Source organism: Bacillus nitroreducens (assembly GCF_964021195.1).
The window spans coordinates 3,191,764-3,249,434 of record NZ_CAXHYI020000003.1 but is presented as its reverse complement, the minus strand read 5'-3'; the positions used below and the strand labels follow the sequence as shown (position 1 = coordinate 3,249,434).

57 protein-coding genes, 2 pseudogenes and 1 riboswitch (2 of these 60 only partly in view) are annotated in these 57,671 nt (G+C 36.7%); of the genes and pseudogenes, 18 read left to right on the top strand and 41 right to left on the bottom strand.

Annotated features, from left to right (window positions below; all coding sequences use genetic code 11):
• Nucleotides 1-1,190 (top strand): annotated as a pseudogene (locus ACWPVE_RS19775) (IS1182 family transposase) (it extends 231 nt beyond the left edge of the window).
• A gap of 205 nt (nt 1,191-1,395) precedes the next feature.
• Here the strand turns inward: ACWPVE_RS19775 and ACWPVE_RS19770 are convergent.
• Nucleotides 1,396-3,189 carry a YhgE/Pip domain-containing protein gene (locus ACWPVE_RS19770; protein WP_453996381.1) on the bottom strand — a complete coding sequence of 598 codons (1,794 nt, stop codon included), beginning with the start codon at nt 3,187-3,189 and terminating at the stop codon, nt 1,396-1,398.
• Nucleotides 3,190-3,191: 2 nt separating this feature from the next.
• Complete coding sequence (locus tag ACWPVE_RS19765; protein ID WP_453996379.1) at nt 3,192-5,192, bottom strand: efflux RND transporter permease subunit; 2,001 nt, start codon at nt 5,190-5,192, stop codon at nt 3,192-3,194.
• 206 nt (nt 5,193-5,398) lie between these two features.
• On the opposite strand from ACWPVE_RS19765, the gene ACWPVE_RS19760 reads away from it, so the two are divergent.
• A complete protein-coding gene (locus tag ACWPVE_RS19760; RefSeq protein ID WP_453996377.1) occupies nt 5,399-5,965 on the top strand; it encodes a TetR-like C-terminal domain-containing protein in 567 nt (188 codons plus the stop codon).
• Nucleotides 5,966-6,022: 57 nt separating this feature from the next.
• Here the strand turns inward: ACWPVE_RS19760 and ACWPVE_RS19755 are convergent, their stop codons facing one another.
• The 7 genes from ACWPVE_RS19755 to ACWPVE_RS19725 all read right to left on the bottom strand — a co-directional run bounded on the left by ACWPVE_RS19755 (nt 6,023) and on the right by ACWPVE_RS19725 (nt 12,985).
• Complete coding sequence (locus ACWPVE_RS19755; RefSeq protein WP_453996375.1) at nt 6,023-6,478, bottom strand: hypothetical protein; 456 nt, start codon at nt 6,476-6,478, stop codon at nt 6,023-6,025.
• A gap of 3 nt (nt 6,479-6,481) precedes the next feature.
• Nucleotides 6,482-7,303, bottom strand: coding sequence for a DUF3100 domain-containing protein (locus ACWPVE_RS19750; protein WP_453996373.1), 822 nt, complete (start codon nt 7,301-7,303; stop codon nt 6,482-6,484).
• An 80-nt stretch (nt 7,304-7,383) separates the two neighbouring features.
• Nucleotides 7,384-8,589, bottom strand: a complete 1,206-nt coding sequence (locus ACWPVE_RS19745; protein ID WP_453996371.1) for a M20 family metallopeptidase — start codon at nt 8,587-8,589, stop codon at nt 7,384-7,386.
• Nucleotides 8,590-8,728: 139 nt separating this feature from the next.
• The gene (locus ACWPVE_RS19740; RefSeq protein WP_453996369.1) at nt 8,729-10,102 is read right to left on the bottom strand and encodes a hypothetical protein; all 1,374 of its coding nucleotides are present in this window, start codon (nt 10,100-10,102) and stop codon (nt 8,729-8,731) included.
• A gap of 248 nt (nt 10,103-10,350) precedes the next feature.
• Nucleotides 10,351-10,743, bottom strand: a complete 393-nt coding sequence (locus ACWPVE_RS19735; RefSeq protein WP_453996367.1) for an ATP-binding protein — start codon at nt 10,741-10,743, stop codon at nt 10,351-10,353.
• Nucleotides 10,744-10,931: 188 nt separating this feature from the next.
• Nucleotides 10,932-11,654 carry a LytS/YhcK type 5TM receptor domain-containing protein gene (locus ACWPVE_RS19730; protein WP_453996365.1) on the bottom strand — a complete coding sequence of 241 codons (723 nt, stop codon included), beginning with the start codon at nt 11,652-11,654 and terminating at the stop codon, nt 10,932-10,934.
• Nucleotides 11,655-11,878: 224 nt separating this feature from the next.
• A complete protein-coding gene (locus tag ACWPVE_RS19725) occupies nt 11,879-12,985 on the bottom strand; it encodes a DUF4145 domain-containing protein (RefSeq protein WP_453996363.1) in 1,107 nt (368 codons plus the stop codon).
• A gap of 232 nt (nt 12,986-13,217) precedes the next feature.
• A riboswitch (TPP riboswitch) is annotated at nt 13,218-13,327 on the top strand.
• A gap of 113 nt (nt 13,328-13,440) precedes the next feature.
• Between ACWPVE_RS19725 and ACWPVE_RS19720 the strand changes: the two genes are divergently transcribed.
• The 5 genes from ACWPVE_RS19720 (at nt 13,441) to ACWPVE_RS19700 (ending at nt 16,363) form a co-directional block, all read left to right on the top strand.
• Nucleotides 13,441-14,043: a thiamine phosphate synthase gene (locus ACWPVE_RS19720; protein WP_453996361.1), complete on the top strand. Its 603-nt coding sequence runs from the start codon at nt 13,441-13,443 to the stop codon at nt 14,041-14,043.
• The gene (thiO, locus tag ACWPVE_RS19715; protein ID WP_453996359.1) at nt 14,033-15,145 is read left to right on the top strand and encodes a glycine oxidase ThiO; all 1,113 of its coding nucleotides are present in this window, start codon (nt 14,033-14,035) and stop codon (nt 15,143-15,145) included. The genes ACWPVE_RS19720 and thiO overlap by 11 nt, the downstream gene beginning before the upstream one ends.
• Nucleotides 15,146-15,156: 11 nt before the next feature.
• Nucleotides 15,157-15,360: a sulfur carrier protein ThiS gene (gene thiS, locus ACWPVE_RS19710; RefSeq protein ID WP_453996357.1), complete on the top strand. Its 204-nt coding sequence runs from the start codon at nt 15,157-15,159 to the stop codon at nt 15,358-15,360.
• Between the two features lies 1 nt (nt 15,361).
• Complete coding sequence (locus tag ACWPVE_RS19705) at nt 15,362-16,129, top strand: thiazole synthase (RefSeq protein ID WP_453996355.1); 768 nt, start codon at nt 15,362-15,364, stop codon at nt 16,127-16,129.
• 75 nt (nt 16,130-16,204) lie between these two features.
• Nucleotides 16,205-16,363, top strand: a complete 159-nt coding sequence (locus tag ACWPVE_RS19700; protein WP_453996353.1) for a hypothetical protein — start codon at nt 16,205-16,207, stop codon at nt 16,361-16,363.
• A 90-nt stretch (nt 16,364-16,453) separates the two neighbouring features.
• Here the strand turns inward: ACWPVE_RS19700 and ACWPVE_RS19695 are convergent, their stop codons facing one another.
• Nucleotides 16,454-16,813 (bottom strand): hypothetical protein, encoded by a 360-nt coding sequence (locus ACWPVE_RS19695; protein WP_453996351.1) that lies wholly within the window; start codon nt 16,811-16,813, stop codon nt 16,454-16,456.
• 302 nt (nt 16,814-17,115) lie between these two features.
• On the opposite strand from ACWPVE_RS19695, the gene ACWPVE_RS19690 reads away from it, so the two are divergent.
• A complete protein-coding gene (locus ACWPVE_RS19690; RefSeq protein WP_453996349.1) occupies nt 17,116-17,553 on the top strand; it encodes a CBS domain-containing protein in 438 nt (145 codons plus the stop codon).
• Between the two features lie 119 nt (nt 17,554-17,672).
• Here ACWPVE_RS19690 and ACWPVE_RS19685 read toward each other — a convergent pair whose 3' ends face one another.
• The 6 genes from ACWPVE_RS19685 to ACWPVE_RS19660 all read right to left on the bottom strand — a co-directional run bounded on the left by ACWPVE_RS19685 (nt 17,673) and on the right by ACWPVE_RS19660 (nt 23,951).
• Nucleotides 17,673-18,647 carry an NAD(P)H-dependent flavin oxidoreductase gene (locus tag ACWPVE_RS19685; RefSeq protein ID WP_453996347.1) on the bottom strand — a complete coding sequence of 325 codons (975 nt, stop codon included), beginning with the start codon at nt 18,645-18,647 and terminating at the stop codon, nt 17,673-17,675.
• Between the two features lie 169 nt (nt 18,648-18,816).
• Nucleotides 18,817-19,077 (bottom strand): hypothetical protein, encoded by a 261-nt coding sequence (locus ACWPVE_RS19680; protein WP_453996345.1) that lies wholly within the window; start codon nt 19,075-19,077, stop codon nt 18,817-18,819.
• Nucleotides 19,078-19,108: 31 nt separating this feature from the next.
• Entirely contained in the window at nt 19,109-20,968 is a 1,860-nt protein-coding gene (locus tag ACWPVE_RS19675; protein WP_453996343.1) for an IS1182 family transposase, read from the bottom strand.
• A 351-nt stretch (nt 20,969-21,319) separates the two neighbouring features.
• Nucleotides 21,320-21,766, bottom strand: a complete 447-nt coding sequence (locus ACWPVE_RS19670) for a hypothetical protein (RefSeq protein WP_453996341.1) — start codon at nt 21,764-21,766, stop codon at nt 21,320-21,322.
• Between the two features lie 922 nt (nt 21,767-22,688).
• The gene (locus ACWPVE_RS19665) at nt 22,689-23,117 is read right to left on the bottom strand and encodes a stage III sporulation protein AH (RefSeq protein ID WP_453996339.1); all 429 of its coding nucleotides are present in this window, start codon (nt 23,115-23,117) and stop codon (nt 22,689-22,691) included.
• Between the two features lie 30 nt (nt 23,118-23,147).
• Nucleotides 23,148-23,951, bottom strand: a complete 804-nt coding sequence (locus tag ACWPVE_RS19660; RefSeq protein ID WP_453996337.1) for a nucleotidyltransferase domain-containing protein — start codon at nt 23,949-23,951, stop codon at nt 23,148-23,150.
• A 262-nt stretch (nt 23,952-24,213) separates the two neighbouring features.
• Here ACWPVE_RS19660 and ACWPVE_RS19655 point away from each other — a divergent pair, with 262 nt between their 5' ends.
• Nucleotides 24,214-24,837 (top strand): LysE family translocator, encoded by a 624-nt coding sequence (locus ACWPVE_RS19655; protein ID WP_453996335.1) that lies wholly within the window; start codon nt 24,214-24,216, stop codon nt 24,835-24,837.
• 792 nt (nt 24,838-25,629) lie between these two features.
• A complete protein-coding gene (gene katG / locus ACWPVE_RS19650; RefSeq protein WP_453996333.1) occupies nt 25,630-27,846 on the top strand; it encodes a catalase/peroxidase HPI in 2,217 nt (738 codons plus the stop codon).
• A 233-nt stretch (nt 27,847-28,079) separates the two neighbouring features.
• On the opposite strand, the gene ACWPVE_RS19645 is transcribed toward katG, so the two are convergent.
• The 10 genes from ACWPVE_RS19645 to ACWPVE_RS19600 all read right to left on the bottom strand — a co-directional run bounded on the left by ACWPVE_RS19645 (nt 28,080) and on the right by ACWPVE_RS19600 (nt 33,997).
• On the bottom strand, nt 28,080-28,742 hold the full coding sequence (locus tag ACWPVE_RS19645) for an AraC family transcriptional regulator (protein ID WP_453996331.1): 663 nt from the start codon (nt 28,740-28,742) through the stop codon (nt 28,080-28,082).
• Nucleotides 28,743-28,828: 86 nt separating this feature from the next.
• Nucleotides 28,829-29,143, bottom strand: a complete 315-nt coding sequence (locus ACWPVE_RS19640) for an RNA polymerase alpha subunit C-terminal domain-containing protein (protein WP_453996329.1) — start codon at nt 29,141-29,143, stop codon at nt 28,829-28,831.
• A 23-nt stretch (nt 29,144-29,166) separates the two neighbouring features.
• Nucleotides 29,167-29,640, bottom strand: coding sequence for an SRPBCC family protein (locus ACWPVE_RS19635; RefSeq protein WP_453996327.1), 474 nt, complete (start codon nt 29,638-29,640; stop codon nt 29,167-29,169).
• Nucleotides 29,641-29,951: 311 nt separating this feature from the next.
• Nucleotides 29,952-30,335, bottom strand: a complete 384-nt coding sequence (locus ACWPVE_RS19630) for a VOC family protein (protein WP_453996325.1) — start codon at nt 30,333-30,335, stop codon at nt 29,952-29,954.
• 90 nt (nt 30,336-30,425) lie between these two features.
• Nucleotides 30,426-30,701 (bottom strand): ArsR/SmtB family transcription factor, encoded by a 276-nt coding sequence (locus tag ACWPVE_RS19625; RefSeq protein ID WP_453996323.1) that lies wholly within the window; start codon nt 30,699-30,701, stop codon nt 30,426-30,428.
• Between the two features lie 167 nt (nt 30,702-30,868).
• Nucleotides 30,869-31,498: a class I SAM-dependent methyltransferase gene (locus ACWPVE_RS19620; RefSeq protein ID WP_453996321.1), complete on the bottom strand. Its 630-nt coding sequence runs from the start codon at nt 31,496-31,498 to the stop codon at nt 30,869-30,871.
• Nucleotides 31,499-31,715: 217 nt separating this feature from the next.
• Nucleotides 31,716-32,819 (bottom strand): BMP family lipoprotein, encoded by a 1,104-nt coding sequence (locus ACWPVE_RS19615; protein WP_453996318.1) that lies wholly within the window; start codon nt 32,817-32,819, stop codon nt 31,716-31,718.
• A 257-nt stretch (nt 32,820-33,076) separates the two neighbouring features.
• A complete protein-coding gene (locus tag ACWPVE_RS19610) occupies nt 33,077-33,241 on the bottom strand; it encodes a hypothetical protein (RefSeq protein ID WP_453996316.1) in 165 nt (54 codons plus the stop codon).
• A gap of 36 nt (nt 33,242-33,277) precedes the next feature.
• On the bottom strand, nt 33,278-33,697 hold the full coding sequence (locus ACWPVE_RS19605; RefSeq protein ID WP_453997647.1) for an N-acetyltransferase family protein: 420 nt from the start codon (nt 33,695-33,697) through the stop codon (nt 33,278-33,280).
• Nucleotides 33,698-33,793: 96 nt separating this feature from the next.
• Nucleotides 33,794-33,997, bottom strand: coding sequence for an ATPase (locus ACWPVE_RS19600; protein ID WP_453996314.1), 204 nt, complete (start codon nt 33,995-33,997; stop codon nt 33,794-33,796).
• A 228-nt stretch (nt 33,998-34,225) separates the two neighbouring features.
• On the opposite strand from ACWPVE_RS19600, the gene ACWPVE_RS19595 reads away from it, so the two are divergent.
• On the top strand, nt 34,226-34,642 hold the full coding sequence (locus ACWPVE_RS19595) for a hypothetical protein (RefSeq protein WP_453996312.1): 417 nt from the start codon (nt 34,226-34,228) through the stop codon (nt 34,640-34,642).
• A 277-nt stretch (nt 34,643-34,919) separates the two neighbouring features.
• Here ACWPVE_RS19595 and ACWPVE_RS19590 read toward each other — a convergent pair whose 3' ends face one another.
• Nucleotides 34,920-35,138 (bottom strand): hypothetical protein, encoded by a 219-nt coding sequence (locus ACWPVE_RS19590; protein ID WP_453996310.1) that lies wholly within the window; start codon nt 35,136-35,138, stop codon nt 34,920-34,922.
• Nucleotides 35,139-35,360: 222 nt separating this feature from the next.
• Here ACWPVE_RS19590 and ACWPVE_RS19585 point away from each other — a divergent pair, with 222 nt between their 5' ends.
• Entirely contained in the window at nt 35,361-35,576 is a 216-nt protein-coding gene (locus tag ACWPVE_RS19585; RefSeq protein ID WP_453996308.1) for a hypothetical protein, read from the top strand.
• A 176-nt stretch (nt 35,577-35,752) separates the two neighbouring features.
• Here the strand turns inward: ACWPVE_RS19585 and ACWPVE_RS19580 are convergent, their stop codons facing one another.
• The 5 genes from ACWPVE_RS19580 to ACWPVE_RS19560 form a co-directional block, all read right to left on the bottom strand.
• Nucleotides 35,753-36,382, bottom strand: coding sequence for a nitrite reductase (locus tag ACWPVE_RS19580; protein WP_453996306.1), 630 nt, complete (start codon nt 36,380-36,382; stop codon nt 35,753-35,755).
• A gap of 80 nt (nt 36,383-36,462) precedes the next feature.
• Entirely contained in the window at nt 36,463-38,892 is a 2,430-nt protein-coding gene (locus ACWPVE_RS19575) for a heavy metal translocating P-type ATPase (protein ID WP_453996304.1), read from the bottom strand.
• A 75-nt stretch (nt 38,893-38,967) separates the two neighbouring features.
• The gene (gene copZ / locus ACWPVE_RS19570) at nt 38,968-39,174 is read right to left on the bottom strand and encodes a copper chaperone CopZ (protein ID WP_453996302.1); all 207 of its coding nucleotides are present in this window, start codon (nt 39,172-39,174) and stop codon (nt 38,968-38,970) included.
• Between the two features lie 63 nt (nt 39,175-39,237).
• The gene (locus ACWPVE_RS19565; protein ID WP_453996300.1) at nt 39,238-39,576 is read right to left on the bottom strand and encodes a metal-sensitive transcriptional regulator; all 339 of its coding nucleotides are present in this window, start codon (nt 39,574-39,576) and stop codon (nt 39,238-39,240) included.
• A gap of 260 nt (nt 39,577-39,836) precedes the next feature.
• On the bottom strand, nt 39,837-40,040 hold the full coding sequence (locus ACWPVE_RS19560) for a hypothetical protein (RefSeq protein ID WP_453996298.1): 204 nt from the start codon (nt 40,038-40,040) through the stop codon (nt 39,837-39,839).
• Nucleotides 40,041-40,206: 166 nt separating this feature from the next.
• On the opposite strand from ACWPVE_RS19560, the gene ACWPVE_RS19555 reads away from it, so the two are divergent.
• The 3 genes from ACWPVE_RS19555 to ACWPVE_RS19545 all read left to right on the top strand — a co-directional run bounded on the left by ACWPVE_RS19555 (nt 40,207) and on the right by ACWPVE_RS19545 (nt 42,708).
• Nucleotides 40,207-40,977, top strand: a complete 771-nt coding sequence (locus tag ACWPVE_RS19555) for an SDR family NAD(P)-dependent oxidoreductase (RefSeq protein ID WP_453996296.1) — start codon at nt 40,207-40,209, stop codon at nt 40,975-40,977.
• A 74-nt stretch (nt 40,978-41,051) separates the two neighbouring features.
• On the top strand, nt 41,052-41,999 hold the full coding sequence (locus tag ACWPVE_RS19550; protein WP_453996294.1) for a DMT family transporter: 948 nt from the start codon (nt 41,052-41,054) through the stop codon (nt 41,997-41,999).
• A gap of 259 nt (nt 42,000-42,258) precedes the next feature.
• Nucleotides 42,259-42,708: a hypothetical protein gene (locus ACWPVE_RS19545; RefSeq protein ID WP_453996292.1), complete on the top strand. Its 450-nt coding sequence runs from the start codon at nt 42,259-42,261 to the stop codon at nt 42,706-42,708.
• Nucleotides 42,709-42,890: 182 nt separating this feature from the next.
• Here the strand turns inward: ACWPVE_RS19545 and ACWPVE_RS19540 are convergent, their stop codons facing one another.
• Nucleotides 42,891-43,862: a S8 family peptidase gene (locus ACWPVE_RS19540; RefSeq protein ID WP_453996290.1), complete on the bottom strand. Its 972-nt coding sequence runs from the start codon at nt 43,860-43,862 to the stop codon at nt 42,891-42,893.
• Nucleotides 43,863-44,162: 300 nt separating this feature from the next.
• Here ACWPVE_RS19540 and ACWPVE_RS19535 point away from each other — a divergent pair, with 300 nt between their 5' ends.
• The gene (locus ACWPVE_RS19535; RefSeq protein ID WP_453996288.1) at nt 44,163-45,725 is read left to right on the top strand and encodes a LysM peptidoglycan-binding domain-containing protein; all 1,563 of its coding nucleotides are present in this window, start codon (nt 44,163-44,165) and stop codon (nt 45,723-45,725) included.
• Nucleotides 45,726-45,856: 131 nt separating this feature from the next.
• Here the strand turns inward: ACWPVE_RS19535 and ACWPVE_RS19530 are convergent, their stop codons facing one another.
• The 5 genes from ACWPVE_RS19530 to ACWPVE_RS19510 all read right to left on the bottom strand — a co-directional run bounded on the left by ACWPVE_RS19530 (nt 45,857) and on the right by ACWPVE_RS19510 (nt 52,095).
• Nucleotides 45,857-46,141, bottom strand: coding sequence for a hypothetical protein (locus tag ACWPVE_RS19530; protein ID WP_453996286.1), 285 nt, complete (start codon nt 46,139-46,141; stop codon nt 45,857-45,859).
• Nucleotides 46,142-46,440: 299 nt separating this feature from the next.
• Nucleotides 46,441-46,929, bottom strand: coding sequence for a signal peptidase II (gene lspA, locus ACWPVE_RS19525; protein WP_453996284.1), 489 nt, complete (start codon nt 46,927-46,929; stop codon nt 46,441-46,443).
• Between the two features lie 182 nt (nt 46,930-47,111).
• Complete coding sequence (locus ACWPVE_RS19520; protein ID WP_453996282.1) at nt 47,112-47,615, bottom strand: acetone carboxylase subunit gamma; 504 nt, start codon at nt 47,613-47,615, stop codon at nt 47,112-47,114.
• 16 nt (nt 47,616-47,631) lie between these two features.
• Nucleotides 47,632-49,917 (bottom strand): hydantoinase B/oxoprolinase family protein, encoded by a 2,286-nt coding sequence (locus tag ACWPVE_RS19515; protein ID WP_453996280.1) that lies wholly within the window; start codon nt 49,915-49,917, stop codon nt 47,632-47,634.
• 42 nt (nt 49,918-49,959) lie between these two features.
• Nucleotides 49,960-52,095 (bottom strand): hydantoinase/oxoprolinase family protein, encoded by a 2,136-nt coding sequence (locus ACWPVE_RS19510; protein ID WP_453996278.1) that lies wholly within the window; start codon nt 52,093-52,095, stop codon nt 49,960-49,962.
• A 350-nt stretch (nt 52,096-52,445) separates the two neighbouring features.
• Here ACWPVE_RS19510 and ACWPVE_RS19505 point away from each other — a divergent pair, with 350 nt between their 5' ends.
• Nucleotides 52,446-54,443: a sigma-54-dependent Fis family transcriptional regulator gene (locus ACWPVE_RS19505; protein ID WP_453996276.1), complete on the top strand. Its 1,998-nt coding sequence runs from the start codon at nt 52,446-52,448 to the stop codon at nt 54,441-54,443.
• 71 nt (nt 54,444-54,514) lie between these two features.
• Nucleotides 54,515-56,073 (top strand): IS3 family transposase gene (locus tag ACWPVE_RS19500; protein ID WP_453990298.1). Its coding sequence is split into 2 segments (ribosomal slippage): nt 54,515-55,148 and nt 55,148-56,073, totalling 1,560 coding nucleotides; the frame shifts between segments, so codons are not numbered across the junction.
• A gap of 89 nt (nt 56,074-56,162) precedes the next feature.
• Here the strand turns inward: ACWPVE_RS19500 and ACWPVE_RS19495 are convergent.
• The 3 genes and pseudogenes from ACWPVE_RS19495 to ACWPVE_RS19485 form a co-directional block, all read right to left on the bottom strand.
• A complete protein-coding gene (locus tag ACWPVE_RS19495) occupies nt 56,163-56,495 on the bottom strand; it encodes a branched-chain amino acid transporter permease (protein ID WP_453996274.1) in 333 nt (110 codons plus the stop codon).
• Nucleotides 56,492-57,259: pseudogene (gene azlC, locus ACWPVE_RS19490) on the bottom strand (azaleucine resistance protein AzlC). The gene ACWPVE_RS19495 and the pseudogene azlC overlap by 4 nt, the downstream one beginning before the upstream one ends.
• Nucleotides 57,260-57,665: 406 nt before the next feature.
• Nucleotides 57,666-57,671 carry the 3' end of a hypothetical protein gene (locus tag ACWPVE_RS19485; RefSeq protein WP_453996272.1) on the bottom strand. It continues 402 nt past the right edge of the window, so 6 of the gene's 408 nt are visible here — the last part of the coding sequence; its start codon lies beyond the right edge, outside the window; its stop codon occupies nt 57,666-57,668.

Sequence of the window (57,671 nt, the reverse complement as noted above, 5' to 3'; positions counted from 1 at the left end):
ATTGTCGAGCGTTCTAAGTACGACATGTCCTTTAAGTATTTTTTAGATATGGCTCCTGAAGAGCCAGTGATTGATCCGAGTTCTTTAACTAAATTTCGAAAACTGCGTTTAAAAAATGTTGACCTATTAGATTTGTTAATCAATAAAACTGTAGAAATTGCGATTGAAAAGGAAATCATCAAAAGTAAAAGTATTATAGTAGATGCTACCCACACAAAAGCACGGTATAACCAAAAATCACCTAAAGAAATCTTAATGGATCCTCAAGAAAGTTACGAAAAGCTGTATACCAAATAGATGAAACAATGAAAGATAAGTTTCCTAATAAAACTACAATTGATGCCCTAGAAGATGAAATTGAGTACAGTCAAAAACTTATAGATGTAATTGAGTAGGAAGAAACTCTTGTTCAGTACCCCAAAGTTAAGGAACAATTAAATTTATTGAAAGAAACTGTCGAGGATGATATTGAACACTTACAGATTTCCGAGGATCAAGATGCAAAAATAGGGCACAAAAGTGCCGATACTGCCTTCTTTGGATTCAAAACACATCTTGCGATGAGCGAGGAACGCATTGTCACAGCCGCGGCAGTTACTTCAGGTGAGAAAAATGATGGAAAACAACTTGAGACACTCATAGAAAAAAGTAAAAAAGCTGGAATAGATGTTGAAACAGTTATTAGTGATGCAGCCTACACTGAAAAGAAGGAAATAAAACTAGTTGCTAAATTAAACCCATCTGTTACTCAAGGTACTCGTAAGAAAGAGGATGTATTTGAATGTAATAAAGATGCTGGAATGTATGTCTGTAAGGCAGGACATATGGCCATTCGCAAAGCTCGACAAGGTAAAAAAGGCGTAGCTGCCAATCAAGTGGATACCTATTATTTTGATATCGAAAAGTGTAAACACTGTCCATTTAAAGAAGGTTGTTATAAGGAAGGTGCTAAAAGTAAAACTTATTCTGTTAGTATTAAATCAAATGTACATACTGAACAGATGGAATTTCAGGAAAGCGACTATTTTAAAGAAAAATCCAAAGAGCGGTATAAAATAGAAGCTAAAAATAGCGAATTAAAACACAGACACGGGTATGATGTAGCGAAATCCTCGGGTCTAATTGGCATGGAATTACAAGGTGCCATGGCGATATTTACGGTAAATATAAAGCGGATTTTAAAACATTAGGGTAATAACCCAGGGTGAAATGGTATCATATGCATAAAAAAGACGACTTTTAATTCAAAAAATGAATTTTAGTCGTCTTTTTTGATTTATCAATTTAATCACCTATAAAAAACGTAAGTTTTTCAGCTGCCTCGCAAAATGCTACCTCTTTTTGGAATAAGGAGAATTGGTTCTACCTATACACCACAGTCTTACTATTTCTCTCTTATTTAAAGAGTTCGAGTAGACGGGTCCAGAAGCTTTTTTCTTCGTTTTTCTCCTTTACTTCTGTTGGTTTCGTTTCGATTGGTTTGATGCTTTCAGTTTTAATGACAAATTGTACAAGATTGACGTTTCGGTTTTGGTCGGATACAAAGGATACTGGCTCAAAATCAGATTTATCAAATTCCGAAATCATGCGGTCTATTTCTTCTTTCATTTGTTCTGGTAAATCATTTGTAGATTTATGTAATTCACCTGTACCGTTATGAAGTTCATCGACACCCTTCTCTAAGTCGCCTGTACCGTCTGATATTTTTACGATTCCATTATGCAACTCAAGATAAGAGTCAGAGGCTTGATTAACTCCTTTGGTATACTCAACCAAACCCGAATGAAGTGTTTTATAGTTTGCAGATAACTCTGCTAGCCCGTTTTGTAATTGCATAAGAGAAGACGCTATGTCTGATGTCTCTATTTCTTTTGAAACTTCAGTTCCCATCAACTCCAAATTGCTAGCCACTTCGGTTAACCCTTTACTCAATCCATCTAAAAGATCAGGAACAGCCAAAAGCATAGGTTGTACATTGGTAAATGTTCCTTTTGTGGTTTGTGCAGCTTTATACGTTTCAAGTAATGTATTAACTACTTCTTGATTTGCGTCACTTGACTTGAGTTCAGCTATTTCTTCCTCGGTCAGTTTTGAACTAGGAATGGCAGCTATTGCTTGTTCCAACGCACGATAAGAAGTGGCATAGTTGCTTTGTACGGTCTCTAATTCTGTCACAGTACCTCTTAGACTGCTAGCAATTTGTAAAAGTCCACTCGTTAATTTTTCAAATTCACCAAGATTCATATTTTCTGGTTCAATACTTAATGACTGACTGATTTGCTCGAGTGCTTTATTCATTTCTTGAGAGCCATTGACAAGATCACTCGACGCATCACGAATGCTAGACATCCCATTCTTAAACTGTTCAGAACCATTACGAAGCCCATATATCCCGTTGTTTAATACAGAAACTCCATTCTTTAATTCACCTACACCATTATGAAGTTGAAGTATCGCATCAGATAAAGAGGCCATGTCCCCTGTCATTTCATCCATATCAGGAACATCGATGGCCATAGAGGATGGAACAGCTGTGATATTGATTCCGTCTAACTCAAAGTTGACCACATCCGCGACGAGAACGAGTTCTTCTTCTTTTTCAGGCATAACTGTAAAGGTTACTTGCTTATTCTTACCTGCATTGGCCAACATTCCTTTTTCTGCTTCAATATTTTGATAAACTTCAGGATCGAGAGTCAAAGAAATTTGTAGTAAATAGTTTGTATAAAAGACTGGGTTGACCTTTTCATTTGCAGACGTCGTTATTTTTATCTCGAGTTTTCCGTCTTTACCAGCTAATTGATCAGGCTTCACTTCTTTCTCATTTAATAGATAAGTAATAGAGATATCCCACGGTAGAGATTTGTCATTCATCATACCTTGATAATAAAATTTACCTTCTGGTGCATCTATCTCTACTTTATCCTCTTTTTGAATAATCTCTGATAAATCTGTTAGATTTTTTAAAGTTGAATATGATCCATAATCGACAATCTTTCCTGCTTTTTCATTATCTAATGTATTCACGACATAAATCTTTTGTTGCTCACCAGTCGGGCTTAGTGTGGCATAAACTACTTCATCTTTGGAAGAGCTGATTTCTTCATTTGAATCAGCAGTAACAAGAAATGGCGACAATACAAGAGTAATGGTTAATAAAACAATAAATAGCTTCCTGATTCTCTTCATCCTCATTTCTCCTTATAGAAATTTGCTTTCCAAGTTGTTTTTTCAATCACCTTATCGAATACCAAGAGTACCGCTGGTAGGAATAATACAACCATGATGAACGCAAGCAACGCCCCTCTTCCAAGCAATAATCCAATGGATGAAACAATTGGATTCGAAGACGTGATCGATAAAATAAATCCAACACTTGATAAAATCGCTGCAGAGATACCAATTGAAAAAATCTTCTCGTCCAAAGATTTCTTTATCGCTTCAAGTGCAGACATTTTTCTCCTATTACCCGTATAATTTTCTGTTAACAAAATTCCATAATCCACCGTTGCTGAAAGCTGCACAGTGCTAATGATCAAATAACCAACATATACTAATGAAGAATCTGTAAAATATGGGACGGAAAGATTGACCCACACTGATGCTTGAATCGCGAGTAGAAGAACTATAGGGAACGAAATTGATTTAAATGTCACAAGGAGAACAATCGCGATTGTCAATACGGTTAATAAGTTTACAAATGTGTTATCTTCTTGAACCGTATTTTTAATATCATACAAGGTTACACTTTCTCCAAGTGAATAAGCTTCATCCCCGTAATAATCTTTTGCAAGTTGTTGAATCCTTTCAACAACTGCAAACGCCTCTTCCCCTTCATTTTTGGTTGTTGTATGAATGATAATTCGACTGAAATGATCTGAATAAAATTGTTCCGTTATCGATTCATCTAGATACTCAGGTGGAATCGCTGGACTAACTGTATTCACATAAGATAGAACACTTGATACCTCTTCTAACTCGTTTATCTCTTGGACAAGTTCCTGTTCCTTTGGCATATCCCCTTTTGGTACAAGTAACACCATCGGAGTGTATGCACCAAATTGTTCTTGAATTTTTACTTTATCACTGCCAGCTCGGGTAGACTCTGGTTGATCACCAAGTCCATAGGTGAAGTTCGTCTGACTTTGTGCTAAAAACGCTGGAACAATTAATAATAAAACAAGTAATAAACTTAGAATACGAATTTTCACGACAAAACGGCCAACGCCTTTGAAGCTCGGAATAACTGACTTATGCTGTGTTTTATCAATCCATTTATAAAACACAAGAGTTAAAGCTGGTAGAAAAACCATCACGCTAATAAAGCTTAATAGTATCCCTTTAACAAGATTTGTTCCTAAATCGGATCCAATTTCGAAATTCATAAAAGACAGCGCGATAAATCCAAAGAATGTGGTAGGCGCACTTGCTGCTATTGCTGGAAATGAATCTCTCATCGCTAGCTGCATGGCTTCTTCTGGATTCGCAACTTTTTTGCGATAATCAGAAAAACTATGAAGTAAAAATATCGCATAATCGAGTGACACTGCTAGTTGAAGAATCGGTGCAACGGATTGAGTTACAAAGGAAACCTCCCCAAGGAAAATGTTCGTACCAAGGTTAATGAGGACAGAAACGCCAATTGCTGTTAGGAAAAACAATGGTTCAACCCATGAAGTTGTTGAAAGAACTAAAATAATGATGATAATTGGAACCAATAAAAGCCCTGCGTATAACGACTCTTGGCCAGCCATTTTTTGCGAAGTCGCCGTATCTAACGCCTCTCCAGCCATCGCATTTTCTTCACCAATAAGTTCATATATCGCATCAGTTATCGCAACCTCTTCTCCCTCACGAATACTTAAAGAAAAAAGTGCATTGTTGTCCTTATAATAAGATTCTACTGTTTCCTTATCGGCCATTTCGATTGGAGTCTTCAGGTCAAGTGCATCATCTAACCATGTAACATCAGATACGCCATCGATTGCTGAAAGCTTATCTTTATAAATGAGCGCTTCTTGTATGCTTACATCTTGAATCATCACCCTCGTATTTGGGACGGCTCCTTCAAATTCCTCCTCCATGATGTCCATTGCCGTTACCGATGGTGCATCTTCAGGCAAATAATCAACCATATTGTAGTTAACTGTAACACCAAACTGTACAATGACAGCAACTATGGTGAGTATCATAAACGTTATGACAACGGATTTTTTATGTTTTATAATTTGTGCTGCAATACCTATTGTGATTCACCCTCTCTTGCAAAGCCATCAAATCTTCCTTAATATTATATCGACACCGTGTTGGGTATTCAACAAACAGTTTAGTAATATAAGTACGTTTTCCAACACATCATCAAAATGTGTTGGATAAATAAATGAGGAGATGGAGTAAAATGACTTCTTCTAAGATGGATAGGCGAAAACAATATACTCGTATGGTCCTGAAGGAAAGCCTTATGAAGCTACTTAAAATAAAACCTATTTCGACAATAACTGTGAAGGAAGTATGTGAGGAAGCCGATATAAATCGCTCTACCTTCTATGCCCACTACTCCGATCAATTTGACCTACTTGAAAAAATGGAGGAAGAAATAACTAAAGATATGATTACATACCTTGATCAATATGATTTTGACAAAGAAGATCAATCTCTACATGTGACTGAAAAATTACTTGACTATATCGTGACAAAGCAAGATATCTTTCAAATCTTATTGGATGATAGGGGAGATACTCCCTTCCAGCAAAAAGTGATGGCAATTTTTCATCGTTATGTCATGAAAAACTGGGCGGGTAGTTATCTTGAGGATGATATATCTGAATACATTACAACTTTTATTATCAGTGGTAGCATATATGTGATAAAAAACTGGTTAAAAAATGGGATGGATAAATCACCGAAAGAACTTGCGGCGTTAATCAATAACATTATTAATAATGGAATAACAGCTTTGAAATAGTGTTAGCCTTAAAATATAACAAAAAATGGGACAGGTCTACTCCTGTCCCATGAATCGTTAGATGATTCCTTGAATACGTAAGATTATTTCAGATACGATGGCGGAACCTAAGTATGTTCCTAAAATTACGCACATTCCGATGATAATGGTTTTCCAGCCAAGCTTAGCGAAGTCTGCCCAAGAGCGGCCAATGGAGATCCCTGCATACGCTAAGATTGGTGTAGCAATCGCTAATAGATTCACTTGCGAGGTCCATTCCACAATTTTTTCTTGGAATGGCATTCCTGGAATTGTAATAATAAAAGCTAAAATTCCAATGTATGCGATACTTGGAACTTTCTTATAAGGAATGGCTTTATGAATAATTAATCCGAGTAAACTAATTCCAACTAATACTAGTAAACCTGGAATTGCATCGAGAGGCATCACTTCATAACCAATCCAATTTCCTGCAAGAACTGAAAATGAACAAATGATAAATAAGAAAACCCATTCCTGAATACTTTTTAGCATTGGTTATTTCGCCCCCTTTGAATTAGAGTCAACAGTTTTTTGATTTCTCATCCTTGTAAGAACTTTATATAGTTTTTCCGTTAATGGTAAGCCTATGAAAATACTTGCATACAATCCCGTTACCGTTGTTAACAGGTTACTAGCACCCGAAAAGGCTGTAATCGTGTCGGCCATTTCTGGATAAGCGGCAACAAGTGGTCCAAGTGCAGCTGCAGCCATACTCCCACTCCCTACCCCTGTTGCCATCGCAAATGAGTATGGATGAAGTGGTGTTGCGGTAGCTAAAAAACCTGAAATGAGACCTAAGAAAATCGAACCGAATACCGTACCGAATATGTAAATCGCCATCACACCACGCCCCTCTGGAGAGGAGAGACCATACTTATCCGTAATAAGGGCTAAATTGGGTTCCCTTCCGATTGAGTGTGTCATACCGATTGCTTCTCTTTTTAACCCTAAGATGACCGCCAATGGTAATGCAATCAAAATGGTGCCTAAGTTTCCTAGTTCTTGTAACATTAAGGCTGGACCTGCTTCAATTAGTTGCGGCAATGCTGGACCCGCTTGTACACCAAATTTTGCAATTAATAATGTTACCGAAATAAACACAAGATTTTCTGCGTTTTTAGACATCTTATCTGTAACAAGTGGAGTAAAATAAACAGCAATTCCAATAATCACAGCGTAAAGCATAGGTAATAATAAAATGACACCTGCACCTACTGGAATTTGATGCGTACCAATTAATTCGGTTACCACTACAATAGCAAACACAAGTAGGTGTAAACGCCAATCCTTCCATAGAATCTTAGCATTATCACTCATAGCTATTCCCCCTAGTTAAATCATGTTGTTATTTATCAAATGCCAGTTGGCGTTTTGATCCTACTTCTAAAAATTGAATCCTATTTGATTGCTTCTGTTACAGCTTCTTTTGCATGGACTTTCATATATTCTAGTGTTGCTTTTCCTAGAACCTTTGCTGCGATTAACAAAGCACGCTCATCAATATCGAATTTTGGATGATGATGTGGGAAGGAGTCCGTCCAATCCGGATTCTCTGCACCTGTAAAGAAGAATGTACCTTTTACATGTTGTAAATAATAAGCAAAGTCTTCTCCCCCCATTACTGGTTCTGTCTCTACTACCTTGATGACACCAGGAACTCCTGCAGCTTGCTCTGCAACAAATTCTGTTTCTTCTTTATGATTAATCAATGTCGGATATCCACGAGTATAGGTAAAATCAAAACTTGCTCCATTGACGTTACATGTCCCACGAACAACGCGTTCCATTTCTTGTTCGATAAAATCTCGAGTCTCTTCTTTGAAAGTACGAACTGTACCAGTCATTTCTGCATAATCAGCAATCACATTGTACGGATTTTTTGCTTCAAAAGAAGTCACGGATACAACCGCAGAATCTAATGGATCGATCTTACGACTAACAATTTGTTGGAGGTTATTGATAAGCTGACCACCAACAACAATACTATCAATGGTCTGATGTGGATATGCACCATGCCCTCCACGTCCTTGTATTTTAATATCAAAACGGTCTGGAGCTGCCTGAATGGCACCTACTCGATAACCAATTTCACCAAGCGGCATTTGTGCCTGTAAATGCGTTCCGAAAATGACATCGACCCCCTCTAAACAGCCATCCTCAATCATTGAAATGGCACCACCTGGTGGTAGTTCCTCTGCATGCTGATGAATAAAAACAACAGTCCCGCCAATTTCTGCTTTTATACTATTTAACACTTTCGCTAATCCTAGTAATGTAGCGGTATGCCCGTCATGACCACAGGCATGCATGACACCATCATTTTTTGATTTAAATGGTAGACCCGTTTGCTCAAAAATTGGGAGGGCATCAAAATCAGCACGTAAAGCAACAGTCGGACCTGGGCGCTCCCCTTTCAAATATGCTACCACTCCATTTCCTCCAACACCTGTTCGAACATCATGGCCAAGGTTTTTATGGTAATTTGCAATATATTCTGCTGTTTTGGTTTCTTCAAAAGACAACTCTGGATATTCATGTAAATAACGTCGGATTGAAACAATTTCGTCATAGATTTCGTCTAACTTTTCAAATAATTCCTTCATCAAAAAACCCCCGATTTGTATATGTATTCATTCATTCTAGTATTATCACATTAGATGAACTAATTCTAATATTCTAAAATAATATGACAAATCTGGCAACCCACAAAAAATGGGACAGAAGTCCTCTGTCCCAAAAATCTTATAATAATAGATACGCTACAAGGGTACCTAGAACTGCCATGCCGATTGCAAAAGGCATATTTCTAATCGTAATTCGAAATGGATTTTGCTTCGTACTCATTGAGGTTAACGTGACTAGTAATCCATATGTACCCACTGTGAATGTAGCAACGGATCCTGTAATAAGAACAAGAGCAATACTTACAGGATTCATGACCTCTAGTAGAGGTGTTGTGATTCCAGTTAAAATCCCCACCGTCGCAATTGGATGAATCCCAAACATACTAAGGAGAACAAAAATCGCTTGTATTAAAAATAAAATGAGCATGGGATGATTCGAAATAAAAGATAAGGGTTTTTGAATAACTTCCAAAAACGTAGTATCTCCTAAACTAGTAGAAAACAAGGAAAGTGAGATAAACAATACAATAAAATTCTGCATCGAATTGGTCTTTGTTTTCCAATTATTCCATCCTATTATCCAAAAACTTCGCCTTCTTTTCATCATTAACGACCAAACAAATGCAAATGGGAAAATAAGGAGTGTGACTGTTAAAATAAAGCTTAAATGAAGCAAACTTCCTATCAAAATGACAAGTAACAGGAACAAAACCAGTGCACTAATAAACTGTAGCATTTTTTTAATTAGATCTTTTTTATTGATTTTTGTATGAATTTGTAATTTCTCATTTTCAAATTTGTGTTTTTTATAGTATTGGCGCCCAAATAAAGAGTCTAATAAAAAGGCAATAATCGCCATTAAAATGAGCCATGGTAATAGTGTGACATATTCAACACCTGTCGTCAATATTGCTACTGCGACCATTATCTCCAACGGACTCCACAAAAGGGCTAATGAGTAACCCCTTAACGATGCGGTTGTAATAAAAGAATCACGAATGTCTTTGCTATAAGAGGACAACATACTCTTTAGTACATCTTGTGAGATTGTGGCAGCCGATAAGTTCAAAAAAGCCGCAAGTATATGCGTAATAAGTGAACTACGTGGATAGAGCTTACCTAAATCTGAGGCATTTACTTTAATCAGGAGATTTAAATTCCGATCAAATCTTCCACTCCGAACAATGCTATTCATCCAGGGCAACATTGCTAATAGAGTCAGTAAAGATAGATTCGAAGTTAATAAACTAGGAATAACATGAATAGACTGACCTGTCGTAAAGAACAAGTAACTCCCTACGAGTAGAAACGAGCCTCCAAGAATTTTAAATAGTCGCGATGCCAAAGGAAATGACACAATTAGCATGATCATAGCAAGTAGTCCCAGTATGTAGTTAAACGTCTCGCTATCTATAAAAACATTTATTATCTGAAGTAAAAATACGACAGAATAAAAAAGATAAAGATTGCGGACCCATGCATATTTATTCATTTTTTCCTCTCCTACTCATGCTGTTAAGTCAAACAATCAAAGTATAGCATAGGGGGTAAAAATGACAAGGTAAACGCTTGCTTTGGATCGTATACTTCCTAAACATATTTACAAGCTTGTGATGTGGGATATCGTCTCCTAGTACACATGATATAGGCAAATTCATTTATTACTAAGTTGAAATTCACAATTGAAAAAGCAGCACTACAAACTTGAACAGAATTGTAGAACTGCTAACCATTCGTATTTCATCTAGTTTTCAGATCATTATCTTGTCCCTCTATTCCAACAGAAGGATGAGGGAAATAAATTCGGAATTGAGTCCCTTCATCTTTATGGCTGGTAACATCAAGCTTCCCTTGCATGAGTTTTATAATTTTAATGACAGCCATCATACCCAAGCCTGTCCCTTCCCTGCCTTTAGTTGTAAAAAATGGTTCATCTAAACGTTTAAGCTGTTCATTCGACATTCCTTCTCCTGTATCATTTATCTCAATGACAACACCATCATTTACTTCTTCAGTTCGTATCGATAGCTTTCCACCACTCGGCATCGCTTCGATACAATTTTTCGTAATGTTTAAGAAGCATTGTTGCAAAAGCTGTGGATCTCCTTTCACACGACAAGGTTGAATTGCCATCAGTATGTCTACACAGTTCATATTTGCCAGTGGCGTGATCACATTTATGGAACGAATGAGTTCTTGATCAAGTTCAACGACTACATATTCTTGATGAACGGATTTTGCAAAAGTTAAATAGTTACCAATAATATCATTTGCTCGGTCAATTTCTTGTAGTGATATTTCTATAAACTGTTTTCTTTTTTCTATTTCCCATTCATCTTTAGATAGATTTGTAAAATTCCTTTAACGACGGTAAGAGGGTTTCTGACTTCATGAGATATGCTGGCGGCTAAGTGACTCACTACCTCTAATTTCTCAGCTTTTATCACTTGCATATTCATATCCAAGCTTTCTTGTAACAATTCTCGAAAATAAAAAATAAAGAATGTGCAGAGTAAATGAACCAAGAAAAAGATGATAATGACCATATAGTCTGATAGGTGTAAATGACCGAATACGACAGTGCGGATCACTAATATAATTGTGCTAACAAAAAACGAAAAACTACATGCGATCAGGATTCTCTTATGTTTCCTTGCTCTTTTGAATGATTGGCGAATCAAAAATAATATAATTAAAATGAGGATACCTGTAAGTGCTGCTGCATAAAAGCCACTTCCTAGTTCTCCTAAATAAAGTCGAATGACGATGAATATGGTAACGAGCGATAGACTAGCCTTGCTTCCAAGATATAAGCCACCGAACATAATTGCGATCGTCCGCAAGTCCATAATAATCTCATTACCAATATGAAATGGAAAGAACATACAAGAAATCATGGCAACTATGACCGAAATAAGTTGAAGTATCTCTTTAAATTGATCAGAAAAATTTTTACCATTTGATTTTATTAAATAAGGAATAAATATGAGAAAGACAACTAAAAAAAGCATATTTAATAGTAATGTTTCGATATATGTCGCCACGCTAGTCTTATCCTCCCATCTCTGATGTTCCTTTAAATTCGTCAAAAAGTAAGAGAATCCTTCTTTTTTCACCCATTTATTTGAAGAATTTTTAATGAGAAGAACTGTACACGATATCAATTTGGAATCAAATATGCATCCCAACCCAATCGAATGTACTGCGTCAAAAAAAATGCACCCTAACTGGGTACATCATCTTTGTTAAGATTCATTTGTCTATAAAACTATTTCCCTTTCAATTGCTCAAACAATCTCTTCACGTTTATAATTCCTACATTCTTGTATTTTCCAAGAATCACTAGTTCCTTTGGAAGTTGTCCTACAGTATGAATACCATCTTCATTTAATTGTTTAATAAGGTTTGGTATACCAAGGAATTCTTCCTTTGTGAGTGGGATATCCTTCATTTGATCCGTTAGAATAATATAATCTGCTTTATAAAATAAAAAGAGTTCTCCTGGTCGTTCAAGGATCACTTTTCGGCGAGTCTTCTCTTCTTCAATGAAGAGGCGAAGTTCCTCAAATAATTGCTTATCATTGTTTTCATTAAATCGTTTTACATGTTTATGCAAATTTTCGAGATTGCTAGGCAACTCACTCATAATTCGAGCTTGTTGTTCTGCCCCCAATCGTATTAGAAATGTTTCGGACTTATCAAAGCGTTGGGGAAGTAAAAAGGCATCACGTAAGAAATAAGGAATTTCAAGTGTCTCCCCTTTATATTCGATTGTTCGAATTGCTGTGTATCCTGGCTCTGCTAATTTTGATGGAGCGACAGTTTTTGTAATTGCCACTTCTTTTTGTGTTTTTTTACCTAAAGGCTCTTTTTTCATAGATGCGACTAGTAAAGCCTCTAATGATTTTAGTCGTAGCTCCAGTTCAGTAATGTCATAACGCTCTTCCTTCGGAGGTGTTGGATCCTGATATTCTGGTACTTTGATTGAATACGAGGTATAGACTTCGACATACCACCTAACAATCTTGTAAATGGCTTCCCATGATAGTAGTGCCTCCGAATAACGAAACTTTCTCTTGTCATGTGAAGCCTGATTTCCAAGTTGACGAACCACATGAAGTGCATCTCTAATTTCTGTTGTAAGAATTCCCTCGTTCTCTAACATGGTAAGCCTTTCCTTTAATGTAATACGAGGATTTTCTTTTATTTTTTCATATTCCATAACTTGTTGAAGGATATTTTCTATTAATACCCTGGAATGGGTAAGCATGGTACGGGGGCTTGAAAAGATGGAGTTTTCTAATTCACCAGCTAAAAAGGCTAATTCTTTAGAAATCGGTTCTAGAAATCTATAAAAATACTTGGATGAATTCATATCTAGTTGTTCCTTTCTTACATGAAAAATCAAGGCCTGAATCTAATTAATAGAGATTCAGACCATCTGTTCGATTCCTTCATTTTAGTTGAAAAAGATGGGACAATCAAGGTCTTTTGTCACCTATTTATGGATCTATCAACTCTAATCGTGTATAAATCCCATCTTGGAAACATATCCCTTTTCAATCTAATTAAAGTGTGTTAACTTTATTATATAACTTAATATTTTGTGTTTTCACTAGGGGAACCCTTGATAAGGGCTGAGAAAAAAGTAGTTACTTTGAAACCCTCATTACCTGAACAGGCTTGTACCTGCGTAGGGATGTGGTTAAGTAAGATAGCTATACATATACATATCAACCACTTTCCTACATCGGAGAGTGGTTTTTTGTTGTACTTAACCGAACATATCCCTTTTTTCGATACAAGGTGTTCGACAAAAGGAGAAATGAAATGAAATTAATGGCTGTATCAGATGATCAGCAATCTGTAAAAGCGCTTGCTGAAAAAATCATTTCTATAAAAGATGTGATTGATTACGTACAAATCCGTGAAAAGTCAAAATCGGTACAAAACATTGTGTCTCTTATCGATTCCTTACTTAGCAACGGTGTTAAGAAAGAAAAAATCATTGTAAATGACCGCCTTGATGTAGCGCTTTGTATGAACATTCCTACGGTGCATTTACCTGAACATGGTCTACCTGTCAAACTGGTCAAACAACGGTACCCGCACATCCTAGTGGGTTGTAGTGTTCATTCCGTTGAAAAAGCTAAAGAAGCCGAAGCAAATGGAGCAGATTATGTCATCTACGGCCACTGCTTTGAAACGAACAGTAAAAAAGGGTTGCCACCAAATGGAATCCAGCCTCTTAGTCAGATAAAAAAAGAACTTAACATCCCTGTTTACGCTATTGGCGGAATTACCTTGGAAACATTACCGTCTGTCAAAGAGGTTGGTGCTGACGGAGTTGCGCTCATGTCTGCTATTTTTGCAGCAGATGACCCCCATTCTCTAACAAAAAAAGTCAGCGAGGCGATTCAGGATGAAAAATAACTATGATGTAGTTGTTATAGGTGGCGGGATCATTGGTTCCTCCATTGCTTATTATTTAACAAAAGAACAAATGGATGTTGCCCTAATAGATGAAGGACAACTAGGTGAAAAAACAACAAAAGCCGCGGCTGGTATGCTTGGAGCTCATTCAGAAAGTGACGGTGATTTCTCTCTCTTCTTCCCGTTCGCTAGATCCAGTCAGCTAGAATACAAACAATTAAAAGACGAACTTTATGAGCTGAGTGGGATAGATATTGGTTATCGAACAGGTGGAATTCTAAAACTAGCATTTACAGAACAAGATCTGCAAAGTCTAGTATCTCTATTAAAACAACCAACTGTAAATTGGTTAAATGACTACGAAGTCAACCTGTTAGTTCCAGACATTTCTAAGAATGTGATAGGTGCAGCGCATATTGCTGACGATGTAAATGTGAATCCGAAAAATACATGTGAAGCTTTTACTAAAAGTGCGCAAGTTCTTGGAGCCTCAATTTTTGAATATTGTCATGTTCATGAAATTGAAAATGGACATAATCAGTATAAAGTGAAGACATCAAAAGGTCATTTCTATGCAAAGCATGTCGTCATAGCAACTGGTGTTTACAGTAATCCTCTTTTAGAGAATCTAAGAATCTCTGAACAGTTATCACCTGTAAAGGGAGAAAGCATCATTGTTCAACATGATAAGCCCCTTTTACACCATACATTGTTTTATGATAAATCCTATATCGTACCAAGAAACAACGGTCAATTGGTGATAGGAGCAACGATGTTACAGGATGACTGGAGCGATTCAATTAGTCTAAATAGTGTTGAAGCCTTAATAAATAGAGCAAAAACGATGCTCCCCTCCTCTTCCGACTGGAGGTTTCATGGTTTTACAGCTGGCTTACGGCCTACCACCTTTGATGGACATCCATTTATCAGCAGACATCCTGAAGAGGAAGGGATTTTTATTGCATGTGGTCATTTTCGCAATGGAATCCTTCTGGCCCCTGCAACAGGAAAAATGATTCGTGATTTCATCCTCAATTATGAGGTAAAACAAGAGTGGATTGCTGCCTTTCATATTAACCGAAGGCAACTAGCCACGGTTTAGGAGGTGAGAAGATGAAGATAAGACTTAATGGAACACAAGTTGAACTTCCTGAAGAGGTGACTTCAGTAGAAAGTCTTTTGGCCCACTATGAGCTACAAAACCGAATTGCAATAGTAGAAATAAACGAAGATATTATTCAAAAAGATGACTATAAAACTAAAAAACTTGCAAATGGAGATGTCGTTGAAATTGTCCAATTTGTAGGAGGAGGATAATATGTTAACAATCGCAAATCGTACCTTTAATTCTAGACTTTTATTAGGAACAGGAAAATACCCATCTTTTGACATTCAAAAACAAGCAGTAGAGGTTTCAGAAGCTGAAATTTTAACGTTTGCGGTTAGGAGAATGAATATATTTGAAGCAAGTCAACCGAATTTTTTAGAGCAGTTAGACTTAACAAAATATACACTTCTACCTAATACGGCAGGTGCCAAAACGGCTGAAGAAGCAGTACGGATTGCAAAACTTGCTAAAGCATCTGGCTTATGTGACATGATTAAAGTAGAGATTATCGGAGACGACAGATCCCTATTACCAGATCCAATCGAGACATTGAGAGCATCCGAAATGCTTTTAAATGAAGGATTTATTGTGTTACCTTATACGTCTGACGATGTTGTACTTGCAAAACGTTTGGAGGAGCTTGGCGTACATGCTGTCATGCCAGGTGCTAGCCCAATTGGTTCAGGTAAAGGAATTTTAAATCCATTAAATTTAAAATTTATTATCGAGCAATCACAAGTACCTATCATTATTGATGCAGGAATCGGTTCTCCAAAGGATGTCGCATATGCGATGGAACTTGGCGCAGATGGCGTGTTATTAAATACTGCTGTGTCAGGAGCACAAGACCCTGTAAAAATGGCACGCGCTGTAAAACTTGCGTTAGAAGCAGGAAGACTCGGCTATGAAGCTGGCCGCATTGAAGAAAAAGACTATGCCGTAGCAAGTAGTCCAATGACTGGGTTAGTGGGATCTTAATTTTGGTGACTACAACTTCTAACCAATGAATGATTATCCCTCCGTTTACGCATGATAAAATCGGAGGTGATACAATTGGATAATAAAAATAAAAGTAAAACTAGTCTCCATCAAGAATATAATAATGGTTTTTTAAATAATATTAGTCAGTCTCTTGTCGATACAACAAAAGCGTTAACTGGCGACTACGAAGATGATAGTAACCAACAAGAAACTCAACAAAATAAGCAGTAGTTATCGGTTATTATATATAAGACTGCAAACATGTTTCAAAAGGACTCGTTTGCAGTCTTATGTCTTTTTACCAACGAATGAATGCCATTCTTATCCTAGTCCACCCTGCCCGCTTGGGCCCGCATTCGTTCCATTTCCACAATGAATGTTTCTTTCTCCAATAGAGCCTTCACCAAAATACGTGCCATTTTTACCTGCATGGTGATTGTTTTCATCGCACTCTTGACCACCATTATTTTTACGATTTCGATTGTTCATAATGTTGTTGCGATTTTCAACATCATTTGTGTTTCTTTGATATAAGCCTCGATCATTTTCTTGTTTTTGTTGATCCAAGATTCTTACATCACCGTCATTATATGTGTCAACATTATTGCCATTCACACCGCAACCAGTAAGTGCGAAAGCAAATAATGATGCCCCTAAAAAAGCGGATATATACTTTCTCATGTGTTAACCCCCTTTTACAAATCAGAAACGCTATATACGCCTCTACTTAGTTTGTGTTAACACATAAGAATTTACATATGTTAGATAACGGAAATGTGCATTAACCAATTATAACTCTCCTTATGTTACTATTATGCGCACATTCAAATGATGAATGAACGTTTTTCCATTTATAGATTTTCTCAAACTGGGAAATCTATGTCTGAAAACAAGGTCTTTGAAAGCAATATAAAGATTCCTTTCCAACCTTGTCTTTCAATTTAGCAACATTGCATACATAATGAAATCGTGGAGGTTTGTTAATGGTACAATCATTAAGAGAAATTATGACATCAGATGTATTAACAGTGAATGAAACACAAACTGTAAAAGAAGCGGCAGCACTAATGAGTCAGTATAATATCGGGGCTATACCAGTAGTTAATAATAACAAACAAATTGTTGGAATTGTAACAGATCGAGATATCACCCTTAGAACGACTGCACAAGGTGAAAGTCCTCAAACACCAGTGTCTGAAGTAATGACAGCACAGCAAATTGTTAAAGGCACCCCTGACATGGATGCACACGAGGCTGCAAATTTAATGGCTCAACATCAAATTCGCCGCTTGCCAGTAGAAGAAAATGGACAAATCGTTGGGATGGTTGCTTTAGGGGATTTAGCAACACAAAATCAATATGCAAACGAAGCTGAACAAGCTTTACAAAGTATTTCTACTCCCTCTGCACCACAACAATAAGAATAAAAGCAGACCAGATTAATTGGTCTGCTTTTTAAAAATTTGCTGAAATCTACTTTTTTACAATAAAGAAAATGCTTACCCCATAATACGTGAAATTGCACCTCTAATTTAGTGTATTAAGAAAAGACTTGGCTTGCTTTTAATAAGTTGTCTTTTGCTTCAATATATTCACGATGTAGCTTATCGACATATTCTCGCACACTTGTTACTTCGTCAATCACACCGATACCTTGGCCACTTCCCCATATATCCTTCCAAGCCTTAGACTTTTGACCTCCACTGAAATTCATCTTTGAAGGATCACTTTCTGGAAGATTATCAGGATCTAAGCCTGCTGCACGAATAGATGGAGCCAAATAGTTTCCATGAACACCCGTAAATAAATTGGTATATACAATGTCATCAGATGTACTTTCGACGATCGCTTGTTTGTATTCGTCCACTGCACGTGCTTCATGTGTAGCAATAAACGGTGAACCGATATAGGCAAAGTCAGCACCCATTGCTTGAGCTGCTAAGATCGACCTACCATTTGCAATCGATCCAGCTAATGCTAGTGGACCATCAAACCAACTGCGAATTTCCTGAACTAATGCAAATGGACTCTTATTACCTGCATGTCCACCCGCACCTGATGCAACTGCAATTAAACCGTCTGCCCCTTTTTCAATGGCTTTATGAGCAAACTTGTTGTTGATGACGTCATGTAACACGATTCCGCCGTAACTGTGTGCAGCTACATTCACCTCTTCACGAGCCCCTAGAGATGTAATGATAATAGGCACTTTGTATTTCACACATAACTCCATATCATGTTCGAGTCGATCATTTGACTTATGTACAATTTGGTTGATCGCAAACGGTGCAGCTGGACGATCTGGATTCTTCGCGTTATAATCTGCCAATGCTTCTGTTATTTCGGCCAACCATTCGTCTAGTTGTGAGGCGGGTCTTGCATTGAGTGCAGGCATAGAACCAACAATCCCTGCTTTACATTGTTCAATCAATAACTTTGGATTACTGATGATAAAAAGTGGTGAGCCAATAACAGGTATTCTTAAGGAATTTAGTATAGTTGGTATATTCGACATTATTACATCCCCCAATTTCACAACAATTTATTCAAAAAACACTGAAATCACGCACAGGCACTGGTATCTTCTTAAAAAACAATAAGCGTTTTCAATGTACTTTAGTAATACTATATTTATAGCTTTGTAGTCAATTATTTAATTAAAATACTCATTCAATGAATTGTAATTACATCGAAAAAGCGATTAAAAAGAAAATTAAATATAACACTGTAGGTAAGATCGTGAAAGCAATTCCTACCATTCTTGTCGTTGCTCTTACTTGAAGTATAAAACCTATGACCCAGATAAAGAAAGGTAACATGAAATACCAACGAATAGGTGCTGTCTCATCTTCAGCAATACCTGGACCACTCATCCAGAGTGAGAATAACAATACATAGATCCCTGATAGAATCAACCAACAGTATCTAAAAAACCTCCTTATCATAAGCACTTCCTTTTGTCATTCGATATCCTTCTTAGGCTGTTACCCGACAACTTGATTTTTTGTTGTTAAAATAGGTTAATGGGGCTGTCCGATAAGTCCTAAAAAATAAGGCAAGGGAGAAAAACGACCGTTTTTCTCCCTTGCCTTTTTGTTTTTTTCGATTTTTCTCTGAAAGTAGCTGGCGTATGCCTGCTACTTTCAATATATTGTGGGCTAATGCCACAATTCCAAACTCGACATATACTTTGTCGAGCCCCCGCAGAGAAAATCTGCGAAACGACCTATTGCCCTTGATGTGACCGAACACACTTTCTACTTCAACTTTACGTTGAGCGTAGATAGCGGACTTTTCATCACATTCAAGGGCTGTTTTAGCCTTGGCTTTCATTTCTTCAAAAATCGTATTCCAATGAATCTGACGATTCCCTTTTGCTTTTGTGCATTGTGCTTTTAGTGGACAATCGGTACAATCTTCACATTCATATATTTTAAAACTTTGCTCGTAGCCAGATTTATTCTTTTTATTCAGGTATTTTTTAAACGTTACTTTCATTCCTTTCGGGCAAATAAAATAGTCGTCATCTTCCACGTAAGTCCAATTTTTTGCGTTTTTGATGTCTTTTTTATATTTACGGGTTTGTTCCTGTACATAGCTTCCATACGGAATAAGAAACTCGAATCGTTGCTCTTTCTCATCTCCGACAGCGTAAACATAATTCTCCTCACTACCATATCCTGCATCGGCAATAACCGTTTTGGGTATTGGTAAAGAAGAAGCTGCCAGTTTCTCCATATGAGGGATGAAGCACCGAGTGTCTGTTGGGCGTTGATGTATTGTATAGTATAGAATAAACTGGTTTTCTGTTCCTACTTGTACGTTGTATCCTGGCTTAAGTTGGCCATTTTTCATATGATCTTCTTTCATACGCATGAAGGTGGCATCTTTGTCCGTTTTAGAATAACTATTACGATCACCTAAAACTTCATTATGTTCCTTATATTTAGTCATACGAGGTATAAAATCCTCACGGATTTGCTTGATTGATTTCTTTAATTGACTCCGTTCTTGCCTTTTTTCTTTTCGAACGTCTTTATCTGTTTCGCTATCAATTACCTTTGTTAATGCCTCAACTTTTTCCTCAAGTTCTTCGGCAACTTCTACTAATTCCTGTTCAGTGATTTCTTGTTCCTGATTTATTAATTCTTCTGGTTGTGCTTCTGCCCTGGTTATTTCATGGATATGCTGAAGGGTTTCCTTGATTTTTTCTTTTAATTTCTCTTCAAAATTTGAAGTAGCACGTTTCCATACAAAACTATACTTGTTGGCGTTGGCTTCAATCTTGGTGCCATCCAAAAAGTAGCTTTCGAATGTTATGTAGTTCTCTTCAATCAACTTGTGAATCATTGCTTCGAATAGTTCATCCATAAAGTCTTTCATGCGTCCCCCACGGAACTCATTAATTGTACGGAAATCTGGTTGTTGCATCGCTGACAACCACATAGCTGGGATACTTTCATTTGCTAATTTTTCTATCCCTCGGCAAGAATAAACCTTCTGGGAATAACCATAAAGGATAATTTTAAGCATCATTTTGGGATGGTAAGAACTTCTGCCACCGCCTACATAGTATGAAAATAGATTTTCATCAGGAATAGCTTCAACCATTTCGTCTACTACACGGGCCTCGTGATGTTGTGGAATAAGAGATTCGATATCATAAATCATTTGAATTTGTCGATTATCGTAGGGTTTGAAAGTAGGGGCTAATTGTCTTGGATTAGGTTCTTTTTGTTTTTCTTCATTTTGAACTTCTAGTTTCTCCTCTTCGAACTCTGGAAAAAGGGAAGTTTGCGTGTTATAATTTTCATTAGTAATCAATTGATTGCTCATAAAAAATCATCCTTTCTGGAATGTTGTGTGGTAACTTCATTTTACTAAAAAGGATGATTTTTTTGTGTGTTTTTTTAAAAGTTACGAGTCAATACTATTAAATTTTGTAACCTTGTTGATTGTAGCGGAAGGTACGAGACTCCTGCGGGAAAAGCGTGGCCAGGGGAGACCCCGCAGGAGCTTGCGACGAGGAGGCTCCCGGACCGCCCGCGGAAAGCGAGTACCTGCAGCGGAAATCAACACCAGATTTTTTAGTAAACCCAAAAAACAAAAAATGAGGGCTGTCCTCAAAAGTCATTTTTCAGTGACTTTTTGGACAGCCCCATTTAACTATAAAAATGAAATGTCTTTTTAAAAACCTAAAGTCTTTTGAGTAAAAATTGATTTAATCTTTTCCTTGATCTCTACTCTGTCCTCACTTGATAAGTACTCTGTGTAGACTGGTACTTCTTTACCGTCATCTAAAAGAAAAATAAGGATCCCATTCACATCCACTACGCGGATTACTTTGCTAAAAAGAATTTGTTTTCTTGGGATGAGGGCTCCTCTGTAAATGGATAAAGATCCGTCATCGATGATGAAATATTCTTTTTTGTGTAATTTAAAAAAGTAAAACGCACGATACACATTAAAAACCATTAATCCAATTATAACTAAAGCTAATACCGGACTTATAAACTCCCCTAAATTAAACGCAAAATAGCTGTACGTGCTTAAAAGAAGAATCGTTAACACGTAGACTAAGGATGATACACCCTGTCGAATGTATTTCTTTTTGGACACAAATTTATATCCCATCAATTTATCACCCACTCTCCAACTTTAGGTATCTTTCTAATACAATATTAACATAATATTCCAAAAAATAAAAATATATTTATAAATCAGTACAATTTTCCCACCTTGGTCATATATTCATTACCGATGTAGGTTAGCCGTTGGTGCTAAGAAGTGGTGTACTGGGACTTTATTATTTAAATATGCAATTTAATTGGCAGTTGTTCTTATAAAGTCTTTAATACTCCCCTATTCGGGTAAGATAAATCCCCATTCAATTCTTATAATCGTGCTAAAAATTGCATGATGAATGATTTTAAAAAAAGTTGTTTCATTGTTGGAAATCTAGGTTTTAACGTATCTCGGCCGTGCCTCAGGTATATGTATTTTAAAATGTGAATCACATGTAGGTGATTAAAAAATATGAAGTAAGACACCAGAAAAAAGACCACTATTGAAATCTAAGCTCGAATCCAAGTTACTTTTTTACTAACTCCCGCCTTTCCTTCCAAGAAGTTTATGTACCCAATGGAGTAGAAAACCAAAAAAGACCAAATAGAACCCTTCTATATCCCCTTCTAAAAGGTTCACAGCTCCCAATAAAACCAAAATTGTTCCAGTTCACCTAAAGCCATCCTTATCTTTATCATATGTTTGTTTTCACCCACATTAATTGACTCCTCCACTTTGTAAAGAGTATAAAGACATCCATAGATAACGACCTACACTTTGCCAGAGTGCCACTCCTAGGAAGAAAAGAATGATGGTCATGATAAACCATGAATATACGTGCTTCTTGGTTTGAAGTATTTTATACCCAAAGACAATCAGTATTATAATCAAAAACAACATTCCAGATATTGCCATTAATAAATGAAATAAAAATATGACATCCCCCCTTTACTTATAAGTAGTAGCTTTGTATATTCAATTTCAAATAACGTTACTTTTTCTTAATTAAGCCCCATATCGCTTCATCTACCATAAAATATCTTTCGTGAGAGCATGCTGCAAATATACATGTACCATTTTGAAAAAACATTAGGTCTTCTGGTAGTTCTGGGCTAATCCAATCAAATATGGAATCGGATTGTTCTTTTAAAAATAACTTCGTTGCATTATTTAAACGAAAATAAAAAACATAAGCCGTATCTTCAACAAGTTTTGTAGTTTCCCATTCTTGTTGAACTTTTCTTTCGATAAGATGCTCATTAATATCTGCTATTAAACAATCAATAAACGTTAGACGTTCTTCTTCGTTCACCATCATCTGTCGATTTTCAACAAATGCAAATCGATTACTATGTCTAGATAATAGGTCAATTAGTCGTTTGTAGCGTTTGCCTTTCACATTTTCCATGATCATTAACATCTTATTTCTCCCAAGCATTTTTTGTTTTTTTTAATAAGGAGTATGAGCTTCCCTGTCAAAGTGTTCACATGCCCATCTACCTTCTAATTCCAAAAGATTGAATACAGTCTTTTGATCAGTCGGTAGCTCTTCAATCCACTTAAGCAGAGTAGAAATAATCGATGCTTTTTCAGGTAAGGAATTGATAATGACCTCTGCTTGCTCCTTAAGTTGTGAAGTCCATATTTGAGCACGTACCATCACCATCGAATAATAAGTTCTTATGAGTTTTCGTGCAAAGTTTTGAGAAATTTTTGTAAATTCTTCATTAGATGCTTTTTCTAACCTTGTTAATGTTCGAGTAAGAGCTTCACAAATATCACCATTAAAGGATATGGCTATCTTAGAAGTCAGTGTATAAGGCCCGAATCGTTCACCTACATCATCTCCAAATACACAAACACTGAGTTCTCTATGAAAGGCATTTTCATAATAATTTGAAGGGGCCATCGTATAGTCATAATCTGCAACAGCTATTCCCACTTCACGAACAAGGAATTGATAATTATTAGTTAGTTTACGAGAAAGCTTCTTTAATTCTTCTAACTGAGCAGAACTTAATTTACGATTAAACATGGCGATCAGATCTAGATCTGATTGAACAACAACAGCATCTCCTCTAGCCACACTACCATACACGTAAACACTGTGCAGGTCTGATGGAAACAATTGTGCAAGACATTCAATAGAATCTTGGATGCAGGGTTTATAAATTTTGTTGATTTTATCGAAACTAACGTCACTTACAATATAACCTTCTGGATCTAAACCATATCCTGCTTTTAAATCCTTCATGCCATTCCCCCTACGATTACACGTGAAAATGCCCTTTACTTTATCAGCATATATAATGTTAAGCATAAGCTGCTCAATAACTAAATTTTAACATATTATTCCAATGCATTCTCTTAAAAGCGATCTACTTTGTGAAATTATTTTATCAAGCTTTAACTCACAAGATATGCTACATCGAAACATAAGTGATTATATTTTGCTAAATGATCTATCAACTCTATAAATATGGTAAAATTATCTTTAAAAAATTGGAGGAATCATCTTGGAGTTATTAACTGTACTTTCTTTTTTGGGTGCGGCCATTGTACTTACCATTATGCCAGGACCAGATAATATGTTTACGTTAGCACAAAGTCTAGCTAAAGGAAAAAATGCGGGAATCTTTACAACACTTGGGCTTTGCACAGGACTGTTGGTACACATCGCTGCAGCAACAATTGGAATTTCTGCCTTGATTTACAAGTCTGCTTTTGCTTTTACAATCGTCAAATACGCAGGTGCAGCCTACTTATTATATTTAGCCTATAAGTCGTTTCGAGATAAAGGTTCAAGTCTCCAACTTAAGAACGAAGACAACCTAAGTTACAAGTCTCTATACAAAAAAGGCGTGATTATGAATCTACTAAACCCAAAAGTATCCTTATTTTTCCTAGCATTTTTCCCACAATTTATTAATTATGAAATGGGACTTATCTCGATGCAAATGCTTATCTACGGTATCTTATTTTTACTCCAAGCGCTCTTCATCTTTTCCTTGATAAGTATCTTTGCAGGAAAAGCAGGTTACTATTTACGTAAAAATCCAACAATTTCAAGAAAAATGAACGTGCTTCAAGGGATCCTGTTCACACTAATAGGATTGAACATAGCTTTTAGCGAAAAATAAAAGGTGGGCCAAGTTTATTGACCCACCTTTCTCATGCTCTTTTTATCTCTATTGTTTCAAATTATAGCTCTGGTCATAACTTTTACTGCGGGTTATTTTTGTGTACCCGACGTTCATTTCCATAATGATAAACAGCGATTAGAAATAACATTGTTGATATGGTTATGACAATGCCATTCCATTCCCCCTCAAAAACCGTAATATTTATCAGAGTACTGAAATGCATGAAACAAACAATAATAAATAGGATAAAAGAAGTTTTCATATATACACCTCTGTGTTAAGAATCTAGGATTGGCGTTTAGCACATACTTGGGCACGAGTTTTCCTTATGAACGACAAACATTCAAAAATGAATACTTTATTCTTCACTTTCATTTCTGTATCCCATCAGGCTTAATCAATTATATATCAATCATAACATAATACGCTTTGTGATATTCTCCGTAATTTGGACTCTGTGAAGCCTTTCGACTTGCCTTCTCAATTCAATTATCATTATAATGGAAATATAATAAATATTAATTCTCTTTAAAAATCTCCTAGAACCTTACATACTATCATTCTTCTATGACCATACTTCAGTCGATTGTTTAATTTTTTATCATATTTAGCTGCTTTCCTTAATACAATATTCTTGATGCTCTTGAATATTCAAAGTCTACATTTCTATTAATTCAATCCCACTTCTATAGAACGAACAGATCATCTTGCTTATTATCATTCTAGTTTATTAAAACTGGATAGATAATTATAAATTTCTAATTTTCACAGAAGGAGAGATGTAAAAAGATGGATACTAAAAACAATGCCAACATCGAGGGATGCCCGTTTCACGGAGGTGCTACGAGTACAAAATCAAGTGGTACGACTACTCGAGACTGGTGGCCAAATGCGTTAAACTTGAATATTCTCCATCAACATGATAAAAAATCCAACCCTATGGGAGAGGATTTTGATTACACAGAGGAATTTCAAAAGTTAGATTATGATGCACTCAAACAAGATCTTCGTGATTTGATGAAAGAAAGTCAAGATTGGTGGCCTGCAGACTATGGACACTATGGTCCAATGTTTATCAGGATGTCTTGGCATGCAGCAGGTACATACCGTATTGGAGATGGGCGAGGTGGCGGTGGAACAGGTAACCAACGTTTTGCACCACTAAACAGCTGGCCAGACAACGTATTACTCGATCGAGCACGTCGCCTTCTGTGGCCAATAAAACAAAAATATGGAAACAAAATTTCTTGGGCAGACTTACTTGTTCTCGCAGGAAATGTGGCGATTGAAGATATGGGTGGTCCAACTATCGGTTTTGGTGGAGGACGAGCAGACATTTGGCATCCAGAAGAGGATGTGTATTGGGGATCTGAAACGGAATGGCTCGCCGATAACCGATATTCAGGCGATCGTGAATTAGAAAATCCGCTTGCAGCCGTTCAAATGGGACTTATTTATGTGAATCCAGAAGGTCCAAACGGGAAACCTGACCCACTTGCAAGTGCGAAAGATATTCGTGAAACCTTTGCACGTATGGGAATGAATGATGAAGAAACAGTTGCTCTTATTGCGGGAGGACATACATTTGGTAAAGCACACGGTGCTGGTGATCCTACTCTTGTCGGTCCAGAGCCAGAGGCTGCACCTATTGAACAAATGGGCTTAGGTTGGAAAGGTAGTCATGGTAAAGGGTATGGCCGTGATACAATCGGTAGTGGTATTGAAGGTGCTTGGACTGCGAATCCAACTCAATGGGACCATGGCTATTTTGAACTCTTATTTGGTTATGAGTGGTGGCTAACAAAGAGTCCAGCTGGCGCTTGGCAATGGTTAATCGTAGATCCTGCAGAAGAACATCTTGCACCAGACGTAGAAGATCCATCTATTAAAGTTCCAACAATGATGACCACTGCAGATATGGCCTTGAGATTTGATCCAGAATACGAGAAAATTTCACGTCGATTCTATGAGAATCCAAAGGAATTTGCAGATGTTTTCGCTCGTGCATGGTTCAAGCTACTACATCGTGATATGGGACCAAAATCAAGATATCTCGGTCCTGAAGTTCCAGAAGAAGATTTTATTTGGCAAGATCCTGTACCAGCAGGTAATTACGACTTAACAGACGAACAAATAGAAGAAATAAAAGCAAAAATCCTAGACTCAGGTCTGACAATTAGCAAACTCGTCACAACGGCTTGGGCTTCTGCAAGTACGTATCGTGGCTCAGATCATCGTGGTGGTGCAAATGGTGCGCGCATTCGTTTAGCTCCACAAAAGGATTGGGAAGTAAATCAACCTGAACAACTTGCACAAGTACTTCAAGTATTAGAAGGTATTCAAAAAGAGCTAGATGTCAATATCAGCTTAGCTGATTTAATTGTACTTGGAGGATCTGCAGCAATTGAAAAAGCTGCACGAGATGCAGGCTTTGAGGTGACTGTTCCTTTTGCTCCTGGACGCGGGGATGCATCACTAGAACAAACGGATGTTGAAAGCTTTGATGTACTCGAGCCTGTTTCAGATGGCTTCCGTAACTATCAAAAACAACAGTTTAGTGTGAGCCCAGAAGAACTTCTTGTAGATAAAGCTCAACTTCTAGGCCTTACAGCGCCAGAAATGACTGTACTAATTGGTGGTATGCGTGTTCTCGGTACTAACCATGGTGGTACGCAACACGGAGTGTTCACTGATCGAGTTGGTCAACTGACAAATGACTTCTTTGTGAACCTACTCGATATGGGCATTGAGTGGACACCTGTCGGAGAAAATCTATATGAAGGCCGTGATCGCAAAACAGGTGAAGTGGTCCGAACCGCTACTAGAGTAGACCTTGTATTTGGTTCAAACTCTATTTTACGTGCGATTGCTGAAGTTTACGCTCAAGATGATAACAAAGAGAAATTTGTACGTGACTTCATTTCGGCTTGGGTGAAAGTAATGAATGCTGACCGCTTTGATTTAAAACGTATTGAAAACAAGAAAGCCCAACTGGCTGGGAAATAAGTGTACGATTTAAAGCTATTATTATCCCTTCGGTGCATTCCTGCATAGAAGGGATAATTATTTTTCTAGTTAAAGAGAATACCTGGCTTCCAAAAAAAGAGCCCCGTCGTTGGTTTTTCCCCCGACAGAGCTACATTATTGTTTGTGAACACAACTTGTTTCCTTTTCTAACTATCACAACACTCTTCACGATATTTTCGTATCAGCATTCACGACAGAAGCAAATACTCCAATTATAATCGATTCCTACAAGAGTTTATTATTTCTACGTATTGTGTATCCCCAAACCCATAATGTTTAAAATTTGAAATGAGTAATTGTACAAGTTCTCGGGTTGGAACATCTTTGTGTTTTTTTATAAATAACATGAGATCACTTTCCTCATTTTGATAACTCAAATAGAGTTTGATTCCCCTCTTTAAGTGACCCGGGTAGATATCTTTGGTTGTCTGTTTACGAAGCATGACTTGTTTGTAGATCTCATAATACCCCTTTCGTTCTATGTTGAAGGATTCCACAAGTTGAAATTTATTCCCAACAATTTTCAGTATAGCTTCCCCTCTGTACTCTTTACGGTCTAACCAAGCAAGGATTGTGAGAACATTTATTTGGCAAAACATATCATCATCAAACCAAAGTATTAGACGATTAAAATTGAATTCAAACAGAGGTTTCAATGGATTCAGGGTGATTTCAGCATATTGTTCCAGTGTTACATGATGAACTTTCGCACGTATTTCGTTAAAATTATCGGAGAACAGATCATCGCTGGTGTTTCCGTAACACATCGCCTCGTTAAATGGTATCATCACCTCATCTTCAAGATAATGTGTCTTCGTGAAAAAATGATACATTTCCATTCCATTTAAAATATGTAAGGTTTTAGTTTGTTTCAAGTTGCACCTCGTTAAGCGATACTAGATTTCCATGAATCAGAGCAAAATTCAATGGATATTGCTCTTAAAATATGTATTACAGAAGATTATTCTTTAAATGATAACCCATGCTCTTCTAATGAATTTCTTAAAACAGGTAATGAAGCTGGTCCAATTCCATGAATGTTAAGAATTTCTTTCTCGGTGTACGTTGAGAGTTTTTGTACAGTATCGATCCCTTTATGAGCCAAGGCATTTCTGGCAGGGGAACTCAGCTTTGATAGAAAACCGTTTTGAGGTTTATTTTCTTTATCACATGTAGGGCAGCTAATGCAGTCACTACTTTTATAATACGTATGCCCTTTTTCACATACTTTTAAAATCTTTTCTACTTTCAAGATAACCCCTCTTTCATATTTCATAATTCGCCAATTCTTCTTTATTGCTATCGTTTAAATCTCTCAGCATAGATTTTACGTAGCTCAGCTGCGTTTTCATGCCATATAATTGGAGCGCCGTTAATGATTTGTCCCAATACATCCAGGCACCTGTGCCATCCTGCTGCTGTTTGAACGGACCATGAATCATCATGAAATGTGTGCTTAAAAATCATTCGACATCCATTCTCCACTTCTACCAGTGTAATATGCACGAGATCATCCACTTCACGAAAACCAAATACAGACGGCTTTTCTAGCTCTGTAATAATTCCCTCATATGTCGTTCCTTCACCATCATCAAACGCAATCTTACCACCTACACTAAGATCCATCTCCCCTGTCGCAAAAGGATACCATTGTGTGAAGTGACTTGGATTGGTAATGATACTGAAAACAGTTTCCATTTCATGAGGAAAAGTTCGCTCAAATCTTAAAGTATACTGGCCATTTGAATGATGTAGTTTACCATATTCATTCATTTATTCCATCCACCTTTATTTAATCTAGACGTTTTTTATTCAATCTCTCAAACCTCTACCATCCTATATTGTACCAAATCTTATATTATCAAATTTGTTCTTGCTCAATCATAATGGCAAGCCCACTAAACTTTTTAGTGTAATCCAATCGTTCAGCAATCATATTGGAACCTCTAACTGCAAATTTAATAATAGTTCTTTATTATTTTTACTTTATACAAATGCAACAAAAAACACACGTTATTTTCTGAGTTAAAAAGAACGTGTGTTTTACATGATTGTTTGAAACTTGGTATGACTACCATATAATCTTATTGCTGCATAATCTGGATAAGATTCCCACATGTATCGTCAAAGATAGCTAGTGTAACATTCCCCATTTTGGTAGGTTCCATTGTAAATTTTACACCTTTTTCTATTAATTGTTCATATTCTTTGTAAATATCAGTGACCCCAAACATCGTTGCTGGAATGCCTTCAGCAAATATCTTCTTTTGATATTCTTTTGCAGCAGGATGTTGATTTGGTTCGAGCAATAGTTCAGTTCCGCCTTGGTCATCAGGTGATACAAGTGTAAGCCACCTAAACTCTCCCGCTGGAACATCATGCTTCTTTACAAATCCGAGCTTGTTTGTATAGAAATCCAAGGCTTTGTCTTGATCTTGTACAAAAATACTAGTTACAATTATATTCATTATGTTTAACCTCCATTGATATCAGTAACGTATCGTTTTCTAAATTATTCTATCTTCAATCAGCATGACCCATTCACAACAGTTATAGTATTACTCTACCCAACCTTTCAGTATATTTTTAAGTGGTTCCTTATTAAATAATAAGACTCGATATTTTCCCTTTCGTTTGGACTGTACGAGTTCTGCATCTTCCAATACAGCAAGATGCTTGGCAATCGCCTGTCTCGAAATGGAAAGCTCATGCTTCATAATAAGACGTGCTGTAAGTTCATACAACGTAATCTCGTTACGTTCTGATAGTTCATCTATTATTAGCCGACGAGTAGAGTCAGCAAGTGCTTTGAAAATAGCGTCTTTTTTATCCATATATCGAGTATACGCAACTTTGTGGTTGCCTGTCAATTATAAGCAACTAAAAGGTTGCTTGTCAAGCATATAGAAGCATACTCAATAATTTATAAATGTAGATTACCTGACATTGTATATACAACAAAAGCATTTGGATACTAATACCCAAATGCTTTTGTATTATTTCAATTGATTTGTTTTTTACATGTAATAAGAAAAAAGTTAATCGAAGGTTTATCTTTATGATCTTTATTTGGTTCTTCTATTTCTGAAATCTCAATTAGCCCAAAGTCACCAAACTCTTCTTTAATCGTATCAGGATCGTAAAAAAACATGTTAACTCCAGCTGGTGTCTCAAAATAATCTTTATCCAATTGTTTACCTTTTCCATACATCGGTGCTTTCTTAGAAACGGTTGTAAAAATCATATAACCATCAACCTTCAACTGGTCATAACAGTCTTTTATAAACTTTTCTCTTTCATGTTTATTCAATAAATGAAGAAGTGCATGTGAGAAGACACCGTCATACAATTTATTTTCAAAAGGCATGTCTGTTACTGAACCATGAAAAATAGGGATATCAAGGCCATTTTCCCTTGCCAAGTCAATGGCTGTTTTTGATATCTCGATCCCAGTAACATCTATTTCATTCTCAATAAAAACCCTCGCATTTCTACCATATCCAATCCCTGGTATAAGAATGTCTTTCACATTCTTTTCAATGAAAAAATCTTTTGTAACGATTGCAGAGTCTGTAGGTTCAAACCCCCACATCGTTTGTTTTTCGATAAAACTCGATTCCCAAAATTCCATGACAGATAGTTCTCCTTTATGGTTTAACATTCGTAAATTGCTTCATAAACAAAACGAAAACACTCGATTCTACGTTATAATAGCATAATTTAGACCCATATGAAAAAGCTAGTCTTTTGTTTGATGTTCATTTTTCTTTAAAAAGGAACAAAAAGGTCTCAGCTATAAAAGCTGAAACCTCGAAAAAACAAGCCTCATTCATTTTATCTTATCTTGATTATTTAATTAAATCACCTTGTTCGTCTGAAACGACAATATCACCTGATTTAATTTTTTCATAGACTTCTTTAACCTTAGATGAAGTATCATCACTTAAGTTAGGGTTTTCCTCTGGGATGCCAACACCATCATTTTCAACACTGTATGTGAGTGTTTCTCCACCTGGGAATTCACCGTCTAGCTCTTGTTTAATTAACTCTTGTGTAGCATGCGCTAATTTTTTCGTAGCGGATGTTAGGATGACAGATTTACCATCTGCGTATTCACCATCAGCATATTGGTCAACATCAACACCAACGATCCAAACATTTTCACCATTTTGAGCACGTTGTTTTGCTTCGTTAATTGCACCTACACCAACGCCACCAGCTGCAGCAAAAATGACATCAATTCCCTTGTTAAACATTTGAGATGCTATTTGTCCTCCTGCAGCAACATCATCAAATGTACCTTGATACACAACATTTTCCGCTTTAATGGTTACATTTGTATCTAAATTATCATTTGCATACTGAAGTCCTTGTTGGAAGCCCCAATTAAATTTTTGTACAGCTGGAATTTCCATACCACCGATAAATCCAGCTTCCCCTTCTTTTAATTCCAAGGCTGTAGCAACACCGGCAAGGAACCCAGACTCATGTTCCGCGAAGAAAATTGCAACCGTATTTTCTGCTACATCTGGAACAAAGTCCCCATTATGTGGGTTACCATCTAAAATAACAAATTTAGCATCCTCATATTTTGATTGCGCATTATAAATCGCAGTTTCGAATTTAAATCCTGGTGTAACAATAAACTTGTATCCTGCATCATACAGATTTCCAATCTCTTTTAAATACTCTGCCTCTGTTTCACCTGCTGGCTTCAAATATTTTTCTTGAATTCCCAATTCCTCTTTCGCTGCTATAATACCTTCCCAAGTACCCTGATTGAATGATTTGTCATCAATTGTACCTGCATCAGTTACCATACCAACTTTCAAATCAGATGATACACTCTCTTTGTCTCCAGTTGATGCTTTCTCGTCTGTACCACATGCAGCAAGTAGAGTACTTGCCGTAAGTAATGATACAAGGCCTAGAGCAAATTTTTTCTTTAACATGTAAATACCCCCGTTTTTAATAGTTTAATAGCATAAGATTATGCGTTACGATTGATTCGCAGTCACCTCCTTAAAGATGTCTTACGCTTTCAAATATTATTGTAAAAAATCAATACACTTGCACCGTTAATTTATATTCCACAAAAATCAAAATAATCCTTCTTGTATTTTCATATTTCCAATCTTCATATAATTACTTCTATTTAATTATTTCAATCTTTTATCACAACTATATTCCGTGATAAGTAATTGAGAATTTATTTCTTTTCAAGATTTTGTTGGTAAATTTTCTTTAATGTTGTGTTGATATTATTTAAGGCTATTAAAATAAGCCCTAACATGACAAACGTAACAATTTCACCAGTGAAAAAAGATACGATTCCAATAATAATAAAGTAAATTCTATACCACCAATTGTTCATTTTTCGAACCATTCCCTTATGTATTTCTATATATTTTTAGATTTTATTAAATTTAAATCCTTTAAAACTCCTATAATCGAAAAGACATTTTTCTACTAACCGTTTCCATTCAATGACTCTTATAAAAGATATGGCCATTTCATAATTCCAAAGATTCCACACCTTATTTCTAGCCCATTCCACACAAGCCTGGAACAAAATTTTACCTATCCCCTGTCTATGGTACGCAGCTTTAATCCCAAAATCATTCACATAAACAAATTTCCTTGGTGCCATTGACTCAAAACGCGGAGATTCGTTTATTTCCAATACAGCAAACCCCACAATTTCTTCGTTTTGTTTTGTAACCAATAATTTCATATTTGGGTTTTCTAAGATTTCACAAAAAATAAGGTTGAGGCATGACGTGATCAACTTTGTTAAAAATATGTGGTAATGCTGCTGAATGCTTGTCATGCCCTTCCTTAACAATACAGTTAACATCGTGAAAATCCATTATACTGGCTGGCGTTATATCAATATTCATTCTTTTCTCCCTTATTGTTTTATGTATCAACTATTCTGTTTCTGAGATTTGTTTAAAATAAGGTCACAAATGAATGCTAGGACTAAACCAACTACGATCGGCAAGAAAGCAATCTCCGTTTTTGATTTTGAAATGTCAAATGTTAGATAATCTATATCATCGATAAATCCTATAAAATAAAGAAGTGCCATTGCCCCAAATGAAATGAATATTGCATTCTTTTTATTCAACGTTCTCTTCCTCCTCATAGTAAGAGTCATCCTTTAATCAGATTCTATAGGAAATAATATATTTCAAAAGAAGTTCGTTTCTCGCTACAACCTATAAACTATAAACACTCATTTTTCCTCTTCAAAAATTAATGTAGTTTACTACTAGCTCTCCTAACGTTAGAAGTGTATGCATTACTGTAGTGGTTCCACTTGTTTTAGGGAACAATACTTCCTGAGGTGATTCAATTGATAAAAAAGCTTTTCGTACTACTCATTATGTTACATCTTTTATCAATAAATGTGGGTGCGCAATCGAATCAACAAATCGAAATTTTCGATATTGATCAAGGTAAAGTTATCAAACAAGTGGATCTCCATCCTGATATACAGCGTGAAGCAGAAAAGATTCTTAAAGGGATAACTGGTGTATATACAAATTATAATCCAATTCCGAATAAAGGTATTATGATAAGAATTCCATTAGAACCTAATGTTATGGTGAGAAATCTATGGTTTGATGACTTAGTAGATGAAGTTACCCTTATTTTTCCCCGTCAAGAAGTTCCATATTTATTGGTGTTTGATGACGAAAACAAATCGTATTTCTTAATATTCAAGGCCAATACAGACAATCTGTTTGAATTATTGAACATTAAGCGATAATTCTCCAAATAACAATAGCGGTACACTTCTCTCTTGAATACCGCTATTTTTTAATCTTTCAAGCTTAAAAAATCCTTAATTCATTGTCTTACGCCGCTCCCTGCGATTTGAAACCGCATAAGATATCATTAAAACAACTCCGATAAGAAATGCGATCAGGAAGCCAAACATACCTAATGCGCCAATCCAACCGATCGTGAATGTAAGGAAAAATAACATATAGCAAAAACCAACGAGAATAATTGCAATCGGAACGTTAAAAGGAAATAGTCGTTTCTTAGGACATGACCAATAATACAGAAATGATGAGGATGACAATGGCGATTGTCTTTTGCAATGATCCCCATCGAATTCCGATTCTTGATTGTGCATCTAAAACAATATCAGATGGATGTTTTAAATCATTTAGAGTAATTCCTAAACTAATAATTGCTGTACCAACAACTAATGTGAAAATAGTCCAATTAATTGCTTTCAGGTTCTCTTCTCTGGTCATTCATTTCCTCCTCGTTAAATGTACCTATCTTTCCGTAATAATATTCCATCTATTTCCAGTCTTAATGATCCATCGTAAGCCTCATTAACTATAAAGCTCAAAACAAACCCCTATATAACTAAAAAATACCATAATATATACATATAACCAATTACTTTATTTACTTTTTCGAATATTTGTAAGGTAATTATAAATGCGGGTGTAACTAGGAGGTTAAGAACGATGCAAAAATTATTGGTATACTTTTTATACGTGATTTTTTTCGTCATCTATTTTTCAATTGCAGGATTTCTGTACAATGCATTCATTCCATTCAAAATCTATACTGGCGTATTAGTATCATTTATTATGGTTATTCTTGTGCCTGCATCAATTTTATCAGGGAATAAATTCATTTCGTATATTAAGATATCACCTGATCAAAATGATAAAAAATAATACCCCAAAAACACTACAAACCTCTTCTTAAAAGATAAAGAAATTCATTGATGCCACTTTACCGTACGGAGAACCTTCTACTTTAATTAGACTATCTACCGTTGTGGAACATAAACCAATAACGAATGATATATGAAAAAAGGTATTATCCTCACCGAGAGAATAATACCTTTTTCTCATTTGTATATTTCATTTTTAAGTTCTTCTATACCATATCGATGAATGAATGTATAAAATGGTTCCCTTTTCTTTCCTTTTTCAGCGTAGGTCCGAATCAACGTTTCAATTTTTTCATAAAGTTGTTCAGGGGTTAGCTGTGCCATTAGTAACGCGCCCGTTGTCGCATCTCTTCCCTTTGCCTTTCCACCGATATATAAATCATATCCGTCTCTTACTTTCATCACGCCGATATCATTTACTAAAGGTTCACCACAACCTACCGGGCAACCCGTATATGCTGTACGTAAGGTAAATGGTACTGGAATACCTGCTATTCGATTATTTAGTTCAATTGCTACAGGCATACCTTCTTCTTCTGCCCCTTTACAAAAATTACAGGTTCTTACGCTTTTGACAAAATTGCCGACTGGATAACATGACAGCCCAACTTCTTTAAATCTTTCTTTAACGATCTCCACTTCATTTTCTACTACATCAATATATAGTTGTTGGAAGGTAGTTAACTCAAGATCATCTTCATCGTTCATGTAGTCTGCAATTACCATAAGCTGTTTAGCATTTAATTTTGCTCCGAAAGAGATTCCACCGTTCACCGCCAACTTAACCTTTTTTTCAGTTTGTACCATTCTTTCTATGTTCACCTCTTATTTTGGACACATGCTCATGATCCATTTGCAAAATGCTCCGATAAGGATCCAAAGTGCTCCTATAATTTAACTCGTTGGAGGCGTAGCGCGTTTAGGACGACGGAAACAGAACTGAATGCCATGGCCGCCCCTGCTACCCAAGGTGCAAGCAACCCGATTGCAGCAATTGGAATTCCAATCGTGTTGTAGGCAAATGCCCAGAATAAATTTTGTTTAATATTTCGCATCGTTTTTCGACTCATTAAAATTGCATCGGCAATGCTATTTAGATCCCCACGAATAAGTGTGATATCTGCAGCCTCCATTGCTACATCTGTACCTGTACCAATGGCCATCCCAATATCAGCCATAGCAAGGGCTGGTGCGTCATTAATACCATCACCGACCATTGCCACCTTTTTACCCTGTTGTTGTAACTTTTTCACTTCTTCTGCTTTTCCTTCTGGAAGCACTTCAGCAATCACTGTATCAACCCCGACTTCATGACCGATTGCTTGTGCTGTACGCTCGTTATCCCCTGTCATCATGATGACAGCGATTCCCATGTCATGTAACCGACGAATTGCTTCTTTCGAGGTTTCTTTAATTGTATCTGCAACAGCTACTACTCCTGCATACTTTCCATCGATTGCAGCTAACATCGCTGTTTTCCCAGCATGTTCTAGTTTTTCCATCGTTGGAAGAACCGATTGTACCTCAATACCATGTTGCTTCATAAGTTTACGCGTACCAACCAAAATTTCCTTGCCAGATACAGTAGCCATAACACCATATCCTGGAATAGCTTCGAAAGATTGAACAACTCCGAGTTTAATCCCTTTTTCTTGAATACCTTCTACAATCGCTTGTGCTAATGGATGTTCTGACTGTTTTTCAGCTGCTCCGATCAGTGATAAGAATGATTCTTCATTTTGACCATTTGCTAAAATTACATCTGTTAAAACTGGTTTGCCGTGAGTAACCGTACCTGTTTTATCGACAACAACAGTATTAATCCCTTGGGTTTGCTCTAGATGCTCGCCACCTTTGAATAAAATACCAAACTCAGCGGCACGACCACTACCTGCCATAATGGAGGTTGGCGTTGCAAGACCAAGAGCACACGGACAAGCAATGACAAGGATTGCAATTAACACTTCTAGTGCTTGTGTAAACTCACCTGGACTAACCCAAATGATCCAGACAAGGAAAGTTAGGATAGCGATCCCCACAACAATTGGCACAAAGATTCCTGAAATTTTATCCGCCATTCGTTGGATCGGTGCTTTTGAGCCTTGTGCATCTTCGACAACTTTGATAATTTGAGCTAAAGCTGTATAGCGTCCTACCTTCGTTGCAGTCATTTTAATAAAACCATTTTTATTAATCGTTGATCCATATAAAACGTCTCCAGCTTTTTTATCGACTGGTAGGCTTTCCCCTGTTAACATTGATTCATCAACGGATGTTGTTCCTTCTAACACTTCTCCATCTACTGGAATTTTCTCACCTGGTTTCACTAAAATGGTGTCACCAATGACCACTTCTTCTAATGGTACTTCTTTCTCCACTCCATCACGTACAATGATCGCAGTTTTTGCCTGAAGACCCATTAATTTTTTGATTGCTTCAGAAGAACGCCCTTTTGCACGTGCTTCAAATAATTTCCCTAATACAATTAGGGTAATCAGCACTGCACTTGTTTCAAAGTATAGATGTGGTGCATGTTCTGTTCCAGCTGTCACAATTGCTTGATAGACACTATAAAAATACGCTGCTGAAGTACCCATAGCAACGAGTACATCCATGTTTGCACTCCCATTTCGGAGGGCTTTATAAGCACCTACGTAAAACTGCTTTCCAATAATAAATTGTACAGGTGCTGCTAAGATCATTTGAATCCATGGGTTCATCAAAATGTCTGGTACGTATAGAAAGGAAGTAAAAGAAAAATGCCCAACCATCGTCCATATTAATGGCAATGATAAAATGGCCGATATCATGAATTTCCGTTTCTGATCTTGAATGGCCTTCTCACGGTGGTCTACTTGTTCTTGATCCTCTTGCTTTTGATGCGCTTCGTAACCAAGTTTTTCAACCTTTGCAATAATATCTGCAGTCGACACTTCCGAAGGATTAAATTCAATTGTAGCTTTCTCTAGCGCTAGATTGACGGTTGCATTTGCCACACCATCCATCCTATTTAACCCTTTTTCAATTCGAGCAGAACAAGCTGCACACGTCATACCTGTAATATCAAATTCTGCTTTTTGCTTCACGACACCATACCCAAGGTCTTCTATTTTCTTTTCAAAATCAGCTGTATTCAGTTTTGACGGGTTATATTGTATAGATGACTTTTCAAGTGCTAAGTTTACACTTGCTTTTTCAACACCTTCCATTCTGCTTAACCCTTTTTCAATCCGTGTCGCACAAGCAGCACACGTCATACCCTCAATTTGAATATTCACTTCTTTTATTTCGTTTGCTTCATTAGCCGCTGTACTCATGTTCTTCCCACCTCTCTCATACCTATAAGGGGTATATATCGTTGAAAATGAGAGAGTGCTTTGTAAGCACTCTTCTTATTTTACGTCATAACCTTGATCTTCAATCGTTTCCTTAATTTCATCAAGACTTACTTGGGATTCATTATAAGCAACCTCAACTAGAGCTTCATCTAATTTTACGTGAACTTGGTTAACACCTTCTAATTTACCAACACTACCTTCTACTGCTTTTACACAGTGTCCACATGACATTCCTTCTACATTTAACGTTACAGTTTGCATATTATTCTCTCCTTTTTTATTCTTATCCCATACTATACAGGGGTATAATAAACTTAAAAAAATTTACTTTTTCATTAATTTTTGGATGGTTACCACTAATTCATCTAAAACCTCATCGTCACCTTCAGACAGGCGGTCAACCACACACCCTTTTAAATGACCTTCCAAAAGGATCCTTGCCACACTATTAAGAGCCGATTGTGATGCGGAAATTTGAGTAATGACGTCATCGCAGTAGACGTCTTTATCAATCATTCCCTTAATACCACGAATTTGACCCTCGATCCGATTTAATCGATTGGTTAAATCCTTTTTTACGCGCTCTGGATGATGACTCTTTCGTCCAGAAGAACAATCTTCTGTATGACAAGCTGCTTCTTCCGTGTTGTTTTCCATTAGCATAACCTCCTAACTTAATTTCATATTACCATACCCTCGATGGGTATACAAGAATAAAGATTGATTTACTTTTTGTTCATATTTACGTTGGTTATACTTCCTTATGATGTCATTCCACTGGTACTTTAACACCTTTTTTCAACATTTTATTTCTCAGGATGCAGGAAAATCGTGGCTGATTTATGGAGGGTTCAGTGAATGAACGATATTAGAAACCCTTCGTATAAGACGTGACTTTGAGGTTATTATTGATCTAGTCGGTGTTAATCGTTCACATTACAAGAAAATGAATAGCCTAAAGCCCAGAAATCTTTTTCAACGATTGGAGTTCCACCTATCTCGTAACACCCTTCGCTTGCGAATTCAATTTCTTTGTTGTGAAAATAGGATTGCATTCCATATAAGAAAACGACTGCTAGTAAAGATAAGGTTCCGATTGCTATAAACACTTTTGTACGAATCTTCATTCTATATTGCCCCCTTCTCCAACATAAACAGTCTACCACAATCTCCTAACATGTTAGTTTGATTTGTTTTTAAGAAAACAGCATTTCTTAAAGGAAAATTCCTTCTTATCTAGAAAGTAATAATGGATAGCCATTAAAAGTTTGAATTTTCATAGGAGGTTTCATCATGGATTTACAGTTGGTAGGAAAACGAGCTCTTATTACAGGAGGTAGTCGTGGAATTGGTAAAATGGTGGCACGCCAATTGGCTCATGAAGGAGTCGATTGTGTCATTTGTTCAAGAAATGAATCATCATTAAATGCTACGGCTAAAGCGTTAACCGAAGAAACAGGAAGAAAGATTTACCCAATTGTTGCGGATCTTAGAAATTCTGATTCAATCCAACAATTAGTCGAACAAGCAGCAGAGGCTTTGGGCGGTATTGATATTTTAGTAAATAATGGTGCTCGGGTAAGCGGTGGTGAACCTGAGGACTTCCATCAAATAAAAGATGACCTGATTTTACAAGATTTTGAGGAAAAGTTTTTGGGCTATTTTCGATGTATCAGAGCGGTAGCTCCATATATGATGAAAAATAACTGGGGACGTATTATTAATGTAAGTGGTATGGCTGCTAGGAATGCGGGTAGCATTAGTGCTGGTGCACGTAATGTTTCTGTTGTTCATTTAACAAAAACTGCTTCTGTAGAATTAGGGAAACATGGAATTACGGTCAATTCTGTTTATCCAGGTATTACAAAAACAGAAACAACGAGAGATCGTTTCCCAAATGAGCAGGATTTAGTAGAGGTTGCGAAGGGTAATTCAATTGGACGTTTGGTTACAGCTGAGGAGATTGCGAATGTAGTTACATTTCTTTCGTCTCCATTATCTGTCTCTATTACAGGCTCGGTTATTGATGTAACAGGTGGAACAGGGAATTCTGTTCATTATTAAAAATGAATCTTAGTGAGTTCTTTTCAATCCAAGTAGATGTCGATTACGGTTGTTGATTATATGGAGAATAAAATATGAAGAAACGTACTAAAACAAAAGGTTTTCTACTTGTTACAACGGGTGCTGCTTTTTGGGGTGTTGGTGGTACTGTGGCACAAAAGCTCTTTCTGGATTATGCTATTAACGTAAATTGGCTCGTCACAACGCGTTTACTCATTGCTGGTATGTTGCTTTTAGTTGTGCATTATTTTACAAAGGATCGTACCCAAATTCTAGGAGTCTGGAAAAATAAAAAGGTCGCACGTAAACTAATCGTCTTTGGATTACTTGGGATGCTTGCCGTTCAATATACATATATGGCATCGATTAAACAAGGAAATGCAGCTGTTGCAACCCTTTTACAGTATTTAGCACCAGCGATGATTATCGTTTACTCACTTCTTCGCAAACATTCCACCCTGACCAAAAATGATGTCATAACTGTTACGCTAGCTTTAGCTGGTTGCTTTTTCTTATTAACAAATGGTTCCGTTTCGGGGCTTTCAGTTCCGACTCTTGCTATCATTTGGGGAGTTTTATCTGGCGTTTCTTTAGCCTTTTACACTTTATATGCAGTTCCGCTTCTCGCTAAGTATGATTCCCTAGTGATCGTGGGCTGGGCAATGGTTATTGGAGGTTTTGGATTAAGTTTTGTCCACCCTCCTTGGCAAATGGACTTTGCTAGTTTAACACTAGAAGCTTCTTTTTATTTAGTTTTTGTGATTATCTTCGGAACAATGATTGCTTTTTGGTTTTATATTGAGAGTTTACAAAGCCTTTCGGCAAAGGAAACGAGTTTTCTTGGTACATTAGAGCCACTAGCAGCTGTTTTTACCACGGTATTATGGCTAAATGAACCTTTTGGCATATTTCAATGGGTTGGAACAGTCTGTATTATAGGGATGATTTTATTACTAGCTTTGAATAAGAAGAAAACTGAAAAACCTCTGACAAAGAAAAAAGTGCCTTCTCAGGTCAGTTAGAGAATCACAATCATTTCTATTTACACCAAAGGAAAGGCTGTATAAAAACAAAAGTTATCATATAGCATCGGGTTCTTTTTTGGAGTACAAAATTAAAAAGATAAGCAACAAAGGATTATTAAAAACCTTTATATAGAGTAATCATCCTTTAATAATTAGGATGATTTTTTTAATTGTCAAAGGAGGTTTATGTTACTATATCCATAGATGTCTAAATTTTCACACAATTAAGAACAAGCATATTTCAGGAGGAGATTCGTTGAACAAAAAGAAAACGATTTATGGTGTTATTATATTATCAATAATAGTAATCACTGGGACATTTTTTGTTATAGATAGGCTTAAATACACAACTATCCAAGACGAGATTTTAAATGAAGTTAAAATTGATGAAATTAACAGCATCACAATCGAAAGGTATGCCGATGCTGCAACAATAAAGGTAACAGATAAGGATATGATAAAGAGAATATTTGAAGATTTTTCAAATGTGGAGTTAAAACGAAAAAATAGACTATCAACACTAGGCGATTATTCTATTAGGGTTTATACAAACAAATCAAGTGACCTTGGGATGGTATTTCACAAAGATGAAAATGTGCTTTGGATAACCAAAGGTACAAAAGGAAGCAATTTCTATAAAATATTAGACAACCGTAATTTTCTTGAGGTATTTGAAAACGAACATATAAAATGGGTTATAGATTAAAAGTAAAAGCAAGGATGTAAAATCCTTGCTTTTATGTGTCCCAATCTACTTTAGTTTTAGGTCATTACATATGCATAAAGCACCTTTTTTACTGTTTTTTATGATGTCATTTAGGTAGTTATTTTAGGGTTTGTACTTAAAAAGAGAACCCGTACATCATACAGGGCCTTTTTCTATATACCTTACGCGTTCACACTAGGAGTAGGTTTCATTTCATGTAATTTTTCAACTAGATTTAGGAGGAGAAATCCATTTCCTTCTGCACTTTTTCGATACCCTAGGGGCACCGTTCGTCTGATGAGTTGTGCATAGATTTCTGCTTCACTAAGTGTTCGTTCAAATTCTCTTTCACTTAGGTTGATGAGTAAAGCGATGGCACCAGCAACGTGCGGTGCCGCCATGGACGTCCCAGTTAGTTTAGCAAATTTTTGGTCTGGATACGTTGAAAGAACATCAACACCAGGTGCTACTAAATCAATTTCCGTATGTGTGTTGGAAAATGGCGCAAGCCTTAGGTCCATACTCACAGCTCCAACCGAAATCACTTCGTTATAGGCTCCAGGATAGGCATACTCAAAGGTATCTTCTAATGCATCCCCTTCATTTCCTGCTGCAACAACTACAGATATGTCTTGATTGACCGCCTCTTGGATCGCTTTATGCATATCTGGTACATCTTGTGGGCCACCGAGTGACATGCTAATCACACGTACTCTTTCTTGATTAGGGCCACGCCAGTCAATTGCATATCGAATGGCATTGATAATCCATTCATACCTTCCAGCCCCATCACCCGTTAACGCTTTTAGCGCTAGGATCTGGGCTTTCGGAGCAACCCCAACGACACCATCATTGTTTAGACTAGCCGCAATCGTACCTGATACATGTGTACCATGGCCATTATTGTCCTCAAATACGTCTGGGTCTCCCTTATAATCCGTCGTAAAATTACGACCTGCAATAACTCGACCTTTTAAATCTGGATGCATAGTGTCAATCCCAGTGTCAATAACAGCAACGACAATGCCTTCTCCTTGGCTGTCTTCATCCCATAATGAAGGTGCTTGAACCAACTGAACTCCCTCAGGTATTTCATTTGTTTGCTCCAGAACCGACTGAATCGTAAACGGCAGTAATTTGACTTGGTTTTTCACGATGGTCTCCTCCTTAATATCGATTTTAAAGATTAAATGACCTTCTTACCTTCTGTCTGCTCACGGTTGGATTGAAACAAGTATGAACCTTCACCTTGATGGGAACGTTTGTTTTATTATACTAATAGGACAACCATTTTACAAGAGTAAATACTGAAAATTCAAAAAATGAATAATTGGTCCTGGTAAATGATACAGACTATTATCTCGGTATTGGTACATAAGAATTACAAGCTTTTAAACGCTTTTTACGAAATATTCCATTATTGATACATGATTGATTGGGAAAAGTAACACTTAATGGAGGTGTATAACATCGAAACGTTTAGTCATTATAAAATAAGTCAAACAGAAGATGGATTAGAAGTCATTTTGTATGTGAATGAAAATACAACAGAATTTTCTGCTGAACTAGGGACACTTTCAAGAAAAGAGTCGAACATTACGAATGAGGCAATTCACTTTATCAAAAGAAAATTACCATTATTAAAAATTAAAACTTGTAAAATCATGGCTGGTGGAATGCTACTGTCTGTACTAGGAATCGGTGCATTACCTACACAAAAGGCAGCTGCCGCAAAAAATACGGTCACACAATCACAGACTAATCATTTAACCTACAAAGTATTAGATGGGGATACACTTTATTCGATAGCACAACAGTACAATACAACGGTCGACGCGATTAAGCAGGCAAATCGGTTATCTTCTAATCTGTTACAGATTGGACAGGAATTGATCATTCCTTATGGAGCTACATCTACTCCAACTTATACAAGAGAAAAAACCTATACAGTCGTTTCTGGGGATACTTTATACAGTATTGCAGATCGCAACGGGACAACAGTAGATGCCATCAAACAAGCCAATAATCTCAATTCGAATGTGTTAAGTATAGGACAAACTTTGACCATCCCGTCTGGTGGAAGCACAGTACCTACTCAGAAAAATGGTACGTCTTATACAGTGGTTTCAGGCGATACGTTATACAGCATTGCGGATCGATACGGCACAACTGTTGGTGCCATTAAGCAGGATAATAACCTTACTTCAAATATTTTAAATATTGGACAGACACTGTCCATTCCAGCTGGCAGCGGCTTGGCACCTACTCAAAAAACGGGAACATCCTATACAGTGGTTTCAGGCGATACGTTATACAGCATTGCGGATCGATACGGCACAACTGTTGATGCCATTAAGCAGGATAATAACCTTACTTCAAATATTTTAAATATTGGACAGACACTGTCCATTCCAGCTGGCGGCGGCTTGGTACCTACTCAAAAAAGGGGAACATCATATACAGTGGTTTCGGGCGATACGTTATACAGCATTGCGGATCGCAATGGGACAAGTGTTGATGCCATAAAACAGGCAAATAAGCTTACTTCTAATAATTTAAGTATTGGACAGACACTGACCATTCCATCTAGCCAAACAACAGTGGCACCTGCTTCTCCAAAATTTGCAGCTGAACATCATTCAGTGGTGGACCAAGAAGAACTCGAGTGGCTTGCAAAAATGATATATAGTGAAGCAAGAGGTGAATCACTTGAAGGACAAATTGCCGTTGGTGCCGTTATTATGAATCGGGTAAAAAGTCCTTTGTTTCCCAATACTGTAAAAGAAGTGATTTTTGAAAAAAGCTACGGATATTATCAATTTACACCCGCTCAAAACGGCGCAATTCATGAAGCAGATCCTGGTCCACAACAGATGGAAGCAGCCAAACGAGCAATGAATGGAGAAGATCCAACAAATGGGGCCCTTTTCTTTTACAATCCTGATAAAACTTCTAGTACCTATCTTAGAAGCCTAGAAGTGTCCACCAAGATTGGAAACCATGTATTTGCTTTTTAATAAAATTGAGCAAACGAAAAAAGCACCTGTTCCAAAGTAAGGAACAGGTACATAAGTAAGTAACACCTCATCCTTTTGAATGAGGTGTTACTTAGCGATTATGAATAATATAATGAATGGATCCAACTGAATTACAATTTTCCTTTCATGTTCTTATAGATAGCAACAATAACATCTATATTGTTATCGATAAAAGTGAGACGTTCTCTTGATACTCTGTTCCACTCAGCAGAGAAATGTGTGGAAAGAATGTGCCTCAACCCAAATGTATACATTTCATGAAGTTCTGAAATCACATAGCTTGCACCAGAATGGGGATCTGCTTTTTCTAGTATATTTTGCATATCTTCTTTTAACCATTCGGGAGCAACCTCTACTGATTTTCTTAAGAGTATTTCATATTCTTGACTTAACATCTCTAACTCCTCCTGTGTCTGCAAATTCAAGATGTATATCACTCTATTATTGATTATATATGTAAGTATACCTGAAGTAACACCTAATGATCATTTTACAAATTATGACTTGTATATGTGATAGTTAGTGTATCCTGTATATGGACCTTCATTCAATAATAGGAATTTCTTGATTTAACTTCTTTTTTCTTCTAAATGTATTCTACTACTAAGTTTTCTTCAAAGAAAGACAAACTTTCTTTTTTCAACGCCAAAACCAGTAATAAAGAGACATCTTTAGTACTGACGTAGCAAAACATTTATGTTTCTTTCTGTAATTTCGCGTCATTCCTTCTCTTTTTTATAGGATCGATTACTAATGCATCTAGTAATATCAGGAGGACTCCAAAGTTGAGGGCATAATCAGCTAGATTCAGGATGCCTCCACGAAATTGAAAATGAACAAAATCAGTGACTTGATAAAATAAAATCCGATCAATTGCATTACCTATCGCTCCTCCTACATAAAGTCCTGAACCCACTTCCATCAAAACACCCCTAATATATCCCTTCTTATGCATAAAAACAAACACACTAGCAACGATGATGGCAACTGGAACAAACCAACGACCATACCCTTCAAACATACCAAAAGCTGCCCCACTATTTTGGATGTGAGTGAAATGGAGAACATTCTTCCACACTTCAATGGTATCTCCAATTTCTAGATGAGCCCTTATGAAATACTTAGAGACTTGGTCAATAATAATCGAAATGATAGCAACGGCATAAAAAACGATCGGAATCACACTTTCTTTGAAATGATTAGTTGTGTTAATTTTAATAAAGTGTGTTCAGGGAATAAAGGAATGTGCTTACATGTAGGACTTTTAATATAATGTAGTAAGTAAACACTTTTTATATCTTTGAACTTTGCTTGAACCAAATCTATTAAAAAACGACGCTCCCGAAGGAACGTCGTATAACTCCTTTATGCTTTTACTTTTGGAAGTGGTTTCTTGAGCCAATCATTATAGAAGGTGTCAATATCTGGTTCAAAATCAAGGATGATTGGATACCAAGGTGGGACTGCTTCTACCTCAAGTTGCGTTGCGCATTCTGGGCAATAATATTCACGAATAACTTGCCACTCTGGGTCTGGTGACATTAATTTAGGGTAAATTTCATTCATTTTTTCAACTGTATCGCGAACATAAATCTTAGCATGTAACTTCCAATTCTCTTTATAATCACAGAACTCGTAACCGCAATCACATTTGACAATTCGATTACCATTTTCTTTCTGCACTATATATAAATGTAATCCATATGGAAGTAGGATTGGATCATCCCAGTTAACTCGTTCTTGCAATACTTCTCGATAAAGTTCAAAACGTTCAGGGTCTTTATGGCTCGACATCATTTCTTTGAGCTGATAGAACTCCAGGGTTCCGTCAATCAACTCGCCAATTCTTTTCTTATCGTACTTTGCCAATGAATTCACCTCTTTATCATTTTCTCTTACTTTGTTTAAAACGGTTGATATGCGCGCCCATTGTTGGTACCCCTAACTCATCTTCATATATCATCCAATCTTCAGGGATATTCCAAAAGCTCTTGAATTCATCCGTGAATTTTTCGCTTAAGGCAAAGCTTTGGGCATACATATGTTTAACTTGAACCGCAGCATCTTCATTAATGATCTTCGTTCTTTCTCCTTCCATCCACTTTTTCGTTGGTGTACTACACTCTAAACGTTCTTTGCGGATTTCTTTTCTTCTTTGTTCTGTAGCTTTTAAATCTACAGTGTAAACTCCGTTTTCTTCAGTGAAAACACAACCATATACTTTTTCTGCATAGCGAAGCAGGATGTATTTTTCATTTAAATCCGTCTCCACTTGCTTTGGATTTCTTTCAAGTGGATCTCCAAATCCTGGGCCTCCACGAAGATAGTTCATGATCACATCGTAGTCACCGAATTGTTCTTGAGTGGAAACAGCTTGCCTGTCACGGTGAATAACTTCGGCTTCCATATTCTTTTCATAAGTTGGATTGTCTGGATCTACATCTCCACCTAATGGAAGTGGTAAACCCTTTTCTATTCTTTCTTTAATATTTGTCTTATTCGCCTGGAATCTGTATCCTGCAGATGCTGGATATCCACCCATTAATCCGCAGTCTGTTGCCATTACACCCGCACCAGCGACAAACATTGCCCATTCCTGTGCTCCCCATCCTAAGCGGAGTGACTGCCAACCATTTCCCCCACGGTATTTGCCTGCCCCACCAGATCCTGGTAAAATCTCTCTACCTAAAAAGATAAGGGGTTCAAGTAATTCCCAAATTTCCATATCCCCCATATCTCCTTCAGGATTCCAAAGAGCTGCGGAATGACTTATTCCATCTTGAACAGCACTAGCACCTACTCCACAAGAAGAAGTTTCAAAACTATTCATTGCAGATAATTGACCGTATTGATCATAGCCACCGCCCATCAACCAGTTAGAAGTATGAGCATTACCTGCGTTAACTTCTTCTAAATAACCTCGCCCAAAATATGATCTACTTAATCCACGCCAAAGTGGAGACCATGCAGCTACAAGCGCATGCCATGTATTAGAATGTGCTGTTCGAATGTCATCTGGGTTAAACCAAGATCCATAAGGAATACCAAATTTACTAGCATAATAGGCACCATCGTTTATTCGATCATTTGGTACAAGAGTTTGTGAGAGCATAACCCATATTCCACTAGTTATCGAAACAGGCGTAGCATTGAACGGATGCCAGCCCCATCGGTTTGCTCCTTCAAAATCAATTTCAAGCTTCGCATCTTTATGAACCGTTATTTCAGATGGTGTATGAATAATCGTATTTAACTTTGCAAATGAAGGAAGATCTAAATCTTTAAATGGTACATCTACAAATGAAGCTTGGCGGTATTTTCCTGGAATTAACATTGTTTTTACTTGATTGACAAAACCTCGGCGACCATCTTCAATAATCTCACGGATAAATTGCTTATACGTGTCAATGCCTTCTTCCTTAATTACATCTAGTACAAGATCACGAATCATGTGACAACCCGCAATTCTTGTCTTCTCATCAAGTGTCCAATATTTAACGGCACGGACTGATCTTGTACTTTCAAGTATCCAATCTTTTGATAACTTATCATTTTGCCCGATTTTCCTACATGTGACTTGATATCCATCATCATATCGTTGAACTGGTCCCATTGGCATACTTCCTGGAGCCGATGCCCCTGTATCGATAACGTGTGTTACACCTCCAACCCAGCCAACGACTTCTCCTTCCCAAAAAATTGGTACTAGTGTATGAACATCACATGTATGAACGTTTCCTACATGATTATCGTTATTACAAAAAATGTCTTTATCCTCTATACCAGGATTATCCTCATAATCGTTTTCAATCATGAATTTTATTGCAGCACCCATCGTTCCTACGTGAATAATAATACCAGTTGATGTAACTATCGAATCTGCTTCAGGTGTGTATAAACTAAAGCATAGTTCCCCTTCCTGTTCCACAATTGGAGACGCAGCAACCTTTTTAGCTGTTTCCCTAGCGTGAACCACTCCACCACGAAGTTTGGAATATATCTTCTCAAAACGAATTGGATCTGTTTCCTTAAACGGAAGTGTCCTTAAACCTGCGTAATGTCCAGTTTCTTTACTAATTTCGTCCATTTCTTTACGCATTTGCTTAAGTGTTTTTCCGTCCCAACCTATTGCTGACTTCTGTTGTTGTGCGTCTGTAACAGATTTGACCAAAACTGGTACCCCCTTTAGAATTTTATTAAGTAATCAAACTTATTACTTGACTTCCTTCAGATGGAAAATTCGATTTGTATCGAGGTAGGCCTCAAATCCGAGCGGAACAACTAATGTTGTAGCCGTCGACTCAAGTATGGAAAATGCTTGAATTCTATTACCTGGTAGTAATTTTTCCATTTCGTAAATATTAGCTTGTAAATAGGCACCATCCCAATAGATTTCACGAGTTCCTAATAGCGCATCAGCAGGCGGTGTTTCACCTACTATTTGTTCTTGAGGAATTTGAGGTTTTGCCACTTCAACCACACCTCGAACAATCGCACCCGTGATTGAATAACCAAGTTCAGGAGAAAGGGCTGATTTTGCATAAACACGTGAATACGTATCTTCAAATGTTTCAATAAGAGTCTCCCAATCAGCCATCGATTTAAATTCCGAGATAGGTGCTTCAATTTCGAGGTCATTCAACTGACCTTGATATTGCATGCGATAAAGCAACTTAAAATCAACATCCTCTGGTGAATAATCATTTTTCCTAAATTCCTCTGTTACTTTTTTCTTTAATTCATCCCAGGCTGATTGAAGCTCTCTACCAGCTAAGAGAATGTCAGAATCCATTGCATGTTCTTCAACATTTAAATCTAATGTTTTATCATACCGATATTCGAAGTCTGCTGCTCCACAGCCAAATGCTGAGAAACCAGCTGCCCATGCAGGAATCAGGACATCTTCAAAACCTAGGCCCTTCGTATATCCTGCTGTATGCAACGGACCTCCACCGCCATATGAGAAACAAACATATTGTGAAGGAGAATATCCTTTTCCTAGAATCATTGATTCAAGGTAGTTTCGAAGTTGCGATTCTAGTAATTCGATTACCCCATACGCTGCATCCTCAACAGTTAATCCAAGTGGATCAGCAATTTGTTTTTTCACAGCTTCGTAAGCTCTTTCCTTTGAAAGTTTGATTGCACCTCCAATGAAATTGTCAGGATTAATTAGACCAAGAACCACATGACAGTCTGATACGGTAACAGTATCAATACCTCCTTGAGGATTACAAACGCCAACACGTGAACCTGCACTGTCTGGACCTAATGTGATGTTTCCATAATTTGGATCTATCCTTACAAAACTTCCAGTACCAGCACCTGTTGTATCCATTGAAACAAGAGGTAAAGAAAGAACTAATCGAGCCATATCAGGACTTGCATTGATTGCTAAGTCACCTTGTGTAATTAGACCAATATCAAAGCTAGTTCCTCCTATATCGGAACATGCAACATTTTTTAATCCTAGTTGCTCTGCCAAATATTTCGCCCCAACCATACCTCCAATAGGCCCAGAAACACAAGTTCTTGCTAATTCATTTGCTTTAATACTAATCGTACCGCCATGACTAGCCATAATACGCAAGTCAAAATCTGTTCCAGCTTCTCTTAATGCTTTATCAATATTCTCTAATGTTTTACGAGAGGGCTCTGCCGCGTATGCCTCAACGATTGTAGTATTTGTACGATGAGATTCTTTACGTACTGGATAGTAATCAACCGATGCAAACACTTGAATATCTTTATTTGCCTTTTTAATAATCTCTTCAGCGATATCTCGAACTTTTCTTTCATGTGCTGGATACTTATATGAATGCAGCAAACTTATAACAATTGCTTCTACATCTTCATCAATTAACTTTTGAATTGCGGGTTCAATTTCATGTTCATAAAGAGGTATGACAACGTTACCAAAAAGATCCACCCTCTCCGTTACACCGACTGTCCATTTACGTGGAACAAGTGGCGGGTCGAAGTGATGAGTATTCACATGGATACGATCAGAATATGAGTATCCTAGAAACGATTGAAGCCCGCGTCCCATTCGATGGTTATCCTCCATCCCTTTATTAACAACTAATCCTACACGACGTCCTACTCTAGAAACGAGACGGTTAAGCATCGCAGTCCCAGAATATACACCTGCAAGTAAATTTGGGAATTCCTCCTCCGTATTTGCTCCCCATTGACTCAATGCATCTTTTGCAGAGTTTAAGAGTCCAATATGTTCATCTAATGGAGTTGTTTGTGCCTTTCCGACAACAAAGTCTCCTTTTTCATCAATAATGAACGTGTCTGTCATTGTACCCCCAGCATCAATGGCAAGAATTTGAGATTTGGCCAAATAAAACTCTCTCCCTTCAATTAATTGTTTTTTTAAAAACAGCAATGCATGTTTCTTATGTATGCTTGTTACTTGCTGTCACCTCTTATTAATGCAAGTAGTGTGCCAAATTCATAAAAGCTGATTCTACTAGTAAATCGCAGATTACAAAACCGTACACTGTATCATTTTGATACACATGTTGCGATACATATGATCTTAGTAATACAGTCAATAAGACTATTGATTTACACGTCGGACTAGGTTAATATTCTTAATATACAGAATTTTAGAACGTTTATTAGCTTATAATCCTCTTACCGATTTTCTTAATGAAAATGCTTAGTTTTTTATTAAGGAGGTTAATGAAATTGGCAAACTCTTTTCTCTCAATTTTTTCAACAAATGATCTATACAAAAAGGCAGGTGAACTAAAGAATACATGGGAAAATTTTATAACCAACCCATCAAACAGTGCAGACTTACAAATGCTCGTACGCAACGAAATCTTTAAATCATGGAGTCGGTGCCAATTAATTGGACTCGATCCAGAACAAAAACAAGCACGAACTGCACTTACCAGTGTTGAATTAGAAAAAATTCTATCTGAATCTGACCTTTTTCGCGCAGCCAAGCCGATTATCGACGATATTTATGATAAATTAATTGGAACTGGATATTTAGTGACACTTAATGATGAAAATGGAAAAATGATATATTTAAAAGGTGATTCAGATATTATTAGGAAAACAGAGAAAATGAATTTTACACCTGGAATGGATTGGAGCGAAGCTGCAGCAGGAACTAATGCGATCGGAACTAGCATCGTTTCAAAAAAACCCATTCAAGTTTTTTCAGCTGAACATTTTTGTGAGGGCTTTCATCAAATGACCTGTTCGTCCTCACCTATTTTTCATCCATATACGAAACAAGTCATCGGAGCAATCGATTTTACTGGTCTATGGCCAAGCACACAACCACACACACTCGGACTGGCCGTTTCCCTAGCACAGATTATTGAACAGCAGTTAGTTTCCATTTATAACGAAAAATATCATCAATTGGAAGAATATTACCGTCAATACACATTCAAAAATAAGGGTCATCCTGTTGTTGTGATAAGTAATGATTTTGTACTAGTTAATGGAGATGAGCAAATACTGGATGCTTTCCATTTGAAAAAAAGAATGGTTTTGAAAAAGCAACGAGAGTTAATTGATTTTATACAAAACCCAGTTAGCTTCATGGATCAAACTGAAACCTTTGAATTCGTCAATATAAACTCAATCAACTATCATAATCAAGAAATTGGATTTATGTTTATTTTCAAGAAGAAAACTCATACAAGTTCAGATCTACCTACTCATCCAAATAATCACAATTTAATTTATGAATCCCTTGAAATGAGAGCCATGTTACATAAATGCCAACAAGTTGCTTCAATCGACACTCCTATTCTTATTACAGGAGAAACAGGAACTGGTAAGGAATTAATAGCTAGATACATACATGAAGCTAGTTCAAGAAGAGATAAGCCCTTTATTGCTGTAAATTGTGGTGCGATACAGAAAGAATTGATTGGTAGTGAACTTTTCGGGTATGAAGGTGGAACATTTACTGGTGGAAAGAAGGATGGAAAAAAAGGGAAATTTGAAGAAGCGAATGGTGGGACGATCTTTTTAGATGAAATTGGAGAAATGCCCATGGACATGCAGATATATTTACTACGAGTTCTTCAAGAGAAAGAACTGACTAGATTAGGTTCTGCAAAGACTCAAAAAATCGATGTAAAAGTAATAGCCGCCACAAATCGAAACTTAGAGGCCATGATTGATGAAGGTCACTTCCGAAAAGATCTTTTTTTCAGGTTGAACGTGATCTCATTCACTGTTCCTCCTCTCCGAGTCAGAAAAGATGATATTTTACCGATTAGCAATCATTATTTAGCCTATTTTGCAAAAAAGTATCATAAAGAATTACATTTCTGTTTATCAGAGAAAACAATAAATTTCTTTTTGAGCTATGAATGGCCAGGTAATATAAGGGAATTAAGAAATGCAATCGAACATGCCGTGATTTTCAGCACCTCTTTTGAAATTGAAAAAAAACACCTTCCAGATTATTTAGCTGACATAAAATCAAAAAATTTTCTTTTAAAGGAAGAGAATTCGAGCCTATCCCTGATTGAAAATACAGAAAGACAACAAATCAAAAATTTATTAATTCAAACAGGCTGGAACATATCAGCTGTTGCAAAAGAATTGAAAATAGCAAGGTCAACGCTTTATCGAAAAATTAAAAAATATGAGTTACAAGATCAGAATGTCGTAAAATCAAGATTATTAAGCCACGACATAACGCTCAGATGAATATGATATGCTCCCCTTAAAGTAGACAGGTTAAAAAATAAAAATCTGCTTATTTTAGGGGGAGTATTTTTATGTCCAAAAGAGCACGTTCTTTAGAAGAAAAGTTTAAGGTAATCAAAGCCTTAGAAAATGGTACTCATTCATTGGCCGAATTAGAATCCATTTATAATGTGCAACATACATCCATTTATGATTGGATATACAAATATGAAAAGTATGGGATCGAAGGGTTAAAAGAGTCATCGTCCTGGAGGAAATATTCGAAGGAACTTAAATTGAAAGCCGTTAAGGATTATTTAAGTGGGGACTACTCTCTTCGAGAAGTTACAAGAAAATATGAAATTCCGAGTGATTCCACTCTTCGTCAGTGGCTAAAGAAGTATAATGGTCATAGAGAATTAAATGATACGGGAAAAAGGAGATCAGGCTCTATGACTAAAGGAAGAAAGACAACTTGGAAGGAACGAATTGAGATTGTACAAGATGCTTTGGCGAATGAAAAGAATTACCATCAAACTGCCGAGGATCATAAAGTATCTTATCAACAGATATATCAATGGGTACGTAAATATGAAGCTGGTGGATGGGATGCCTTAAAGGACCGACGAGGACGAACCAAGAGTGAAGAAGAGTTAACTTCAGAAGAAAAAATGAAGTTAGAGATGCGTCGAATCGAAAAAGAGAATGAGCGTTTACGTGCAGAAAATGCTTTCTTAAAAAAGTTAGAGGAGATCGAAAGGAGGCAAAAATAAACCAAGTAAGATATGAAGATAAGTATGTGGCAATCAAGGAACTTTATGAGAATGAAAATCTAAGTATCGTTTTACTGTGCGATATCGCAGGAGTTTCACGTGCTGGCTATTATAAATGGTTGAAACGTCAGCCTTCTACCCGAGAACTGGAGAACATAAAAATCGTAAAGGAAATGAAGAATCTTCATAAAAAAGTGGAGGGCATCTATGGATATCGTCGAATGACCTTAAATATCAATAGATTATTTAATCATAAATATAATCATAAACGTATCTTTAGACTTATGAATATTACAGGAATTCAATCTGTGATACGGAGGAAGAGACCGCAATATCAGCGATCCACCCCACAACACATTACAGATAATGTATTGAATCGTGAATTTACAGCTGAAAAGCCAAATGAGAAATGGGTAACGGACGTTACCGAGTTCAAATATGGTTCATCACGTAAGGCTTATTTAAGTGCCATTTTGGATTTGTATGATGGTTCGATTATTAGCTATGTTTTAGGACATTCCAATAATAATAAACTTGTATTTAAAACCCTTGATGAAGCACTTGGTCAATTAAATGGGGAACATCCACTGATTCATAGTGACCGTGGATTCCAGTACACTTCTCATGGGTTTAAAAGAAGGCTGGATCAAACAGGAATGACACATAGTATGTCTCGTGTAGGAAAATGTATTGATAATGGACCAATGGAGTCGTTTTGGGGAACCCTCAAATGCGAGAAGTATTATTTACATAGGTATGAGACATTTGAAGATCTTTCGAAAGCAATTGATGAGTACATCTACTTCTATAATTATGAAAGATATCAAGAAAGACTAAACGGCCTTAGCCCTGTTGAATACAGAGCTAAAGCCGCTTAAGATGCATTTTATTATTTCCACTGTCTACTTGACAGGGGGCAGTTCAATATCTGAGCGTTTTTAACTATTTCAAATTCTATACGTATATACTAAAATATCACTTGTACAAAAAACATATAAATGACTGTTCCACCTGCTATAGAAACGAACATTTGTCTTTTCCAAAAATGGAGTATGGCAACGACTGCCACTGAGATGAGTTCGGGGATACCATGGCTCCCTTTTAATAGGTTTATATCTTTAAGGCAATAGATTACCAATAGTCCAATGACAGCTGATGGTAATACTTTGCCTAAATACTTCACGTACTTAGGTGTAGGTTTTCCTGATGGAAAAACTAAAAATGGAACAAATCTTGTTAGCATCGTACCAATTACAACCATTCCGATCATCATAATCTGCTGAGCTATACTCATTGTCATACTGGATGATCCTCCCCTTCTTCTAATGCTTTTCTTGATAAGGTTAGTAATCCCAAAATGACAATCATTGCTGGGATGATAAAATGAATCCCTCCAAAAAGTAGGAGACATACAATCGAAGCTCCTAATCCTACGAGAGAACTTATATGTTTTTCTTCCTTCATCCATTGTTCAATAAAAATCACGACAAATAGAGCCGTCATGACAAAATCAAGTCCTTCAGTATTGAGTGTAATAAAAGAACCGAACAGCCCACCAAGGGTTGCCCCTAGCACCCAATACGAATGATTGAGCAGCGTGATAAAAAACATCACCCATCCCTTGTCCACTTGATTGGGAACAGTAAGTGAACTATTGATAGCAAACGATTCATCACAAAGTCCAAAAATCATATACCACTTTTTCTTTCCTATTCCCTTATACGTATCAAGCATAGAAATACCATAAAACAAATGTCGTGCATTAACCATCAATGTTATAAGGAGAGCACTTAAAGGGCTAAATGTTCCGCTCAATAGAGTTGCTGCAACAAATTCCATTGAACCAGCAAATACGATAAAACTAATTAAAATCGGGTAAATCGGACTGAATCCTTAGGAGTTCATTAAAATGCCATATGCGATACCCAAGAAAACAAACCCAGTCAAAATCGGTACTGTATATGGAAAAGCCGTACGAAAAGCAATCCAAATATGCTCATGTTTATTTAGCCGAGTATCAATACTTAGCGAATGTGAGTGTATAGATTCTTTGTTGCCATGCAAGTTTGTTTCCTCCTCAACTCTATCAATAGTTACAATTCCAAAACACATTTTCACGAATGATTCTTTGATTATAATATAAAATGTTCGTATTTAGAATATCTAATCCCATTTTCCTAATAATAAGAAAATGATAAAGAGTTAAGGGGAAAACACACAGTAATGTAAATTAATTCTATACGTTTGGTGATCAGTTCCGTACTCGGAGCTTATAAAAAACGAAGGATAAGTTGAAATTTTTATTAGGTTCTTTTTCTAATAGTGTGAGGAATGTTGATGGTTTTCTCTTTCAAATTTTATATGTTTGCAACATCTGCTTTTTTTATTTTCTTCGAATTTCCCTCCTCTTTTTGTTTATCAATTATAATGCTTCTCATTCAAACTGTTTTATGTCAATCATTTTCGTCAGTTAATT

Coding starts and splice junctions, on each gene's coding strand:
- ACWPVE_RS19770 (WP_453996381.1), bottom strand. CDS start 3,189: ATGAAGAGAATCAGGAAGCTATTTATTGTTTTATTAACCATTACTCTT.
- ACWPVE_RS19695 (WP_453996351.1), bottom strand. CDS start 16,813: ATGAGAAAGTATATATCCGCTTTTTTAGGGGCATCATTATTTGCTTTC.
- ACWPVE_RS19665 (WP_453996339.1), bottom strand. CDS start 23,117: ATGTTAATGATCATGGAAAATGTGAAAGGCAAACGCTACAAACGACTA.
- ACWPVE_RS19640 (WP_453996329.1), bottom strand. CDS start 29,143: ATGAAATATGAAAGAGGGGTTATCTTGAAAGTAGAAAAGATTTTAAAA.
- thiS (WP_453996357.1), top strand. CDS start 15,157: ATGAAGATAAGACTTAATGGAACACAAGTTGAACTTCCTGAAGAGGTG.
- ACWPVE_RS19720 (WP_453996361.1), top strand. CDS start 13,441: ATGAAATTAATGGCTGTATCAGATGATCAGCAATCTGTAAAAGCGCTT.
- ACWPVE_RS19690 (WP_453996349.1), top strand. CDS start 17,116: ATGGTACAATCATTAAGAGAAATTATGACATCAGATGTATTAACAGTG.
- ACWPVE_RS19630 (WP_453996325.1), bottom strand. CDS start 30,335: ATGAATATAATTGTAACTAGTATTTTTGTACAAGATCAAGACAAAGCC.
- ACWPVE_RS19555 (WP_453996296.1), top strand. CDS start 40,207: ATGGATTTACAGTTGGTAGGAAAACGAGCTCTTATTACAGGAGGTAGT.
- ACWPVE_RS19705 (WP_453996355.1), top strand. CDS start 15,362: ATGTTAACAATCGCAAATCGTACCTTTAATTCTAGACTTTTATTAGGA.
- ACWPVE_RS19530 (WP_453996286.1), bottom strand. CDS start 46,141: ATGTTAAGTCAAGAATATGAAATACTCTTAAGAAAATCAGTAGAGGTT.
- ACWPVE_RS19670 (WP_453996341.1), bottom strand. CDS start 21,766: ATGGGATATAAATTTGTGTCCAAAAAGAAATACATTCGACAGGGTGTA.
- ACWPVE_RS19680 (WP_453996345.1), bottom strand. CDS start 19,077: ATGATAAGGAGGTTTTTTAGATACTGTTGGTTGATTCTATCAGGGATC.
- ACWPVE_RS19635 (WP_453996327.1), bottom strand. CDS start 29,640: ATGAATGAATATGGTAAACTACATCATTCAAATGGCCAGTATACTTTA.
- ACWPVE_RS19685 (WP_453996347.1), bottom strand. CDS start 18,647: ATGTCGAATATACCAACTATACTAAATTCCTTAAGAATACCTGTTATT.
- ACWPVE_RS19760 (WP_453996377.1), top strand. CDS start 5,399: ATGACTTCTTCTAAGATGGATAGGCGAAAACAATATACTCGTATGGTC.
- ACWPVE_RS19580 (WP_453996306.1), bottom strand. CDS start 36,382: ATGGTACAAACTGAAAAAAAGGTTAAGTTGGCGGTGAACGGTGGAATC.
- ACWPVE_RS19575 (WP_453996304.1), bottom strand. CDS start 38,892: ATGAGTACAGCGGCTAATGAAGCAAACGAAATAAAAGAAGTGAATATT.
- ACWPVE_RS19560 (WP_453996298.1), bottom strand. CDS start 40,040: ATGAAGATTCGTACAAAAGTGTTTATAGCAATCGGAACCTTATCTTTA.
- thiO (WP_453996359.1), top strand. CDS start 14,033: ATGAAAAATAACTATGATGTAGTTGTTATAGGTGGCGGGATCATTGGT.
- ACWPVE_RS19620 (WP_453996321.1), bottom strand. CDS start 31,498: ATGGAATTTTGGGAATCGAGTTTTATCGAAAAACAAACGATGTGGGGG.
- ACWPVE_RS19495 (WP_453996274.1), bottom strand. CDS start 56,495: ATGACAATGAGTATAGCTCAGCAGATTATGATGATCGGAATGGTTGTA.
- ACWPVE_RS19625 (WP_453996323.1), bottom strand. CDS start 30,701: ATGGATAAAAAAGACGCTATTTTCAAAGCACTTGCTGACTCTACTCGT.
- ACWPVE_RS19675 (WP_453996343.1), bottom strand. CDS start 20,968: ATGAGCAATCAATTGATTACTAATGAAAATTATAACACGCAAACTTCC.
- ACWPVE_RS19550 (WP_453996294.1), top strand. CDS start 41,052: ATGAAGAAACGTACTAAAACAAAAGGTTTTCTACTTGTTACAACGGGT.
- ACWPVE_RS19745 (WP_453996371.1), bottom strand. CDS start 8,589: ATGAAGGAATTATTTGAAAAGTTAGACGAAATCTATGACGAAATTGTT.
- katG (WP_453996333.1), top strand. CDS start 25,630: ATGGATACTAAAAACAATGCCAACATCGAGGGATGCCCGTTTCACGGA.
- copZ (WP_453996302.1), bottom strand. CDS start 39,174: ATGCAAACTGTAACGTTAAATGTAGAAGGAATGTCATGTGGACACTGT.
- ACWPVE_RS19615 (WP_453996318.1), bottom strand. CDS start 32,819: ATGTTAAAGAAAAAATTTGCTCTAGGCCTTGTATCATTACTTACGGCA.
- ACWPVE_RS19765 (WP_453996379.1), bottom strand. CDS start 5,192: ATGATACTCACCATAGTTGCTGTCATTGTACAGTTTGGTGTTACAGTT.
- ACWPVE_RS19750 (WP_453996373.1), bottom strand. CDS start 7,303: ATGAGTGATAATGCTAAGATTCTATGGAAGGATTGGCGTTTACACCTA.
- ACWPVE_RS19590 (WP_453996310.1), bottom strand. CDS start 35,138: ATGACCAGAGAAGAGAACCTGAAAGCAATTAATTGGACTATTTTCACA.
- ACWPVE_RS19610 (WP_453996316.1), bottom strand. CDS start 33,241: ATGAACAATTGGTGGTATAGAATTTACTTTATTATTATTGGAATCGTA.
- ACWPVE_RS19605 (WP_453997647.1), bottom strand. CDS start 33,697: ATGACAAGCATTCAGCAGCATTACCACATATTTTTAACAAAGTTGATC.
- ACWPVE_RS19565 (WP_453996300.1), bottom strand. CDS start 39,576: ATGCTAATGGAAAACAACACGGAAGAAGCAGCTTGTCATACAGAAGAT.
- ACWPVE_RS19735 (WP_453996367.1), bottom strand. CDS start 10,743: ATGGCAATTCAACCTTGTCGTGTGAAAGGAGATCCACAGCTTTTGCAA.
- ACWPVE_RS19725 (WP_453996363.1), bottom strand. CDS start 12,985: ATGAATTCATCCAAGTATTTTTATAGATTTCTAGAACCGATTTCTAAA.
- ACWPVE_RS19585 (WP_453996308.1), top strand. CDS start 35,361: ATGCAAAAATTATTGGTATACTTTTTATACGTGATTTTTTTCGTCATC.
- ACWPVE_RS19535 (WP_453996288.1), top strand. CDS start 44,163: ATGGAGGTGTATAACATCGAAACGTTTAGTCATTATAAAATAAGTCAA.
- ACWPVE_RS19660 (WP_453996337.1), bottom strand. CDS start 23,951: ATGAAGGATTTAAAAGCAGGATATGGTTTAGATCCAGAAGGTTATATT.
- ACWPVE_RS19755 (WP_453996375.1), bottom strand. CDS start 6,478: ATGCTAAAAAGTATTCAGGAATGGGTTTTCTTATTTATCATTTGTTCA.
- ACWPVE_RS19740 (WP_453996369.1), bottom strand. CDS start 10,102: ATGAATAAATATGCATGGGTCCGCAATCTTTATCTTTTTTATTCTGTC.